This window comes from Pelagibacterium halotolerans (genome assembly GCF_044811015.1).
Classification (GTDB): domain Bacteria; phylum Pseudomonadota; class Alphaproteobacteria; order Rhizobiales; family Devosiaceae; genus Pelagibacterium; species Pelagibacterium halotolerans_A.
The window spans coordinates 2790061-2847298 of the sequence record NZ_CP085243.1; the positions used below are offsets into that span (position 1 = coordinate 2790061).

A 57238-nucleotide genomic window follows, 5' to 3' on the forward strand; every position below is an offset into this window, starting at 1 on the left:
CGACGCGAAGGGAACGGCATAGATCTGGCCGTCCGAGCTCAGGGTCTCCGCCGCCAGCGCAGCGTCGGGCAGGGTGTCGAGGCCCGGCACCGTTTCTTCGGTCAGCGGCATCAGATAGCCGCCGGCGGCGACGGTTTCGAAGGCGCCGTGGGCGCGCACCATCATCACGTCCGGGCCGGAATCGCCGGCCAGAGCGGTCGAGAGGATGGTGTTGTAGTTCTGCGCTTCGAAGGCTTCGAAATTGACGTTGATATCGGGGTGCTGCTCTTCGAACGCGGCGATGATGTCCTCATAGACCGCGCGGTCTTCCTGACGCCAGCTCCAGAAGCTGATGTCCTGGGCGAAGGCCGGAGCGGCGACCGCGAGCGCGGTGAGACCGAATGTGGCCCTTAGCATGAGTTTGGTCATTTTCCTCTCCTTTGTAGGGGTCGTCTTTCGTAAGCGCGGGCTAGAGACGGGCTCCGCTCGTGCTGTCGAAATAGTGCAGCGCCTCGGCCCGCGGCATGACGGTGATGCGGGCGTTGGCGGGGTAGTAGGTCTTGGGGGTGGCCCTGACGCTCACGAGCGTGCCGTCGGCGAGGCGCGCGTAAACGTAAGCGTCATTGCCAAGGTATTCGGTGTAAACCACATCGGCGCCGAAGCCTTCGGGCGCGTCGCCCTCCGCGATCTCCAGCGCGTCCGGGCGCATGCCGACGGTCACGGTTTCGCCCGCGCCATTGGGCGCGTTTGCGGCGATGCTCCCGCCGTTCGGAATCGATAGCCGGCCATCTGCGTTACGTGCCTCAAGGAGCGTCATCCTGGGCGAGCCGATGAAGGTCGCAACGAAGGTGTTGGCGGGGCTTTCGTAGAGCTCGTGGGGTGTGCCGACCTGCTCGATGCGGCCCTCGTTCATCACCACGATCTTGTCGGCGAGGGTCATCGCTTCAATCTGGTCGTGCGTGACGTAAATCATGGTGCCGCCGATATCCTGATGGAGCTTGGCGATCTCGAGCCGAACCTCCGAGCGCAGCGCGGCGTCGAGGTTGGATAGCGGCTCGTCGAGGAGGAAGACCTGGGGTTTACGCACGAGCGCGCGGGCGATGGCGACGCGCTGGCGCTGGCCGCCCGAGAGTTCGCGCGGCTTGCGCTTCAAGAGCGGTTCGAGCTGCAGCATTTTTGCCGCCTCGTCGATGCGCTTGTCGATCTCGGGCTTGTCGAGGCCCATCAGCCGCACGCCGAAGGCCATGTTCTCGTAGACGTCCATATGCGGGTAGAGCGCGTAGGACTGGAAGACCATCGAGATGCCGCGCTTGGAGGGCGGAACGGTGTTCATGGTCTTGCCGTTGAGTTCGAAACTGCCCTCGGTGATCGGGTCGAGACCGGCAATCAGGCGCAAGAGCGTGGACTTGCCGCAACCCGAGGGGCCGACGAAGACGACGAACTCCCTGTCGCCGATTTCGAGGTCGATCCCGTGCAGGACTTCGGTGTCCTTGAACCGCTTCTTGACGCCGCTCAGCGAAAGCCTGGCCATCCTCTCCCGTCACTCCCCCGGTAAAGTCCATTTAGAGACCAATATAAGACCACTATACCTTTGCGTAATCCAAGCGGTCTGTAAACCCGTTCTTCGCGATTTATGCTGCTGCTGGCTCTCAGGCGGCGATTTTTCCGCCGCGCATCGGGGCGGACACGCCGGTCGTCGTGGGGAAGCTGATCGGCAGGCCGCGCAGGACGCGCACGGCGAGGAAGGCGAAGCACTCCGCTTCGATGGCATCGCCGCGCCAGCCAACCGCCTCGGCGGGAAGCACCTCGACACGCGCGCGCTCGGGCAGCATGGACATGATTGCCGGGTTGCGCCGGCCGCCGCCGCAAACGATCAGCCTTTCGGGCCGATGCGGCAGAAGGTCAAGGCCCTTGCCGACCGCCGATGTGGTGAAGGCGGTGAGAAGCGCAGCGCCGTCTTCGGGCGAACACCCTTCGGCCATTGACGCTGAAAAGTCGAAGCGGTCGAGGGATTTGGGGTAGGGGGCAGCAAGGTAGGGGTGTTCGAGCAGCTTTGCGAGGCGGGCTTGGTCGACAGTGCCTTTAAGCGCGAGCGTGCCATCCTTGTCCATCTCGCCAAGGCCGAGCCCGCGCACGAAATCGTTGATCGGGGCGTTGGCGGGGCCGGTGTCGAAGGCGATGACGCGGTCTTTGCCGTCGGTCCATGTGATGTTCGCGACGCCGCCGAGGTTGAGGATCGCCGTATCTCCGCGCGCGCCGAGATCGCGCAGCAATGCCGCGTGATAGGCCGCCGAGAGTGGTGCGCCCTGGCCGCCGGCGCGGACATCGGCGGTGCGGAAGTCGTAGGCCACTTTGGTGCCGAGGATATCGGCCATTGCCTGGCCGTTGCCGAGCTGCCGCGTATCGCCGATCCGGCCGGCGGTGGGTGCGCGGTGGAGCACGGTCTGGCCGTGGAAGCCGACAATGCCGATATCCGATAGCGTAAGGCCCGACGAAAGCACGAGATCGCGTACGGCGTGCGCTTGGGCGACCGATATCGCCTCCTCGGCACGGGCGAAAATTTCGGGTTCGGGACCCTCGAAATTCCAGGCGCGGGCCGCGTCGAGCGTTTCGGTGAGCAGTGCGCGGATGGCGTCGGGGTAGGGCGCGAGCGTCCAGGCGCCGAACTTGGAGACGGTTTCTCCGTCGGTCCTGAGAATGGCGACGTCGATATTGCCGTCAAGGACGGTCCCGGTCATCAGCCCAACGGCCCAGATCGGCTCCATGGTGGTCTCCCTCCTGCCGCGCCTTACGCGGCGTTGATGATATCGCCCACGGCGCGGCGCAACTGGGCGATGCCGCTGTCGGAATGCCGCGTTGGATGGATGCGGTTGGTCAGGAGCGACCAGGCGCGTCCGTTGGCAAAATCGATCCAGAGCCCGGTGCCGGTGAAGCCGGTATGGCCGATGGTTTCCGGATGCGCGTTATCGCCGCCCGGCCAGCCGATATAGGGGCGTTCCCAGCCATGAGTGCGCTTGTCCGAAAGCTGCGTGCGGATGAGTGCGATTGTGTGTTCAGATGCGTTGGTGCCTGTGAGCAGGCCGTGTGCGAAATCGAGGATGCTGTCGATGGTGCCGAAAAGGCCGGCATGGCCTGAGCCTTCGAGGGCATGACAGTTGTCATCGTGGACGGTGCCTGAAAGGACTTCGTGGCGCCATGTGCAGTCTTCGGTTGCGGCGCTCTCGTCAGTGGGAGCGGACCAGGCAAAACCCTTGCCGGGATCGAGGTCTCGGATGCGTCGGACGCGGTTCAGCCGTTCGAGGGCTAGCCCCAAAAGGATGAAATTGATGTCCGAATAGACCGCTGGCCCGGTGCGCCATTCGCGCTGCAGGACGAAGGCGCGCAAGAGGTCCGGATCGCGGCCATAGGTGTAGATCGGCTCGACGGCGGGGAAGGGCGTCAGGTGGCCGAGGCATTGGCGGAAGGTTACCTTCCGCTCCCAGGCGTCGGGCGTATATTGCCGGAAATCGGGCAGCGCGGTTGTGAGCGGCGCGTCGAGGTCGATATCGCCGCGCTCGGCCGCTTCGAGGATGCGCGTGGTTGTGAAGATCACCTTGGTGAGGGAGGCGAGATCGAACCAGGTCTCGCGGGTCATGGGGCGCTCTATGGGAATCGTCTGCGCCTTGCCGAACACCTCGACAGCGCGATTGCCTTGGGCATCGACAATGCCCACCACCCCGCCCGGAATGCGGCCATTTTCGATGGCGCGTTTGACGGGCGCGAAAGCCTGAGGTGCGTTCATCATTTATGCCGCCTCGTAGAGATGACACGCGACTTCGAGCGGGCTGTCCGGTTCGCCCCCGGCGGGCCGCGAGAGCTTGGGGCGGACGGAATGACATACGTCCATCACGTGCGGGCAGCGCGTATGGAACGCACACCCGGCGGGCGGGTTGGAGGGGTCGGGGAGTTCGCCCCTCAAGACGATCCGCCCGGTGCGCGGCACGTTGGGGCGCGGAATCGCGGAGAGGAGCGCCTGCGTATAGGGGTGTTTCGGGTTGGTCATCAGCTCTTCGGACGGGCCGATTTCGACGATGCGCCCGAGATACATCACCGCGATTCTGTCGCTCACATGGCGGATGACCGAGAGGTCGTGGCTGATGAAGATGATCGAGAGCGCGAGGCGCTTTTGCAGGTCCGCGATCAGGTTGATGATCTGGGACTGAATCGAGACGTCGAGCGCGGAAACGGCTTCGTCGGCGACGAGCAGCTTGGGGTCGAGCGCGAGCGCACGGGCAATCGCGATGCGCTGGCGCTGGCCGCCGGAAAATTCGTGCGGGTAACGCTTTGCCGCGTCGGCAGGGAGGCCGACGAGGTCGAGCAGTTCGGCAACGCGCGCGGCGCGCTCGGCGCGTGTGCCGATGCGGTGTACCTTAAGCGGCTCGCCGATGATGCCGCCGACGGTGTGGCGCGGGTTGAGCGCGCCAAAGGGGTCCTGGAAGATGATCTGCAGGTCCTTGCGCACGGGCTTGAGTTGGCCCCGGCTCAGCCCCATCAGATCCTTGCCGTCAAAATGGATTTCGCCTTCGCTCGGCTCGATCAGGCGCAGGAGCGCGCGGCCGAGCGTGGATTTTCCACACCCGGATTCCCCCACGACGCCGAGCACTTCGCCGGACTCAATCGAAAAAGAAACGTCGGATACCGCCTTGACGGTCGATCCGCCTGCGCCTGGGTAGGTCTTGGAGAGATTGCGGATGTCCAACAGGGTCATGGCGCGGGGTTCCAGCAGCGTGTGAGGTGCGTACCGCCTTCGAGCACGGGCATGATCTCGGTGCACTTTTCGATGCGTGCGGGACAGCGCGGGTTGAAGGTGCAGCCGGTGGGGCGTTTGCCCGGCGGCGGCACGGTGCCACCGATGGCGGGCAGTTCGACGCCGGGCGGGTTGGAGGCGGGGATGGTGCGCAGGAGCGCTTCGGTATAGCGGTGGTGCGGATGGGCGAAGAGGTCGTTTGCGGGCGCTTCCTCGACAATGCGGCCACCATACATCACGGCTACCCGGTCGCAATATTGCGAGACGACACCGAGGTCGTGGGTGATGAGCAAAACCGCCATGCCGGTTTCCCGGCGCAGATCGTCGATGAGCTCGAGGATTTGCGCCTGCACGGTCACGTCGAGCGCGGTGGTGGGCTCGTCGGCGACGAGGAGCTTGGGGTCACACGCAAGCGCGATGGCGATCATCACACGCTGGCGCTGGCCGCCCGAGAGTTGGTGCGGATAGCGCCCAAGCGCGGTGCGCGGGGAGGGGATGCCGACGCGGGCGAGGAGCTCGACGGCGCGTTCGTTGGCCTTTGCCTTGGTCACGTCACGATGCAGCCGCACCGCCTCGGCGATCTGGTCGCCGATGGTGAAGACCGGGTTGAGCGACGTCATCGGCTCCTGAAAGATCATGGCGATATCGTCGCCACGCACCGCCTCGAGCGCTTTTTCGCTCAGGGACAGCAGGTCCTTGCCCTCAAAGCGGATGGCACCTTTGGAAATGCGCATGGGCGGCTCGGCGATCAGGCGCATGATCGAGAGCGCGGTCACCGACTTGCCGCAGCCCGATTCCCCCACGAGCCCGAGCATTTCCCCCGGCGCAATCGAAAGCGAAACCCCTTCGATGATCGCATGGCCGGAGACCTCGATTTCGAGGTCCTCGATGCTCAATAGCGGTTCTGCGGTTGCGGACACTCACTCCCCCTCACTTATGTGGAAACGGCTTCTGCCATGCCCGGATCGGGGCCGGTGCAGGTTTCGCTTGCCTCGAAAAAACTAATACCATAGCGTACCAAAAGTCCATACTGGTCTTTAACTGGACCTATAGGATGCCGCCCGGCCATGTGCCGGCGCCAAAGGGAACACGAATGCTGCGGACCCCGCGCCAGCGCTGTTCGCAAGCTACGACTTGGAGGAACGCATGTCTTTGAAATCCATCGGCCTGGGGCTTCTGGCCTCGACGGTCATTGCGGGCAGCGCCTATGCGGCGACGCTCGACATCGCCATCGACTCTTCGCCCGCGGGGCTCGATCCGCATCTGATCACCGCGTTCAATTCGGTGGTGATCGTTCAGGGCAATATTTATGAGGCACTGACGGCCATCGACCGCGATCTCAATGTCGTCCCCGGCCTTGCCGAAAGCTGGGAGGTTTCGGAGGACGGGCTTACCTATACTTTCCATCTGCGCGAGGGCGTCACCTTCCATGATGGTTCGGAGATGACCGCCGAGGACGTTGCCGCCTCGATCCGCCGCGTGCAGTCCGAGGCCGTCGCCTCGCCGCTCGCGAGCCGGGTATCGCCGATCATCGGGATCGAGGTTGTCGACCCGCAGACCGTGACCTTCACGCTCGACGCGCCATTCGCGCCGATCCTCTCCTCGCTCTCCTCCATCGCCATCGTGCCGGCGGAAATGGAAGAGGATGTGGATAGCCTGCAGCAGACGCCGGTCGGCACGGGTCCGTTCCAGTTCGAGGACTGGCAGCCCAATGGCTATATCGCGCTTTCGGCGTTCGAGGATTACCGCGAAGACGGCAAGCCGATGCTCGATGGCGTACGGTTCAATTTCGTGCCGGAGTCCGCGACCCGTCAGGTCGGCGTCGTTTCGGGCGATTACGGGCTTCTGCCGGGCATCGACCCGGCAACCGCGCTGCAGCTTCAAGGGCAGCCCGGCGTAACGGTGCAGGAAACGCGTGACCTTTCCTATACGCTCGTGGGCATGAACGTCGCCCGCGAACCCTTCGACAACCCCGCCGTGCGTGAGGCATTCAACCTTGCGCTCGACCGGCAGGAGATCATCGACGGCGCGCTCTTTGGCGCTGGCGTTCCGGCCGGACCGCTGTCACCAGCGCTGACAAGCTGGGCGCTCGATCCCTCGGAATTCTCCTGCTACGCGGCAGACCCTGAAGCCGCGCGGGCGATGCTCGAGGAGGCGGGGGTCGACCTTCCCGTTCAGCTCACGATGAACGTTCTGCCCCGTCAGGACGCGCGCGATATCGCGCAGATCGTGCAGCAGCAGGCGGCGGAAGCCGGGTTCGAGATCGAACTGATCAACCAGGAGATCGGCCAGTTCGTGCAGGATTGGCGGAATTCGAATTTCGATCTCTTCGTTTCGGCCAATGGCGGCAGCCCCGATCCGGACGAATATTTCTACCGGACCTTCTATGGCGGGGGTTCGACCAACGTCTTCGGGTATGCGGACGATGAGATCGACGCTTGGCTCGACGAAGGCCGGTCGGAAACCGATCAGGCGGCGCGCAAGGCGATCTACGATCAGGTACAGCGCAAGCTCGCCTGCGAGGGGCCCATCGCGCATATCGCCTATGGCAGCCTCTTCACCGCCGTCAACGACGCGGTCGAAGGCTTCGAGATCTATGCCAATGGGCGCCTGACCAGCCTCGTTGATGTCGAGATCGCCGAATAGTTACTGCATGGAGGTCGTGATTTGTTCCTCCCCCAGCCGTCGTCATCGCCGGGCTCGACCCGGCGACCGTGTAGCGCTTCCCCACGTATAGCGGTTTGGGGAGGCTTCGAGGTCCGCGGGTCAAGCCCACGGATGACGACGGAGAGGAGTGGGCAAACAGGTATGATCTCCATGCGGACGTTTTAGGGAAACCCGATGTCCTCGCGCTTTCTCGTCACCCGGCTGATCGATCTGGCGATCGTTTTGTTCGGCGTCTCGGTTGTCGTTTTTCTGATGATCCGGCTCATCCCCGGGGATGCCGTTGCGATCATGCTGGGTGCCAATACCGAGATCACGCCCGAGCGGATCGCCGAACTCGAGCGCCGGGTGGGGCTCGATCAGCCTATTCTTGTGCAGTATTTCAACTGGTTCACCGGGCTCTTTCGGGGTGACCTCGGGACCTCGATCTGGACCGGACGTCCCGTCGCGGGCGAGATCGCCGCCAATATCTGGCCGACCTTCGAACTGACGTTTCTTTCGGTCCTCGTCGGCGCGGGGTTTTCGATCCCGCTCGGGGCGTTCATGGCGCAGGCACGCGGGCGGGGCGCGGAGGTTGCGGTGCGAATCGGGGCGATTGCCGGGCTTACGATTCCTTCGTTCTGGCTCGGGATCGTGTCGATCTTTCTTTTGTCCAAGCTCCTGCCCGGCTTTTCCGCGCTCGGCTATGTGCCGTTCACCCAAGACCCGCTCGGCAATCTCCAACGCATGATCCTGCCGGTCATCGCCTTGAGCCTGCCCATGCTCGCCAATCTCTCGCGGCTGGTGCGCTCGGCCATGCTCGATGCGCTGGGGCAGGATTATATCCGCACAGCGAAAGCCAAGGGCGCGAGCAAAAGGCGGCTGGTTTACCGCCACGCGATGCGCAACGCGCTGATCCCATTTATCACCAGCGTTGGGGTGGCGACGGGGTATCTTCTGGGCGGGGCCATCGTCGTCGAGCAGGTCTTTGCCATTCCGGGGCTCGGGCGGCTGGTGCTCGGCGCTATTGCAGAGCGGAACTATCCCCTCGTGCAGGCGACAATACTCGTGATGACCTCGGCCTTCGTCATCGTCAATTTCCTCGTCGACCTGCTCTATGCGGTCATCGATCCGCGGGTGTCGCGCCAATGATGGAGTTCGTCCGCAAGAACAAGCTTCTGACTTTCGCGCTCGGCTTCGTCGCGGTCCAGGTGCTTCTCGCCATCTTCGCGCCAGTCGCGGCGTTCCACGATCCATACGCCCAGGTGATGGTCGAGCGCATGAAGGGGCCGAACCTCACCAACTGGCTCGGCACCGATCAGCTCGGTCGCGATGTGCTCGCGCGCATCCTGTTCGGCTATCAGGTTTCGCTCATGACCTGCGTGACCGCCGTGGGGCTCGCGCTCATTGCAGGCGGGACGCTGGGAATGCTCGCCGCGTTCTATGGTGGCTGGCTCGACCGGGTGTTGATGCGGGTGATGGATGTACTCTTCGCCTTCCCCATCATGCTGCTGGCCATCGGCGTCATTGCCGTGCTTGGCCCCAATGTCTGGAGTGCGGCGATTGCGATTGCCATCGTCTATACGCCGATTTTCGCGCGGCTCTTGCGCGGGCCGGCGCTCGTGATCTGCGAGAGCGAATATGTGATGGGCGCGCGCGCCATCGGGGCGTCGGATGCGCGGATCGTCTTTTTGCACCTTCTGCCCAACCTCTCTTCAGTCATTCTCGTGCAGACGAGCCTCTTGCTTTCGGCTGCGATCCTTGTAGAGGCATCGCTGTCGTTTCTGGGGCTCGGGGCGCAGCCGCCGGTACCGTCGCTGGGGTTGATGCTGTCGGAGGGGCGCAATTTCCTCCTGCTCTCACCCTGGCCGGCGATCTTTGCGGGGTTTGCGATCCTCTTTTTGTCCTTCGGCTTCAACCTTCTGGGCGATGCGCTACGGGATACGCTCGATCCGCGCCTCAAGACTGCGTCATAATAACGGGAGAACACCGATGTCGATTGCCGAACACGAGACCGGGGATGCCGCCCATCCCGATGTGCTCGCGACTATCGTCAAGCAACTCGCCGGTTATGAAGCGTCATCGAGCCATCTCTACCACCAGCTCGCCAAGACGCTGCGAGCGCTCATCGAAACCGGCGCACTCAGAGGCAACGACGCGTTGCCGTCCGAGCGTGACATCGCCAAGGCGACGGGGCTTTCGCGCATCACGGTCCGCAACGCCATCGACGATCTGCACCGGGAGGGGCTGATCTCCAAGCGCCGGGGGGCGGGCACGTATGTCTCTCCGCAGATCGACCAGCCGCTCTCGCTGCTGATGGGCTTTACCGCCGATATGAAACGCAGGGGGGCATCCTCTGCATCGATCGTTTTAGAGAAAACCGTGAGCCTCCCGGATGCGGACGAAATGCTCAAGCTGGGCCTTTCACCGTCCGATCATGTAGTGCGGCTGTCGCGTGTGCGTACGTCCGACGGCGAGCCGTTGGCGGTCGAGAACGCGGTGGTGCCGATGTCGGCGGTCAGCCCGGATGCCATCGGGGAATCGCTTTACGAGGCGCTCAAGGGTACCGGCAATTCGCCAGTGCGCGCGCTTCAGCGCCTCCGTGCGGCGGTTGCGGACGCGCGGGAGGCGGAGCTTTTGGACGTCAAGGTCGGCAGCCCCATCCTCCATATCGAGCGGCGGTCGTTTCTTGCGAACGGGCGGCCGATCGAGGTGACGAAATCGTCCTATCGCGGGGATCGGTACGATTTTATCGCTGAGCTCAAGATCGAGTAGCTGGAGCGCTTCCAGCAAAAGTGGAAGCCACTTTTTGCGGTTCTGAAACGCGACGCAACAAGAACTTAGAGCCTGAAAAGCCTCTAAGTCGTCCCGTCGCCCGCGCCTGCTGTCGCAGCTTCCAGCTCCGCATCCGGGATATCGTCGAAGGACGCGTAGTTGAGATTATAGAGCTTGGAATAAAGCCCCTTCCGCTCCATGAGCTCGTCGTGGTTGCCCACCTCGATCACCTGGCCGTTCTGCAAGACGATGATCCGGTCCGCGCCGCGGATGGTGGCTAGCCGGTGGGCGATGACGAGGCCAGTGCGGCCTTCGAGGAGTTTGACCAGTGCCCTCTGGATCAGCATCTCCGTGTAGCTGTCGATATTGGCGGTGGCCTCGTCGAGGACGAGGATTTTTGCGTCCGCGACGAGCGCGCGGGCGAAGCTGAGCAATTGCCGCTGGCCGAGCGAGAGATTGCCGCCGCGTTCGCCCAATTCGCTATCGTAGCCTTCGGGCAGCTTCATGATGAAGTCGTGTGCGCCGACGGTCTTGGCGGCGGCGATGACGTCCTCGCGCGTCGCCTCGGTCTTGCGGTAGCGGATGTTCTCGAAAACCGTGCCGGTAAAGAGGAAGGGTTCCTGCAGCACCATGGCGATGTGGTGGCCGAGCGAATCCTGAGTGACGTCCCTCACGTCCTCGCCGCCCACGAGCACCTGGCCTTCCTGCACATCGTAGAAGCGGTGAATGAGCGCCATGGAGCTCGATTTGCCCGAGCCCGTTGGCCCAACGAGTGCAACTGTCTCGCCGGGGTTGACCTTGAAATTGACGTCCTTGAGCACGGGATGTTTGGGATCGTAGCCGAAGGTGACGTGCTTGAATTCGACTGAACCATCCATATCGGCGGGGAGATCCTTGGCGCCGGGCTTGTCGGTGATGTCGACACGCACGTCCATTACCTCGGTGATGCGCTGGCCGGCGGCCATGGCGCGCTGCATGACCGAATACTGCAGCGTGAGCGAGCGGATGGGGTCGAAGAAGCGCTGAATGTAGAAGAGGAAGGCAACCATCACCCCGATATCGAGGCGTTCGTTGAGCACCATAGAGCCGCCCACGACGATCAGGATCGCCATGGCCAGACCGGTCAAGGAATCGACGATGGGCACCATCACCTGCGCATACTTCGAAGCCGTCAGATGCGCGCGGAGGTTGGCGTTGGCCTTGTCGTTATAGAGCATGAAATTGACGCTCTGGCGGTCCATCGACTGCACGGCCTTGACCCCGTGGATCGCCTCTGCAAGCGCGCCATTGGTCACCGAATTGGTTTCGTGCGCCGCCATGAAGGCTTTCCGCGCGCGGGGGAGCCAGAAGATGCGGACGATGAAGAGCACGGGCATGACCGAAAGCGTCAGCAGTCCGAGTGAGAAATCGAGCCAGAGCATCACGACGATAATGCCGATCAGAAGCGCCATGTCGCCGACCGAGATCACCGAGGTCTCGAGAAATTCCTGCATGGAATTGACGTCGCCCTGGAGCCGGCTCATCAGCCGCCCGACCTCGGTCTTGTCCATGAACGAGAGCGAGACGCGCTGGAGATGCGCGAACATGGCGCGCCGCATGTCGAAGAGGACGTTCTCGGCGGCTTTGCCGACGACGGATTCCTGGGTGAAGCTCGCCGCGTAGTTGACGAGGATGGTGACGGCAAAGGCAATGCACGCCCAAACGAGCGCGGTGCGGTCGAGGCTGCCGCGCTCGACGGCATTGTCGATGGCGTAGCGGACGATTAGCGGGATGACGAGCTGCGTGCCGGTGAAGACCAGCACGGCGATGACGGCGACGAGCATCTGCACCTTGTAGGGCCGCACGAAGGCCCAGATGCGCGAGACGATCTTTCCGTCGAACGCCTTGCCGAACATCTCCTCTTCGATGCGGTAGGAGCCGACGGTGGCGCGCGGCGGCCGGCGGCCGGCATCGGCAGGGTCGTGCCGTTCGTTATAGGTCTCGGTCGCCATCAGTTCTCTCCCCCGCGATATCCAGCATCTCGTCGCCCGGGCGTATCTGCAAATCGTAGAGCGCCTTGTAGCGTCCGCCTTTTTCCAGAAGTTCCTCGTGTGTGCCGCGTTCGACGATCCTGCCATCTTCGACAAAAAGGATCTGATCGGCGTGCATCAGCGAGGAAAGCCGGTGGGCGATAATGATGGTGACGCGGTCTTTCGCGTATTGCCGCATTGCCGCGCGGATGCGCTGCTCGGTTGCCGCGTCGATGGCGGCGGTCGAATCGTCGAAGACCATGATGTCGGGCCGCAGCATCAGCGTGCGTGCAATCGAAAGTCTTTGGCGCTGGCCGCCCGAGAGCGACACGCCGCGCTCGCCCACGATGGTGCCATAACCCTGTGGCAGGCCGAGCACGTAGTTGTGCAATTGCGCGGAGTCGCTTGCGCGCTCGATGCGGTTTTCCCGTGCCCACGGGTCGCCATAGGCGATGTTGTTCTCGATGGTGGTCGTAAACAGGAACGCGTCCTGCTGGACCACCGCAACCGAACGGCGGAGAGAGGCGAGGGTGACGTCGCGGATATCCTGGCCGTCTATGGTGACTTTGCCTTCGGTCACGTCGTAAAAGCGCGGGATCAGGTGCGCGATTGTCGATTTTCCGCTGCCGGGCGGGCCGACAATGGCCAGCGTTTCGCCGCGCCGCGCCTCGAACGACAGCGCGTTGAGCACGGGCTTGTCCTCGGAGCCGGGATAGGCAAAGCCGACATTCTCGAATTTGAGCGTGCCTTCTGTGATCGCCAAAGGTTTGGCGCCGGGCTTGTCCGTGATCGCGATGTCGAGGTCCAAAAGCGCGAAGAGGCGCGTACCGCAGGTCGAGGCGCGGGCGAAGGAATTGACCATCATGCCCAGTTGCCGCACCGGCATTTGCAGGATGGTCATGAAGGTCAGAAAGGTCGCGAGCGTACCGACGGTGATCTCGCCGTCGATCACCTTGCCGCCGCCGACCCAGAGCACCAGGCCCATCGCCGCGAAAAAGGAAAAGGTCATCAGCGAGGTCGAGCGCACGCGGATGCCGACGCGTTCATGGGCGAGTTCGAGCGCGTATTTCGAACATTTATCGAATTTGCTCATCTCATAGGCCTGTGCCGCGAACGCGCGGACGACGCGGATGCCGCCGAGATTTTCGTCCATCACGCGGGTCAATACGGCGAGACGTTCCTGAAGTTCGCGCCATGTCACGCGCAGCTTCATCTGCGCGGTCGCGGAGCGCCAGGCGACGAAGGGCGCGAAGCTCAGGGCGAGCAGGCCGAGGACAATGTCGGTCGAAATCAGAAGGTAGGCGCCGACGCCGATCAGCACACTCAAGAGGAAAACGCGGACGAGGCCGGTCGAAAAGAACATCCGTACGCCTTCGAGGTCGAGCAGGCCAACCGTGATCAGGTCACCCGAATGGACCTGGTCGTGAAAGGAGAAGTTGAGCCGCTGGATCTTTTCGTAGACCGCGAGACGCAATTCGTAACCGGTGTGGTGCCCCACGGATTCCGCATAATAGTTCTGCAATAGCGTGAAGATGCCGCGCGCGACCGAAACGCCGAACAGCGTCAGCGCGGTGACGAGCAGCGCGGTTTCCGCCGCCTCGCCCGCGGTGCCGCCGCCCACCACGGTCTGGGTTTGATCGACGGCGATGCCCAGAAGTTGGGGGATGAGCAGTTGCAGAGAGGCCGCAATAAAGGTCGAGACGATCGCAATACCGACCTGGACCGGATGGCGGAAGGCCATCCGGGTCACTCTGAGGATCGTCGAAAGTCCACGGCCCCAACCGGCGGCGTGTACGTGCGTCAATCCCCGTTCGGCGGAATAGGTTTTCAAGAAGGCGGCGTCACGGCGCTTTGCCGCGCCGCCCGTAGCGTCGCTGCTCAACGGTCTATCCAGTACGTTTTTGCCCGCCCCGGCCCCGGCGGAAGAAGGTAACGACTCAGCGGGGAAGTCACTCGCACAAACATTTTAGTCCCATGTCGGAAAACGACGCAAGCAGACCAATTGCGAAAATTGATCCGACACCTTCCTCATTTCCATGGACGTAACCGCGATACCGGCACGCATCCGGTCAATGCACGGAGGGTTCAGCGGTTGCGGTCGATGACGCGGGGTGAGAGGCTAAACCAGCCCGAACATCTTGTCCTGCTTCTGACGCAGGGTGAAGAGCTTGGTTGTGGTATCCGGCGTCGCGTTGGCGGTGGTGAAGAGTTCGCCCTTTTTGACCGGCGCCGTCGTCCGGCCGCCTTCGAGCAGGCCCACCGGAATCGCATTGGCCTTGCGCGCATCCCCGATGGTCATCGCGAACGAGCGGTAACACGTTTCCCCGATGGCATCGAGCGGGGTGCCGGCGGGCAGGTCACGCTTGGCAACGGCGCAGACTTCGGCGACTGGGTTGGCGAGCGGCACCATGTCGGGCTTGCCGTAAAGCATGATCCTTGCCGCGGTGAGCGGAACTTCGAGGCTGGTGAGGTGATAGGGACGGAAGAAGCCGTAATAGGGTCCGACCCCCACATGCAGGTCGTCCATACGCTCGATGATGCGCGGATGGTGGGCCTTGGCGATAACGAAGACGCCGGGGGCGACGCCCTTGCCAATGGTGTAGTCGACGACGCCTGATTTTTCGAGTACACCCCCATCGGCCTTTGGGATGAGCACTTTAGCCAACGCATCGCGGTCGGCCTTTGGCCCGTGCATGCCCGGAATGTCGGGGACGAGGCCGGTCGCGTTGGCGATGGCGGTCATCTCGACCATGGTTTTGGACCCGTCGACGAACTCGACCAGCATGCGCGGGTTCATGTTCCGCCGCTCGGCCTCTTCGCGGTAATCGTCGGGCACGGCGTCGTAATTGAGGGGATTGTTCTTGCCCTTCCCGGCAGAAACGATCTCGAGCCCCAGCGCGGAGACGAATTCAATCAGTTCCATGCAGGAGGAAGGCTCGTCCCCCGCGCCAACCGAATAGATGACGCCCAGCCGGTCGGCTTCCTTCTTGAGATAGGGGCCGATGGTGATATCCGCCTCGACGTTCATCATGACGAGGTGCTTGCCGTGTTCCATCCCCAGAAGGTCGAAATCCGCGCCGACGCCGGGCTTGCCCGTGGCATCGATGATGACATCCACCTCTGGCGCGGTGACCATAAGCTCGGTATCCGAGGTTACCGCAATCCGGCCCATATCGATGGCGGCGCTCATTGCCTTGCGGCTATCGACCTCATGTCCCATATCAGCGCCTTCGCCATACGCGATATCCATGGCCGCGAGGGCGGTCTGGGGGCGGCGGGTGGCGATAGCGGCGATCTCGATGCCATCCATTAGCATCACCTGGGTGACGAGATCGGTGCCCATTTCTCCCGAACCGATAATGCCGAGCCTTATCGGTTTGCCGCTCTCCGCCCTTGCCTTGAGATCGCGGGCGATGCCGGTTTTAGAGATTGCGGTCACGTTCTGTCTCGCTTGATGCATTTGCGCCGCCTACCTAGTCCATTTTCCGCCCAAAGCAAAACCCTTAGCGCTGTGGCTTGAAAGGCGATTCCGGATCAGGGACTATCGGGTCGCAAAAAAAGCTGGAAAGGGCAGTTTATGAGCGAAACCGACGAGGTGCTGATTTCGGTTACCGGCGCAGCCGGGATTATAACGCTCAACCGCCCCAAAGCGATCAACGCGCTTACCGTTCAAATGGTCGAAGGTATCCTTGCCGCCCTTTCAGGCTGGGCTGCGGACGATGGGGTCCGTCTCGTCGTGATCGAAGGGGCGGGGGAAAAGGGACTTTGTGCCGGTGGTGACGTGCGCGCCGTGCGCGAGGACGTGCTTGCGGGGCGGACCGAAGCGGCGCTTTCGTTCTTCGCGCGCGAATATGAGATGAACCGCATGATCGCGCGGTATGAGAAGCCGATAGTGGCGTTTCAAACCGGCATCGTCATGGGTGGTGGGATCGGGGTTTCGTCCCATGCGAGGTTCCGGATCGCCACAGCGTCGAGCAAGTTCGCCATGCCCGAAGGTGCGATCGGCCTTTTCCCCGATATCGGCGTCAACGCCATCCTCGCCGAAGCGACCGAGCCGCGCGCGCTGGCATTCCTTTTGAGCGGGATGACGGTGGGGGCCGCCGACGCCATCGCGCTGGGGCTCGCCGATACCATGGTCGATGAGGACCGGCTTGCCGACATTCGCACGCGAATCATCGATGCGGCGAAGGCCTGGGAGCCCGATACGCAGATCGCGGCCGTCATCCAGTCCGAATCGCTTGAGGCCGGTTCCCCCGAGTTCTGCGCCAAGGCCGATGCGCTGGCGGCGTGTTTCGGCTGCGAAACGGTTTCCGGGATCATCGATCAGCTCCGCCTTCACGCCGACGGGGGCGATGTGGGTGCGCATGCTTTGGTCGCGAAACTGGAAGCGCATTCCCCCACCAGCCTTGCGGTTGCGCTCATGTCGCATCGCCGGGCGCGCACCGACCGCACCATCGAGGCGGTCTTGGAGCGCGATCTGGCTCTTGCCCGTTGGATTGCGGTGCGGCCCGACTTTGCCGAAGGCGTGCGGGCGGTGATCGTGGACAAGGATCGCACCCCAAAGTGGCAACCGTCGGATCCCCGGGCGGTTGACTACGGAGAAATCGCTGCGCTTCTGGATTGATCCGGCAAAGTGAGTAATTGGCGCGTACGGGTTGCTATGGTTAGGAATTCTTAAACGCTTGATTGACAAACTGCGGCAACCAAACGGGGGTATCAGGGAGCCTTCCATCCATGCCGAAATCACAAGCTCAGTCTGTGGTGCTGCCGCGGATTGTCGATCTTGATGCGTTGGACGAGATTCGTGAGACCCTGCTCGGCGCGCTCCAGGCCGGTCCTGTCGAGATCGATGCGGAAGCAGTCGACCGGGTCTCCACTAACGCGCTTTTCATGCTTTTAAGCGCGGCGGGATCCGCCAAGCAGGCCAGTTTCGCCTTCACCATTGCCAAGGCCAGCGATGTTATGCGCGCCTCGATCGAGAAGCTCGGGCTCGACGAACACTTTGCGCCCGTCTTGAAAGGATAGACCCAGGGCATGTCATCAATTATGGATAGGGGTTTGATTTTGCATAAATCGTTCAATGTCAAGGGTTTCCCCGCAGCCAAGGGGCGCCCCTTCGCAAGGGGAAACGCGCCGGCAGTGGACGATTTATGCAAAACCCTCCGGGCGGGTCATGGTCCGGCCCCTTGTCGCGAAAAATCCCACTCGTGGACATTTGTCCACCACGCGCAATTTTCCACGAAAGTTGCTCGGACCATGACCCGTCAAACCCCTATCCATAATTGATGACAGGCCCTACCATGCGCGTGCTTACTGTTGATGATTCCCGCACCATCCTCGCGATGCTTCACCACACCCTGACCAATGCGGGGTTCGAGGTGTTGCAGGCGGAAAACGGGCAGCTTGGGCTCGATGTCCTCGCCCGTGAAGATGTCGATGTGGTCATCACCGACATCAATATGCCTGTGATGGACGGTATCGAATTCATCAAGAACGTCCGCTCGACCGGCAAGCACCAGAGCCTGCCTATCCTGATCCTCACCACCGAAACCAGTCAGGACAAGCGCGACCAGGGCCGCGCCGCGGGTGGGACCGGGTGGATCGTCAAGCCGTTCGATCCTGAAAAGCTCATCAGCGTGATCAACAAGGTCGTGCACTAAAGGCCGGAAACCAAATGAACCCATCCCTCCGCGCAGGCGTCCCAAATGAGTGATCTCGACGAATTCAAGGCGACATATTTTGACGAATGCTCGGAATTGCTGCTCGAGCTTGAGGAGCAATTCGCCGCAATTGAAGAGGGAGACCGGGAGGCGGACCGGCTCAATGCGGTCTTCCGGGCAATCCATTCGATCAAAGGTGGCGGTGGCGCGTTCGGGTTCGATGATCTCGTCAAGTTCGCGCACAGCTTCGAAACGCTGCTCGATTATGTTCGTGATGGCCGGGTCGAGCTCACTGACGAGGTGGTGACGCTATGTATCCGGTCGGTCGATATCGTAGCGGATTTCGTCAATGCCGCCCGCGATGGCGAGGTGCTGCCGGCCGAATATGGCGCAAGCGAAAAGGCCAGTTTCGACGCGCTGGCCCGGGGCGAAGCTGCTGAGACCGACGCCGTTGCCGATGACGATGACTTGGTGGACGAATTCGATATCGAATTTACTCCGGTCGCGGTCGAACTGGGCGCTGACAAGCCGCTTTCGGACCTGCCGGTTTCACCCGACGGCGCGTCCGATTGGGTGATCACCTTTACTCCCTTCCCGACGCTTTACGAGCGCGCCAACGATCCGCTGCTTCTGTTCCGTGAATTGTCCCTTCTGGGATCGATCGAGGTGACCGCGGAGGTCAAGGGGTTGCCGGCGCTCGATGCGTTCGATCCGTTCGGAGTCTATTGCAGTTGGAGAATCGCGCTCAATTCGGACAAGGCGACCGAAGAGGCGATCCGGGAAGTTTTTGAGTTCGTCGATGGCGATTGTGAAATCACCGTCGAAAAGCGGGCTGGCGCGCCAGTTGCCGCCGTCGTTGAGTCTGACGATATGCCGAGCTTTGCCGATCTTGCGGAGGAGGCCAAGGCCGAGCGCAAATTCGTGCCGACCGGAGAACCTGACGATGGGTTGGAGCCCGCCGCTCCGGCAACCAGTGCTGCCGCCCCTGTTACCCCGGCGCCCACGACAGTGCGGCCTGCGACGCCCGCAGGTGCTGGCGCCATGTCAGCTTCGGCTTCCGGCGAGGACTCCAATGGCGGGCGGGCGATCGGAATGCAGTCGATCCGCGTCGATCTCGACAAGGTCGACCGCGTCGTCAATATGGTCGGCGAACTGGTGATCACCCAGTCCATGCTGACCCAGCAGATGGACGACGCGATTCGTGACCGCTATCAGGAACTCGTCCGCGGCATCGAGGTGCTCGCGCAAACGACCCGCGGTCTGCAGGACGCCGTGATGGCGATCCGCGCACAACCGGTCAAATCGGTCTTTTCGCGCATGCCGCGTCTCGTGCGCGAGCTTGCCGCCAAGACGGGCAAGAAGATCAAGCTCGAAACGATTGGCGAGAACACCGAAATCGACAAGACGGTGATCGAGCAGCTTTCAGATCCGCTCACGCATATGGTGCGCAATTCGGCGGACCACGGCATCGAGGGGTTGGACAAACGCCTTGCGGCGGGTAAGCCGGAAACGGGCACGATCCGGCTTTCGGCCGAGCAGGCTGGCGGCAATATTCTCATTATCGTTGAGGACGACGGGCAGGGGATCAACCGCGAACGCGTGCTCGAGATCGGGCGCGAGCGCGGCATCGTCGGAGCCGACCAGCAACTGACCGACGAACAGATCGACAACCTTATCTTTGCGCCGGGCTTTTCGACAGCTTCGGAAGTTTCCGACATTTCCGGGCGTGGCGTTGGGATGGACGTGGTGCTGTCCAACATCAAAAAGATCGGCGGCTCGGTACATGTCCGTTCATGGCCGGGCAAGGGGACGCGGATGACGCTGCGGTTGCCCCTTACGCTTGCGGTGCTCGACGTGATGCTCGTCAAGGTCGCCGGTTCGCCTTACGTCATTCCGCTGTCCTCGATCGTCGAGACGATCCAGAATTCGCGCGCGGATTTCGGGCATATGCCCTCGGGCGGCAAGGTGCTGCAGGTGCGCGGGGAGTATGTGCAGGTGGTGGACCTCGCCCGGCGTTTCGAGGTGCCAACGGACCAGGACGAGGACAACCGGTTCGTGGTCTTGTGCGAAGCCGAGGGCAATTCAAAGATCGCGCTGGTTGTCGACGACATCATCGGCCAGCAGCAGGTCGTCATCAAATCGCTCGAGGAAAACTTCGAGCGTATCGATGGCATCGCGGGCGGCACAATTCTGGGCGACGGTAACGTTGCGTTGATTGTTGATGTGCAAAGCTTGAAGACAGGACATGCCCATCAGAACGCGGCCTAGGGGCCCGGGCGCGGAAATATACGCGAACGGGCAGGCGCTTTAAGGAGGTTTTTGCGATGGAAGCGCTCGATATGCGCGAGGACTACCAGGACAATTCGGCGGCAGCGAGCCAGAACTCGCTGCAGCTCATCGCGTTTTCGATCGATGAGCAGATCTACGGCGTGGAGATTACCACGGTCCGTGAGATCCGCGCTTGGAACGGTGCCACGCCTTTGCCCAATACGCGCGAATATGTGCGCGGCGTCATCAATCTGCGCGGCACCATCGTGCCGATCTTCGACCTGCGGGCCCGGTTTGGCGACGGTAAGACCAACCCGACCAAGAATCACGTCGTCGTCGTGATGAGTGTCGGGGACAAGTGGATCGGCATCCTCGTGGACGCGGTCTCGGATATTCTGACGGTCTCCAAGGACGACATCCACGCGGTGCCCGAGGGCAATGCCAACGATACAGAGCTTTTGAACGGTATCGTCACCCACGATAGTCGTATGGTCGGGCTTATCGATTTGCACGCTGTCGTCGCCGGCGCCAAGGAAGACGTCTAGGCTTCAGGCTCCCTAACCGGAACGATTCAGCCCCCGCCGCGTAACAACGCGACGGGGGTTTTCTGTTGCCGCATGCAAAAAGGGCGCCGGAAGAGGCGCCTTTTGGGAGGTCATGCAGTGGGTGGGCAGATCAGAAGAATTCGACCTCGCCGGAATTGGTGCGGGCGGCGATACCCGAAAGTGCGTCGTCTCGCAATTCGTCCAGCGTGAGTGTCGACCAGACGTCTTCGCTTGCCGCCTTGTCGGTGTGCTCCTGCAACTCGGCAAGCTTGCGCGCAGCTTCCGCCATATTGCGGCAGCGCTGCTCGATTCGGTCTTGCATCTGAAGCGCGACGACGATCTGACGAATGGCGGTGGAGCGGGCGGTGTTGCAGTCGATGGTGGTATCCCCCAGCGTCAAGAGACTGGCGGTGATGCCATCGACCATCTCCGCGGTTTGGCGCGCGGTTTCTTCCAGTTCCCTGGCCAGTTTTGGCAGCCCCATGCAACTCTCCCCTGAATACGCGTGCCCGGATATTAACTTTGCAATTCTAAATCGTTACTTGCCGCAAGCCGCATCCCCTACCCCATCCCCCGTTAAGGTTAGCAGATCGTAAAGGCGAGGCGTTGCCAAGCCCAACGTCCCGTCACACGGCGCATTGACGTTCACCGGCTTCATACCGGCAGCGCATTAACACAAAGAAAATGAGTTTAAGATCAACTTGGCATTCGAGCGATTAACGTAAACGGCGCGAATTAGGGTCCAAACCCTAAAAGAATGAGACAGGGAACCTAGGTTTATGGCAGTTGCCTCACTGCCCGCGGATTTCTCCCGCGGGGTCGTCACTACCGTTCATCAGGGCGATTGCCTCGTTTCCGGACAAGATGATGTTACGTTTTCCACCGTGCTGGGGTCATGCATCAGTGCCTGCGTGCGCGATCGCGAGGCACAGATCGGGGGCATGAATCACTTCCTGCTCGCGACCCAGTCGGGATCGGCGCGCGATACGTATGGGGAATCGGCCCGCTATGGCGCATTCGCCATGGAGCAGCTCATCAATATGGTTCTCTCCAAGGGCACCGGCAAAAAAACCAATCTCGAATTCAAGGTGTTCGGCGGCGGTAATATTCATGCGGGCATGAACGATGTGGGGCTCAAGAATATCGATTTCGTCCGCAACTTCCTGCTCAATGAAGGTTATACGATCGCGAGCGAAGACATGGGCGGAACCTATGCCCGCCGGGTGATGTTCAAGCCCAATTCTGGCCGTGCCTTCGTCAAGCGTCTCGACAGCACCGACAATGCGCGCCTGGTGCGCGAAGAACTTGCAATCGCGAGCCGCCAGAAGGTCAAGCCGGTCGAAGACGATATCGAGCTCTTCTGAGGATATTAACGGGCCCTAGCAATTCCTTACCGATGGTGGTGCGCGCTCACAAAGCGTTAACCATAACCATCCTAGGGTGGCGCCATGTTCGCGCCGATACGTCTGGCGCGCCGGGGCCGTTGAATGGCCCGGACGCGCCTTGCTTTTTTTGCCGTCCTCATTTGGCTCGCCGTGGAGGCGGGCGCCGTCGCATTCTGGGCGATTTTCGGCCCGAATGCGTGGGGATTTGCTGGCATCTGCGGCGCAACGCTATTGGGCGTTGGGATAACCCTCTGGCTCGCTGCTGCAGCCGAAGCGAGACACCGCAACGGCCTTTCCGCACTCGGGGAGGCGGTCGGCTCGGGACCAATCGGCAAGACGCGGGAACTCGACCATGTCCGGGCGATCGCCGCCAATCTCTGCGCGCGGCTGGAGCGGGCGCTTGTCTATAAGGCCGGTTTCGAGATGCTCGAACGGTTTGCGCTCATTACCGATGCGGACGGCAAGGTGATCAAGGCGAGCGCCGGGCTGACGCGGGCGGTCGGCGAAGTCACCGACTCGCGGGCGCTTGTCGGCCCATCCCTTGTGCTGGGCGATGCGCCGTCGGAAGCCGGTGTGGCGCTTCTCGACCGCACGTACCGGGCGCGCAGCATACCGCTTTCGGGCGGACGTTGGCTTGTCGAACTCGACCGTCCCGGCGCCGTGATCGCGGACGATGACCTTGCAGCCTTTACCGATGCGCTCACCGGCGGGCAGACGAGCTTCCGGTTCGGTCCCGACCGGCTCAGGGCCAATCCCGATCTCGAACCCTTCAACGCAGCACTTGCCGCGCTCGAGGGCAGCGCTATCGCTATTCGAGCGCTTATCGAAACCGAGGGCAGGGCCGAGATCGCGCCCGCCAATACCGGGTTGGCCGGCGAAGTCAGAGCGCTTGCCGCGGCGCTTTCCGAGATCGCGGGCGAGCGCGATATGGAAGCGCAACTGCGGGTGCGCGAGCAGCGAAAGCTTGCCGAGGTCGGGCGGCTCGTCGAACTCTGCGCAACGCGCGCAGATGCACTCATGCGATCCGCCGACGCAGCCCGCGCATCGGCGGAAGCCGCGCGCGATGCGCTTGCAAAATCCGGCACTGCCGTGGCCGTGGTTGCGGAAAAGGGTGGCAAGACCCGCGCCGTCTCGGAAAAAGCCGGCACCGCCGCGCGCGCGGGCGTCGAGCGCCTCGCCCAGGCCCAGGCGGTCACCGAGCAGATCGATACGCTGATGGGCGGGATCGAGGACATCTCGTTCCGCACCAATCTTCTGGCTCTCAACGCGGCGGTCGAGGCCGCGCGCGCAGGGGAGAAGGGGGCGGGTTTTGCCGTGGTCGCCGCCGAAGTGCGCGAGCTTGCGCAGGCGAGCGCCCAGGCGAGCAAGGAGATCCGCGCGCTCATCAAGAAAGGGCTCGAGGGCGCGCAAGCCGATACGGCCCAAGCCGAGGCGCTGGCGCGGCTGCTCGACGATATCGACGGACATTTACTGAATTTAAGTGATGAAACGCAGATGATCGGAACCGCGCTGGGCGCAGGCACCGAGGCGGTCGAGGCGGCATACACCGAAATCTCCGCGCTCAAAGGCCATGCAGAGGACCAGCGCGAGATGCTGGTGCGTGCCGGCGGGACCACAATGGCAGATGCGCGGGACGACGCTATCCCCGCGCGGAGGGAGACGGAGCGGGGATGGACAACGGCGAGATCGCGCTGAGCGAGAGGGAGTTTTCGCGCATCCGGGCGCGGGTTTACAAGATCGCGGGGATTTCGCTTTCGGATGCCAAACGCACGCTGGTGGTTTCGCGGCTTTCCAAGATTTTGCGGCGGTTGGGGCTCAAGAGCTTCGACAGCTATGTCGATTATCTGGAAACCTCCGGCTCGGATGCGGACAATCAGGAATTCGTCAACGCGCTGACGACCAATCTCACCCGGTTCTATCGCGAGGACCACCATTTCGATCACCTCGTCACCCATATTCGCAGCGTAGTCGCGCGCAAACCGCGGCTCAATGGGCGCGGGCAGCCGCGGTTGCGGATCTGGTCGGCGGGGTGCTCCACCGGACAAGAGCCCTATACCATCGGGATGTGCCTTCTCGATGCCATTCCGGAGCTCAAGCGCTGGGACTTCAAGATTCTGGCCACCGATATCGATTCCGACGTCGTGGCCAAGGCGGCGACCGGGATTTATCCAGCCGGCGAGCTTGCGGGGCTATCGGCCCAGCGGGCGGCGCTGTTCGATCGTGGCACCGACGGGACGGTGCGCATTCCCGCGCCGGTGAAGGCGCTGATGACGTTCAAGGTGCTCAACCTCATGGCACCTCTGCCTTTCAAGGGGCCGTTCGACGCGATTTTCTGCCGGAACGTCGCAATCTATTTTGACAAGCCCACGCAGGGGCAGATGTTCGACAAGCTCGGCAAGGTGCTCGCGCCGGACGGCTTTCTCTATATCGGGCATTCGGAAAACCTGCAGGCGGTCTCCAACGGCTTCAAGCTGGTCGGCAAGACCATCTATCAGCTCAAGGCCAATTCCAGTGCAAAGGACGCAGCATGATCAGGGTTTTGGTAGTCGACGATTCGGCGTTGATCCGGGAAGTCTTGAGCAAGACGCTCGCACAGGACGGTGATATCCAGGTGGTCGGCACCGCGCAGGATCCGCTCGACGCGCGCGACAAGATCAAGGCGCTCAACCCCGACGTCGTGACCCTGGATATCGAAATGCCCAACATGAATGGGCTGGCGTTTCTGCAAAAGATCATGCGGCTGCGGCCCATGCCGGTGGTTATGGTTTCGACGCTGACCAAGAAGGGCGCGAGCGAGACTATGCTGGCGCTGGAACTGGGCGCGGTGGATTTCGTCGCAAAGCCCGGCGCCGAGCTTGACGGCGGTATAGAGGTATTCGGTGCCACCTTGCGCGAAAAGGTCCGGCAAGCTGCCGCGAGCGATGTGCGGGCGCACACCACAGTGCGGGCCAGTGCGCCGGATATGCCGATCAAGACCGCCGCGGCACCCCCGGGTGCGCTCATCGCCATCGGCGCGTCGACGGGCGGCGTCGAGGCCATCCGGCAGGTGCTGTCCGCAATCCCGAAGGATTGTCCGCCCATCGTTATTGCCCAGCACATGCCCAAGGGGTTCACCACGCGGTTTGCTGCGCGGCTCAATGAATTGGTGCCGGCCACTGTCGTTGAGGCGAGTGACCGCCTCGTGCTCGAGTCGGGAAAGGCCTATGTTGCGCCGGGCGATCATCATCTGCGGGTTGAAAAGACCTCCGGCCAACTCAAATGCCGGGTCACCCAGGATGAGGCGATGTCGGGACATCGGCCCAGCGTCGACGTGCTTTTTGCCTCGGTTGCCAAGGTCGTCGGTCCGATGGCCGTTGGGGCGATCTTGACCGGCATGGGGCGGGACGGCGCCAATGGTCTCAAGGCGATGCGCGAGGCTGGTGCCTTTACCGTCGGGCAGGCCAAGGGGTCGGCGCTCATTTATGGGATGCCCAAGGCAGCCGCCGAGATCGGTGCGGTGGCCGAGGAAGCGTCGCTCGAAAAGATCGCGGGCCGGCTCGTCCAAGCCCTTATGCGCCTCAAGTCAGCAGCTTAAATCACTGTGGTTGAGACTATGGTAACCGTTCTTGCCTAATCTCGCCATTTAAGACCACCCCCGGAGGGACGCCGGGTTCATCAGCTGGGGAACCAATGCCAAAGGCCAGTGCAGTCAGCGTTTTGATCGTGGATGACCAGCAGTCGATGCGGGGCATCTGTAAATATATTCTCACGCAATTGGGCTTTAAGGACATCATCGAGGCCAAGTCGGGCCGCGACGCCTTGACCAAGCTCGAAAAGACCAATGTCGACCTGATCATTTCGGATTGGAATATGGAGGATGTGGATGGGCTGACCCTTTTAAAGGTCATCCGCAAGCATCCGCGCACGCAAGGCATGCCCTTCATCATGGCAACCGGCCGTTCGGACAAGGAACAGGTCAAGGAAGCCATCGAGTGCGGGGTCAACAACTACATCATCAAGCCGTTCGACGCGGCGACGATGAAGAAACGCATTGAAGCGGTGATCGGCGCGCTGTCGTAAGGCGGTTTCGGCAAGAATTTGCATTGGCCGCTGTCCTTCGGGGCGGCGGTTTTTGCTTTTGCGGCTAGTGGCTCTGCACGATGGTTTTGCCGGAGTGTGAGGAGAACGCGCCCAAACTTATCCCCGCCCCCGAAACGTCAAGTATGATGCTTTCCACGGACCCGCTTGATGGGCGCAGGCGCAACGAACGTTTGGGCGGGACCGGTCCGGGTCCGATGGGAGTCGTCCCAGCGGAGGCCCGAACGTCACCGTGGCCAGCCACAGCGATCCTGTGGTCACCGGGGAAACCTGGCGGGGATTGGCCCCAGCCCGAGCGGACGCCAAGCCAAAAAACCCGGACGTATGCGGCGAGGCGTGCCTCGCATCTATAATCAGTATGAGGCGCGTCTCGCCGCATACCGTCCACGCTATTTGACACCGGGGCTCGAGGGTCGCCGGACTTATTGGCATGCCGTCCGGAACGCGGGGGAGCGCTTTAGGAACACTTTACGCATTTGCCCTAAAACTAAAGTTGAATCGAGGGCAGTCTCTGCACCATCGGTACGGATGCGATCGAGCGGTGCCGTAAAGTGAGCGCCAGAATCCGTTGTCGGGGCGCCAGGAGGCTACGCTCATATCGGTTGAGGAGGACCCGGCAGAATGCCGGGAAAAGGGGGCATTCCCGTGCGCATATCGTCCGGCTTCAAGCTGCCGCAGCTTCGCATCGCGCAGAAGCTGCCGATCGCCTTTTTGTTGTCAGCACTTATCGTCAGTCTCGGGGTGGGCGTCGTGTCGTACCTCATCGGTTCCCAGACTGTGAGCGCGCTCACCGGCCGACAGCTCGAGACAATTTCGATCGAGCGTACGCGCGGGGTCGAGAATTTCCTGGGCGTGCTGCGCGACGACGTTTCCGCACTGGCCGGCTCGGATGCGACAGCGACGGCGGTGCGTGACTACGGCATCGCCTGGAACCAACTCGCCGACCCCACGGCCATCCTCCAGGAGGCCTTCATCGCCAACAATCCGAATGCGCCCGAAGAGCGCTATTTGATGGATTCGGCCGACATGCGGGAGAACTACAACTTCACCCATGGCCGCTATCACCCCGGCATGCGCAGCCATGCGCTTACACGCGGGTATGGCGATATCGCGATCGTCAATGCCGATGGCCATATCGTTTATACGGTCGCCAAACGCGACGATTTCGCGACGAGCGTGACTGACGGCGTGGCTGCCGATACGGCTGTTGCCGAGGTTTATGCGCGCGCCATGGCCGATCTCGAAGCCGGGCAGGTGGCCTTTTCCGACCTTGCCGCCTATCCGGCCAATGGCGGAGCGGCGGCCGTTTATGCCGGAGCGCCTGTTTTCGACAACCGTGGTAAGAAGGTGGGCGCGGTCGTCGCCGAGATCCCTGGCGCGCTGTTCAGCGCGCAGATGGAGCGCCGCACGGGCCTGGGCGAGACCGGCGAAAGCTTCATCGTTGGCCGCGACGCGCTCATGCGGACCGATTCGCCGTTCACCGAAAGCGCCGATCCGCTTGTGACCGAATTCACCGACCCGGTTGTGGCCGAAGCGCTTGAGGCGGGTTCGGCGCAGGGCATTTCGACCGATTATCGCGGCATGGATATGCTGGTCGAAGCCAATGCGGTCGACTTTCCAGGTCTCGAGTGGGTCGTCGTCACGGCCATGAGTGCCGAGGAGGCCTTTGCGCCGGTCACTGACATGCGCAATATGATGTTGGGAATCGGCGCGGTGCTGCTTGTCGCCGTAGGTGCGGTTGGGCTTATTTTCTCGCGTACGCTCTCCAAGCCCGTCACGCGGGTGACCGACACGATGGAGCGGCTCGCCGCAGGCGATCTTGATATCGAGGTCAGGGATGCGGGTCGACGCGACGAGATTGGCGCCATGGCGCGCGCGGTCGAAGTCTTCCGTACGAACGCGCAGAAGGTCGTCCGAATGAGCGAGGACGAAGTTGCGCGCGAAGAAGCGGCACGCCGCGAACGGGCGGAGATGATGCAGGATCTGCAACGCTCTTTCGGTGCGGTTGTCGATGCGGCGATCGCCGGGGATTTCTCCCAGCGTGTCGATGCATCCTTCCCGGACGAGGAACTCAACCGGCTCGCAGCAAGCGTCAATACGCTTGTCGAAACCGTCGAAACGGGCCTTTCGGACACCGGCGAAGTGCTTTCGGCGCTGGCGCAGGCGGATCTTACGCACCGGATGGATGGAGACTATCAAGGCGCATTCGCGCAATTGCGCGACGACACCAATGCGGTCGCTGAAAAAATCGCCGAGATCGTCTCGCAATTGCGCACGACATCGGGCGCGCTCAAGGCCGCAACGGGTGAAATTCTCTCGGGAGCAAACGATCTGTCCGAGCGCACCACGCGTCAGGCGGCAACCATTGAGGAAACATCGGCCTCGATGGAGCAGCTCTCCACAACCGTGCTGCAGAATGCCGAGCGGGCGCAGAATGCCCGGTCCTCCGCGCAAGATGCGCAACAGACCGCCGAAAGCGGTGGCAAGGTGATGGAGAATGCCAACGAGGCCATGGAGCGGATCACCGCGTCCTCGTCGCGCATTTCCGACATCATCGGGATGATCGACGATATCGCATTCCAGACCAATCTGTTGGCACTCAACGCTTCAGTGGAGGCTGCACGGGCCGGCGAGGCGGGCAAGGGCTTTGCGGTCGTCGCGGTCGAAGTGCGACGGCTGGCACAGTCAGCTGCCCAGGCGTCATCGGAGGTTAAGGCGTTGATCGAACAGAGTGTCACCGAGGTCCAAGGTGGTACGCGGCTGGTCGCGCAAGCGGGCGAAAGCCTCGGCAATATCGTCACCGCCGTGCGGTCGATGAACGCGCTCATGAACGAGATCGCCGACGAAAGCCGCGATCAGGCTCATTCAATCGAGGAGTTGAGCGCTGCCGTCCGCCAGCTCGACGAGATGACCCAGCACAACGCTGCGTTGGTCGAGGAGACCAACGCAGCCATCGAGCAGACCGAAGCCCAGGCGCGCGACCTCGACAGGATCGTCGACATTTTCACGATCGAGGGTGCAGCGCCGGAGGCTGAAGCAGGCGGCATCAAGGGATTGCAGAACAAGGTTGTCCGGGCCGCCCAATCCTATCTTACGCGCGGCAATGCGGCCGTCGATGCCGAATGGGCGGAGTTCTGACGCGCGACGATTTTCGCAGCTGCGAAAAAAGAAGTTAACAACAGTCCACTTTGGGCTTTGGTGGTCGTAATGTGATTGCTTTAGTCAAATTTGTTTGCCATAAATAGTACAAAGTGACCCTTGGATGCTGGCCACTCATCCAAAGTCACGACGATTCCTTTTTGGACATTCGGCGTGTTTGCGGCATGAACGAACACTCTCCAAATATTCCGACCCGCGTCGGCAGGGGCGGCTCGCAATCGGACTTGCGGCGGTATAACGAGCGGGTGGTCCTTTCCGCGTTGCGCCGTTATCCGGGGCTGTTTAATGCCGAATTGTCGCGGCGCACCGGGCTTGCGGCACAGACGATATCGGTCATCCTGCGTTCACTCGAAGAGCAGCGGCTCATCCGCCGGGGCGATGTTTTGCGGGGGCGTCGCGGACAGCCGGCGACGCCGATCTACCTCAATCCGCAAGGCGCCTACGCATTCGGCTGCTTGCTGGGCTGGCGGCAGTTCGACCTTGTGTTGTGCGATCTCGAGGGCAAGGTCGTCGTCGAGGAAAGCTGGCGATATGCTTATCCCGACCCCGAAGAGATGATCGGGCAGATTGCCCAGAGCGTCGGTCGGCTCCTGGAGCGGCTGCCATCCAATGCACGCAACAGGGCGTTGCGCCTCGGTCTTGCGCTGCCATCGGCAGGTGTCGGCGATGAGGGGGTCAAGGGTGTGCCACGGGCCGTCGCTGCCGCGTGGCGAGAGCGTAATGTTGCCGATGAGTTGAGCCTGCGGCTGGAAATGCCCGTTCGAGAGATCGGCGACGGTGCAGCAGCATGCAGCGCGGAAAATCGTCAGGTGATGGCGGCGTACTATAGCGATTTCGGCTATCTCCATCTTGGGCACACTATGAGTGGCGGCGTCGTTCTCGGTGGAAGGCTGTTTACAGGCCGGGGCGGCAAGGCCCCGGATCTGGGCGCTATGGTGGTTTGCACACATGCGGGACCGCGTGCCCGGGCAACGGATATCGCCGGATCGGGCGAACTCGAAGCGCAGCTTGAAGCCGCCGGTCAGCAGATCCCTGTGAGCGTCGGGCCGGACTGGGATTGGCAAACCGCCGGCGCGCCGGTTGAGCGCTGGTCGGAAGCTGCCGGACGCGCACTGGCGCAGGTCATTCATAACGCTCAGTCCGTCCTCGACTGCGGAACCTTCGTTATAGATGGGACTTTACCGCCATCGCTCATTGATGCCGTCATCGTCCAGACCCGGATGGCGATGGGCGAACAGCCAGCGCCACCAAGCGGGTCCGTTCAGCTTCTCCAGGGCCGGTTGGGCGCCTCGGCCGCTGCAATGGGCGCCGCCGACCTCGTGCTGTTCGAAACCTTCTTTGCTCTTCTCGAACCACAGAGCTAATTCCTGACATCCGTTCTGAGGGAACGCTTGGCAAGCTGTGTCTTGCAAGTCATAAGGGCGCGGTTGCCGCCGGTGTTCTTGTGCAAAGGAAACGTCTCAATGAAGCGGATCGGACTTGTTGCCCATGACGAGATGAAGGACGAAATGGTCGCCTTCGCCCGTACGCACCGGGAGCGGCTGGGCAATTTCACGCTTTTTGGAACGGGCACGACGGGGGGACGCGTTGCCGAAGGGACCGGACTTTCGGTAACATTGCTCAAAAGCGGCCCGCGGGGCGGGGATGCGCAACTCGGCGCCATGATCTGCGAAGGCGAACTCGACGCGCTTTTTTTCTTTATCGATCCGTTGACCGCGCTTCCTCATGATGTCGATGTCAAGGCGCTCGTGCGGTTGGCAACGCTCTATGATATCCCGCTGGCGGTCAATCGCTCCACAGCAGAAGCGGTGTTGGCGTCACTTTGATGGCGCTTCTGTGTTGACCGGACGCCCCGCTTGTGAACAGATGCCGCGGATTTTTCGGCCAATACGCCGAAATCGGCAGGGTCCAGAGATTTGAAACGGAGTTTTGGGGCACGGTGTCATTCGACGCGGTAATCGAGGTCCGCAACGTCTCGAAGCATTTTGGCGGCCTTTCGGCTGTCAACAATTGCTCGCTCGAAGTCGAGCGTGGTTCGATCACGGGGTTGATCGGACCGAACGGGGCGGGCAAGTCCACGCTTTTCAACATGGTGGCGGGCAATTTCGCGCCTACGAGCGGGCAAATCATTTTCAACGGTCAGGACATAACCGGCATGCGGCCTCATGCGCTGTTCAAGCTCGGTATGCTCCGGACGTTCCAGATCGCCCATGAATTCTCGAATATGACGGCGCTCGAGAACCTGATGATGGTGCCGCCCGAGCAGCCGGGCGAGCATCTCAATGCGTTGTGGTTCCAGCCGGCGCGCGTGACCAAGCGTGAGACAGAAGTGCGGCAGAAGGCGCTTGAGGTTATCGATTTCCTCAAGCTCGGCCACGTGCGCAACGAGCTTGCTGGTAACCTTTCGGGTGGTCAAAAAAAACTCCTCGAGCTTGGGCGCACCATGATGGTCGACGCGCAGGTCGTGCTGCTCGATGAGGTGGCTGCAGGCGTCAACAAGACTCTCTTGAACGATCTGGCGGGCAATATCGAGCGTATGAACAAGGAATTGGGCTATACCTTTTTCGTCATCGAGCACGACATGGATCTGATCGCAAGGCTTTGCGATCCGGTTATCGTGATGGCGCAGGGCGAGGTCATCGCCAAGGGTACGATGGAAGAGTTGCGCGCCAATCCGGCGATCGTCGAAGCGTATTTCGGCGGGCCGGTGGAGGCCATTCAATGAGCCTCGTCGAACTTCGGGACGTCACTGCCGGCTATGGCGGCGCGCCAATCCTTAACGGGGTCAATATCGAAATCGACGCCAGCGATATCGGCGTCATTGTTGGCCCTAACGGCGCAGGCAAGTCCACCACGCTCAAGGCCATATTCGGGCTTCTGACCGTGACGAGCGGCACGGTGACGTTCGCGGACAAGGACATCACCAATTCGGACGCAGACCGGCTGGTGCCTTTAGGGTTGTCCTTCGTCCCGCAAGAGCACAACGTTTTCACCTCGATGAGTGTGCACGAGAACCTCGAAATGGGCGCATTCATCCGGCGCGACGACATTTCCGACACGCTTGACGAAGTCTACCAGATGTTCCCGGATCTGAAGGCCAAGCGGCGCCAGCATGCCGGCGAACTTTCGGGTGGGCAGCGGCAGATGGTGGCGATGGGGCGTGCCTTGATGAGCAAGCCCAAGCTTTTGATGCTCGATGAGCCGTCAGCGGGACTAAGCCCGCGCTATATGATGGAAATTTTCGAGCAGGTGGTCAAAATCAATGCGTCGGGCGTGGGGATATTGATGGTGGAGCAGAATGCGCGCCAGGCGCTCGGCTTTGCCACCAAGGGGTTCGTTCTCGCCAACGGGCAAAACCGGTTCACCGGCACCGGGCAGCAATTGCTGGACGATCCGGACGTCGCCAAAAGTTTTCTTGGGGGGTAGCGGCGATGAACGACTTTATTTTCTTTTTCAATCAGGTGGTCATTGGCGGGGCCGTGCTCGGCTCGATCTATGCGCTGGGCGCGATCGGGATCACGCTGATCTTCGGCATTCTGCGGTTTGCGCATTTTGCGCACGGTGACATGATGACGATGGGGGCGTTTTTCGCCTTCGTGCTCGCGGGCCTTTTTGCCGGAATGGGGATCGTCACACCGGTGCCGACCGGCTTTCTCGTTCTCCCTATCGCCATGGTGATTGCAGCGGCGGTTGCCGTGGGGATCGACAAGGGGTTTTATGCGCCGCTCAGGGCGCGCGGCGCGCGGCCCGTGACACTTCTGATCGCCTCGATCGGTGTAACGATGATGATCCAGGGCCTGATCCGGCTCTTTTTCGGCGTCGAGACGCGCACGTTCTTTGAGACCGAACCCAAGCGGCTCTTTCGGATCGAGCTGCCGTTCGAAGGGGTGACGCGGCCGATTTCCTTTACCGAGCCGCAGGTTTATCTGATCGTTCTGACGCTCATCGCTGTCATAGCGCTGCATTTCTTCCTGACGCGATCCCGGCTGGGCAAGGGCATGCGGGCGATGGCCGACAATCCGGACCTCGCGCAGGTCTCGGGCATCAACACGCGCCTTGTTGTGCGTGTAACCTGGATCATTGCCGGTGCACTCGCCTGCATGGCCGGAACCATGCTGGCGCTCGATGTGACCCTCAAGCCCGATCTTGCGTTCAACATCATCCTGCCGATCTTTGCCGCCGCGATTGTGGGTGGTCTCGGCCAAGCTTACGGCGCGATTGCGGGAGGCTTCCTGATCGGGTTCGCTGAAACACTCGCCGTCTTCAACTGGTCGGTGCTCCTGCGGCCGTTCCGGGACAACCTGCCTGAATGGTTTGAAATTCCCGGATCGCTGTCGCTTGTGCAATCCGAATACAAGCTCACCGTGGCCTTTATCATTCTGGTCGTCGTTCTGCTCATCCGGCCTACGGGTATTTTCAAAGGAGCCTCGACATGACCAAGCGTTATATCGTGGCCTTTGTCGGGCTTTTCGTCCTCATCCTGGGCGTTGGTATGCTGATGGGGGCGCCGTTCACCGTGCGCCTCATGGTGGAGGCTTTTGCGTTCGCGCTAATCGCCATGGGCCTCAATATCCAGTGGGGTTTCGGGGGGCTCTTCAATTTCGGCATTCTGGGAATGCTGATGGTGGGGGGCTTCGCCGTCACGTTCATTTCCTATCCGGTCAATCCTGATTTCTGGGCATCTGCGGGGCCAGTGATGCTGGGGCGGACCCTGGTCGCGGCGGCAATCGGTGCGGTGCTGATCGTCATGGCGCATCGGGTTCAGCGGTTCGGTGTGACCGGCAAATGGCGCGCGACGATTATCGTACTTGCCTGGTTCATTGCCTATGTCATTTTCCGCAGCCAGATGGACCCTGCGGCCAATCTGATCGTTTCAGAAGCTGGCTGGGTCGGCGGGTTGGGCCTGCCCGTGGTTCTCGGTTGGGTCTTTGGCGGTGCTCTCGCTGCCATCGTCGCGTTCTTTGTGGGCAAGGTCAGCCTTGGGCTGCGCACGGACTATCTGGCGATCGCAACGATCGGCATTGCGGAAATCCTGCGGGCGGTAATCAAGAACCTCGAATGGCTCACACGTGGCACGCTGACCGTTTCGCCCATTCCCTGGCCGGTTCCCGACCCGCTGGCCTACCAAGCCATGGGTGCGGCGCCGACCGAAAGTTTCATTTATGCCCGCGCGGGATATCTGGCGCTCGTCATCGCCGTTGTCGTCTTGGCGCTCTGGCTCATCCACCGCGCCTATATGGGACCGTGGGGCCGCATGATGCGGGCGATCCGGGACAATCACATCGCAGCCGCGTCGATGGGTAAGGACGTGACGGGCCGGCAGCTCGAGATCTTCGTTTTCGGATCGGTGCTGATGGGGATCGGCGGGGCGATCCTCGTATCGTTCGTCCAGATCTTCGATCCCTCGAGCTATCAGCCGATACACCACACGTTCCTCATCTGGGTGATGCTGATCGTTGGTGGTTCGGGTAATAATTTCGGAGCGCTTTTTGGCGGGCTCTTCATTTACATTATCTGGATTCTGTCCGAACCGCTGGCGCAGGCGCTCTTTGTCGTGGCGAGCGGGTTTTCCGAGGACATGGGCTGGGGCGCCATTCCCGATATCCAGGCCCGGTCGGTGCAGATGCGCGTGTTCGTATTAGGGCTCGTGATCTCGATTGCGCTGAGGTTCGCGCCGCGCGGGTTGTTGCCGGAGGTCATCAAGCGCCACGACTGAAAGCGGTTCGAGAAACTGGGCGCTACCATCCCGGTCCGGACGTGAAGGGCCGCGCAAGCGAAATGGCGCAAAGGCAGAACCGCTAAATCGTGCCGCTGCCGCCCCTGCTGCGTTTTGTCACCGTGAAGGCAACGGCCTCCTCGGTGTCGGCGACAGCGCATACGTGCCCGTTCTGGTTACAGAAATGCGGGATATCGATCTTTGCGACCGGGTCGGTTGCAAGGATTATCACGGTTGCATCAGGGGCTGCGTTATCGAGCCATTTTTCGAGCTTGAGTACGGGTAACGGACAGCGCAGGCCGCGCGCGTCGATTTGAGCGGTCATAAAAGGGGTGCGGTTTGGTTTACGTCATGGAAGTTATAATCAGTCCTTAGCACAAAGACGAAAAAAGGACGTCCTCGATCAAGGATTTTTTCATCAGAACGCCCTAGCTTGGGCAAACTTTACTGGAGTATTCCCCGTTCCGAATGCGTCGGTGCGGGAATTTTTTGGTCGAGCAATTGCTTTGGCGGCACATTGCGGCGGGTGCTTGGTGGGGCAATTCTAACATGGGGACGCGGGAATGAGGGGTTCCGCTACCGTCCGGCTTGAAGCGGATACGCTGCTCGATGACCGGCTGCGCCACCTGGCGAATATGCCAGGGCGCTATTATCTCGAAAAATGGCGCGACAAGAGCGGCCGGAAAGTGTCGTCCTTTGCGTGCCGGATTCAGCGCATCTCGCCGCAGACTGTCACGCTTTCCGCGCCGGTCTCGGGAGATGTCGGTGACTGGGTCGTCATGCATTTCGACGAGTTCGGCATCTTGCGCGGCAAGATCGTGCGTCCTTTGGGGTTCGGTTTCGTCATCTCGCTGAAAATGAGCGACGCCCAGCGCGCCAGGCTTGCCGCGAAGGTGCTTTGGGCCGAGCGGCGGCGCAATTTCGAAGTCTCCGAAATGCGGCGTCACAAGCGGATTGTTCCACGCAATCCCGAGTCGGTCCTCATCCTTGCCGATGGCAGTCGGGTTGGTTGTTTCGTCATCGATATGTCGGCATCAGGGGTGGCCGTCTCGGCGGATATCCATGCCGAAATCGGTCTTCCACTGGCGGTGGGCTCGGTCGTCGGGCGCGTGGTGCGCCAGCTCGATCCCGGTTTCGCGGTCGAATTCGTCGAGCCGGTCGTGATCGAAGAGCTTGAAGCCCGGATCATTCGTCCGCAAAGCGTGGAACGCGAGGTGGGCTAGGATGCGAGCAGTACGACCCAATGGGCGCCATAGGCTGAATTGGGATCGTAGACCACGGCAAAGCCAGCACGGCCCGCCGACGGCGTTGCAAGGGCATTCGCGTCAGCGGGACTAGACCGCCATCCCGAGAAGGTTTCGGCGAAATTTAGATAACCTGCGCTCAACCGCATCACGGTAACGCCCGCGGGCGTGGCCGGAGGCGTTCCCGAACGCGCATAGGCTTCCGCCACTTGCCGCGCTTGTGCGTCGAGGGTGGCGTCGCCGGCGAGCGCCGGGACACCGCGGATCGTGCGGTACTGGTTGACGATGTTGAGCGCTGCGGCCCGGTCCATTTGTGCGCCGGGCTGATCAATGGCCGCAGTGAGTCCCTGCGGCAGACCAATCGTGGCGCCGCCGGGCGAGCAGGCGGCCAGCGCACCGGCGATCAGCAGGACGGTGGCAAAAAGGGGCGCGCGAAAGGGAGGTTTGGCGATCGGCATTGTCCGGTCCGTTTGATTTCGGTTGCCGGCTGATAGCGGCGTAAAGCCGCAAAATTGCGGCAGCTTTCCTAATCGAACCCTAATGTCCACAGGGGCGCGTTAACCATGCGAAGCGGTGCGCGTGGATTTCGTTAACAGCACGTTTACACTTGGCACGCCGATTGCCACTTTACGGGTAGAGCGCGTGTGTTTCCGTATCAAAATGGGACTGCGCCTCGAAGTGAGACAGGGTCAGTCGCATGCGTAACGGCGAGAGTGAAAAGCGTATCATTTCGGCACACAATCTGCCGATGGCCGTCGAGCGGTCCGCGCAACGACCGCCTATCGTGCGCATTGTGACGCAATCGGCCTTCACTGCACAGCTGATCGCGACACGCGACGCCATGCCCATTCAGCGTGCGCGCCGCCGCGCGAGCGACGGGGAGGCAAGTTCGGCTTATCGGCGCACCGATACGCTCGACGTCAAACGCTTGCCCATGGGGTACCGGAAAACACTCAGCGCTTAACTCTCCAACCCGCCGAATTGCACATCGCGAGCCGCCGCGCGGATCGAGACGGTGAAACCTGCAATCACGTCGATGAGCGCCATCACCATCAGGATGAAGAAGGCCGATGTGCCGCAGAAGGGCACGAGCAGGAATTCGACAAGGCAGATGATGAAGACCGCGGTCGAGAGCATATGATCGATGACCGATGCGCTGCCAAACCGCGTGGCTTTGAGGATTTCGCCGAAGAGCAGGACGAGTGAGACGATGATGAAGATGTCGGCGCTCGAAACCTGCCAGGTCGCGCCCGAAACAAGCGGGAGCGTGAAGAGGTCGTTTGCCCAGCCGGCTCCGTCTCCGAGGGCGAACAGTCCGATCAGGTTGTAGACGACCAAAGGCAGGGCGAGAAGCGGCGGGATGAACATCCGGTCGTTCCCTTTTTGTGCAACGGGCGATGTCAGAATGCCCTAAGCGGGAGAAAATCGCCAGCACCAAAATCAGGTGCCGGCGTTTGGATATTATTTCGCCGATGGCAGCGGGCCGACCATCTTTTCGGGGCGCACTTCGGCGTCGAATTCCTCGCCGGTCAAAAGCCCCAGATTGATCGCTTCCTCGCGCAGGGTGGTGCCGTTCTTATGCGCGGTTTTGGCGATCTTGGCGGCGTTGTCGTAGCCGATCTTGCGGTTCAAAGCCGTCACCAGCATCAGGGAGTTTTCAAGATGCTCCTTGATGCGCGGGCGGTTGGGTTCGAGCCCGATGGCGCAGTTGTCGTTGAACGAGGTTGCGGCGTCGGCGAGGAGCCGGACCGACTGGATGAAGTTGTAGGCGATGACGGGCTTGAAGACGTTGAGCTCGAAATTGCCCTGGCTTGCGGCGAAACCGATGGTGGCGTCGTTGCCCATCACCTGGGCGACGACCATGGTCATGGCTTCGGACTGGGTCGGGTTGACCTTGCCTGGCATGATTGATGAGCCGGGCTCGTTTTCGGGGATGGTGATTTCGCCAAGGCCCGAGCGGGGGCCGGAAGCGAGCCAGCGGACGTCGTTGGCGACTTTCATGAAAGCCGCAGCAAGTTGCTTGAGCGCGCCGGAGGCGCCGACGAAGGCATCGTGCCCGGCGAGGACGGCGAACTTGTTGGGCGCGGTGACGAAATCGTGTCCGGCGAGCCTGGAGATTTCCTCGGCCACGGTTCTGGCGTAGTCGGGATGTGTATTGAGCCCGGTGCCGACGGCGGTGCCGCCGAGTGCGAGTTCACGGAGCTGCGGGAGCGTGGCTTCGACGGCGGCGAGCGCGTGGTCGATCTGGGCGACCCAACCGGAGATTTCCTGCCCGAGCGTCAGCGGCGTCGCGTCCTGAAGGTGCGTGCGGCCGATCTTGACCACGTCCATGAATTCCCCGGACTTGGCGTCGAGCGTGTCGCGCAGGTGCTTGACCTTGGGGAAGAGCGTTTCAACGACGATGGTCACCGCCGCGATATGCATGGCGGTGGGGTAAGTATCGTTCGACGACTGGCTCATATTGACGTGGTCATTGGGGTGGACGGGCTTTTTCGATCCCATCTCGCCCCCCGCCAATTCGATGGCGCGGTTGGAGATCACCTCGTTGACGTTCATGTTGGATTGAGTGCCCGAACCGGTCTGCCAGACGACGAGGGGGAAATGATCGTTGAGCTTGCCGGCGATCACCTCGTCGGCCGCGGAAACGATGAGATCGCGCGTCGCCTCGTCCATCAGGCCGAGCTTAGTGTTGGTGATAGCTGCGGCCTTTTTGAGGATGCCGAAGGCGTGGACGATTTCGAGCGGCATCTTTTCGCCGCCGATGTCGAAGTTTTTGAGCGAACGGGCAGTCTGTGCGCCGTAGTACTTGTCGGAGGGAACCTCGATAGGGCCCATCGAGTCGGTTTCGGTCCGTGTCGTCATCATATCCTCCAGGCAAAGGCTATCGGGCAAAATAAAAGGCCAGCCCCGAACGTCAGGACTGGCCGTAAAGCTTTAATTCGAGCGCGGCAATGACGCTTTGGTCTAGTCGTATGCCGTGAGGGGCTTATTCGCCCTTTGGCTCAAGAATCTGACGGCCGCGATACATACCGGTCTTAAGATCGATATGGTGCGGGCGGCGCAGCTCGCCGCTATCCTTGTCTTCCACATAGGCTTTGGCCTTGAGCGCATCCGCCGACCGGCGGAAGCCACGCTTCATCGACGTAACCTTCCTCTTGGGCACTGCCATTTTCGTTACTCCATCTCGGTCGGTTCAGGGCCTCGTGGCAATACGTTCTTGCCGCGCCGGGCACGCCAAACCGTCAATTCGTGTTCGGATCGTGGCGCTCTATAGCGGATCGGCGCAGGTTTGGCTAGCCCCCAAAAACTACAGATCAGGCGGGCCGTCGAAGACGCAGCTCGCATGGCCGGAGAACTGTTGGGCGCGGGTCTGGACAATTTCCGCAACGCGGCGCAGCCCCGCTGTCGGATCGGCCGGGTTGCGCAAATGCGGGTTGGGCAAGGTGACGGCGAGGAGGCTGGCACGCTCCCAGGTGAAGTTTTCCGCCGTAGTACCGAAGGCATGCTGGGAGCCAGCCTCGATCCCGAAGGTTCCGTTCGGACCCCATTCTGCGATATTGAGGTAAATTTCCATGATGCGCTGTTTGGGCAGCACGAGGTCGATGTAAATCGCGAGCGGAATTTCGAGCGCCTTGCGGATCATCGAACGGTCGTTCCACAAAAAGAGATTACGGGCGACTTGCATCGTGATCGTGGAGGCGCCGCGTACGGGACGTCCGGCGAAATAGTCTTCGATCTCCGTCTGGAGTGCACTGATATCCACACCGAAATGGCGGCAAAACTGGCCGTCCTCCGAGAGGATCACGGAGGTCTTGAGTCTGTCGGAAATCTCGTTGATGCCGCGCCATTGCCGGTCGACCTGCTGGAGCGTGAGGTAGCGCGCGAGCATGGGGACCGAGACCGGCGGCACGATCCAGTAAATGGGGACCAGTAGGAGCGGAACAGCGACAAGAATGGCCAGCATCGCCACCGGCCATTTGAACCAGCGCCAGAGTCCGCTCTTGCGTTTAGACTTGTTTGCCACGCGATTTTTCCCAATCGTCGTCATGGGCGTCCTTGTGCCACAGGCGGGCTAAGGTTGTCTTTATGGTGTTGCCGGGAGGTGGCGAACGCATTAGCACTCCGGACATGGATCTTACCGACGCTCTCGCCGCCTGTGCGGTGGATACCGAATCCTTCCTTGCGGCCCGTCTCGATGTCGAGGGCGCTCCCACGCGCCTCGTTCGCGCCATCGCGCATGGGGCGCTTAATGGCGGCAAGCGGTTGCGGCCGTTCCTGGTGCGCGCGAGCGCGGAGGCTTTCGGTGTGGCGCATGCCGATAGCCTCGCGGCTGGGGCGGCGCTCGAGATGGTGCATTGCTATTCGCTGATCCATGACGATCTGCCCGACATGGACAATGACGCGATGCGCCGGGGCAGGCAGACGGTCTGGAAGGCGTTCGATCCCGCGCTTGCGATCCTGGCCGGCGATGCACTTTTGACCGAGGCGTTTGCCGTTCTGGCCGATCCGGTGGCGCACGCGGATGCGGCGATCCGGGTCGAACTGATCGGCGTTCTGGCATCGCGTGCAGGCATGCTCGGCATGGTCGGAGGACAGGTTGCTGACATTGAGGGGGAAACGATACCGCTTGACGAAGCTGGCATCATTGCCATGCAGCGGCGCAAGACCGGGGCGTTGATCGGGGCTGGCGTCGAGATGGGAGCTATTCTCGGGCGGGCGGACACTACCCAGCGCGCTGCACTCATCCGGTATGGCGAAGCGGCGGGGCTGGCGTTCCAGCTTGCTGACGACATTCTCGACGTCACCGCGACGAGCGCCGACTTGGGCAAGACTGCGGGCAAGGACGTTGCGCAGAACAAATCCACCATTGTCGCCCGGCGGGGGCTCAATGGTGCGCGGGACATGCTGATCGATGCCGTCGAAGATGGCGTCGCCGCGCTATCCGGTTTCGGGGCGGAAGCGGATATGCTGCGGGCGCTGATCGTGTATTTCGCGGAGCGGGAGAACTGATGCTGACGCTCAAACCAGACCTGCCATTCGTTCCGGTGATCGAAACCGAACGGTTGCGCCTGCGCGCGCATCGCCCGAGCGATTTCGATCATCTTTATATCATGTGGAGGGATGAACGCGTCTACCGCTACATCACCGGCAAGCCGTCGGGGCTATCGGATACCGAGACCCGGCTGACACGCGCGATAGGACATTGGGCAGCCTATGGTTTTGGCTACTGGGTGGTCGAGGAAAAGGAAGGTAGCGCTTTTGTCGGAACCGTCGGGTTCGGTCAGTTCCGGCGGGAGATCACACCCTCCATCGACGATATGCCTGAAGTCGGCTGGGTACTGTCGCCTCGGGCGCATGGGCGGGGCTATGCGACTGAAGCTGCCCGGGCGGCTATCGCTTGGGGCGATATGCAATTTGGCGCTCGAACTACGTGCTGCATCTTCCATCCGGACCATGCGGCTTCGATCCGTGTGGCCGAGAAGCTCGGTTACACGCGCTGGCGGATAGGACAGTTCAACGGTGAAGCGACGCCGATTTACGTGCGGGTGGCGCCAGCGCCTTGATCATGGGATGCACCTTCGTCTCTCCCCGCCAAGGCTTGACCGGGCCGTCGGGCACGTACCCAAGCGCGCTGTAAAATTCGCGTGCTGTGTTGGTGCTCGTCAATCGTACCGTTTTGACACCGAGCGCCGCGAGGCGGCTTTCAAGTTCGGCAAGAACGGCTTTGCTCACACCCATGAAGCGGACGGATGGGGCCACATAGTTGAGGGTAATTTCGCCGGAATGCCGTGCGCTGCCGACGGCGACGATCGCGCCCCGACGTTCAGCGACAAGAAGGATATTGCTCTCCTCAGCGATCCAGCCGCGCACGATTTCAGGTGTTTTGTTAGCGAGCCAGCCATTCAGGATGTCGTCCCGGTTGCCGTGATCGCGGGTGCACAATTCGCGGATCGAATTCCGCATGACCTCGGCGCACGCAGCAGCGTCGTCGGGCCGGGCTTCGCGGATGGCGATGCCCACTGATTCCTTCATTCCGCCGCCGAAGCGGTGCCGCCTGAGCCGAACCGCTGCTCGATATAATCCGCGACCATTCTCTTGAACTGGTCGGCCACGTCCGCACCTTTGAGTGTCACCACCTTCTTGCCCTCTATGAAGACAGGGGCCGAGGGGGCTTCGCCGGTGCCAGGGAGGGAGATGCCGATATCGGCGTGCTTGCTCTCGCCCGGACCGTTGACGATGCAGCCCATCACTGCGACCGAGAGGGTCTCGACGCCGGGGTATTTCTCGCGCCACTCGGGCATTGAGCTCGAAAGGTGATCCTGGATATCCTTGGCGAGAGTCTGGAACGTCGTCGATGTCGTGCGCCCGCAACCCGGGCATGCCGCGACCACGGGAACGAACTGTCTGAAGCCCATGGTCTGGAGGAGTTCCTGGGCTACCTTGACCTCGAGGGTGCGGTCGCCGCCGGGCTCGGGGGTCAGGGAAATGCGGATCGTGTCGCCGATGCCCTGCTGGAGCAGGATGCCGAGCGCCGCCGAGGAGGCGACGATGCCTTTCGAGCCCATGCCCGCCTCGGTGAGGCCGAGGTGTAGCGCATAATCGCAACGGACCGCCAATTCCTCATAGACCGCAATCAGTTGCTGGACGTCGGAGACCTTGGTCGAGAGGATGATCTTGTCGGGACCCATGCCAAGCTCTTCGGCACGCTCGGCCGAATAGAGGCCGGAGCGGATGATCGCTTCGCGCTGAACATGTGCCGCGCTCCACGGGAGTTCGCGGGTGGCGTTTTCGTCCATGAGCGCGGTCAGGAGTTCCTGATCGAGCGAGCCCCAGTTGACGCCGATGCGAACCGGCTTGTCATAGCGGAGCGCGATGTCGATCATCTGGGAGAATTGCTTGTCGCGCTTGTCCTTGAACCCGACATTGCCCGGATTGATGCGGTATTTCGCAAGCGCCTCCGCGCAAGCGGGGTGGTCGGCGAGGAGTTTGTGGCCGATATAGTGGAAATCACCCACCAGCGGCACATCGATGCCGCGGATCAGCAATTGATCCCGGATATGGGGCACGGCGGCCGCAGCTTCGTCGCGGTCGACGGTGATGCGGACGATTTCTGAGCCGGCACGCGCTAGCGCGGCGACTTGGGAAACGGTCGAGGCGATATCGGCGGTGTCGGTGTTGGTCATCGACTGTACGACGATAGGCGCGCCACCACCCACGGTGACGTTGCCGACTTTGACCCCGACTGTTTTCTTACGCGCGTCCGGCCCGGCCATGGCTTCGTCCTTGATGCAGTATTGTCTTTGGGAAGTGGCGCTTTCCGCTGTTGAAGTCAACCCGGCATCATGACGCTGTTATGGCCATGCAGGTTAAGCCCGACAGGAACGATTTGCCACGCAAACACTTGACCCATGGTATGTTTCCAACGCGAGGGATGTCTCAATGACCCTTTCGACAATCATTTTGATCATTCTGATCCTGTTGCTTATCGGTGCCCTTCCGACATGGGGGTATTCTCGCAGCTGGGGATACGGACCAACAGGTATTCTCGGTGTTATCGTCATCGTTGTTCTGATTCTGATGCTCATGGGTATGATCTGAGCCAGCACGGACGGACGATGCTTGCGTCGGGTGGGCGATAATGGTGTTGTCCCACCGGATCGTCCGGACGTGCGTCGGAACGCCTTGACGCAGGAGGAGAGATGTCGAAGCGTGCAATCGGCGCGATTGTGGCGCTGGCGCTAAGCGCGGCTGCCGCTGCTGCGGAGGACCAGCCTGTGCTTTCGGGCAATATTTTCATTCATGATCCTTCCGTCGTCGTTATCGAGGGGACATTTGCCTCCTTTGCCACGGGTGTGGAGCGCGCGGCCGATGGAGGGACGCCTCGAACGAAATCGTCGCCCGACGGATTGACCTGGACCGAAACCGGCGCGCTGCAAGGCGGGCAACCCGAATGGATCGCCGATGCGCTCGGGCGAATGCCCCCCAATCTCTGGGCGCCGTCGATTTCCGAATATGAGGGCACGCATTATCTTTATTACGCGGCGTCGACGTTCGGATCGAACAACAGCGCCATCGGGCTTATGACCAATGATGCGTTCGACGCGACCGATCCCGCGACGGGGTGGCGGGACCAAGGCATGGTGCTGCGTAGCCATAGATCCGATGCCTATAACGCGATCGATCCGTTCCGTATCGATACCGAGGGCGGCGCGTGGCTGGCGTTCGGCTCGTTCTGGGATGGCATTCACTTGGTAGAGATCGATCCGCGCTCGGGCAAGCGGATCGATGATGCCGAACCCCTATTGATCGCATCGCGCCACGGTGGCGCAATCGAGGCGCCGGCCATCCTTGAGCACGACGGGGGCTACTTCCTTTTCGTTTCGTTCGGGCATTGCTGCCGGGGCGTAGCGAGCGACTACCGCATTATGGTGGGGCGATCGGATGCTGTCACGGGCCCCTACCGCGCAAAGGACGGGGCTGATATGCGCGAAGGCGGCGCCACCGAGGTGCTTGCTTCGGATGGGCGTTACCGAGGACCCGGCGGGCAGGAGGCGTTCATGGGGCCTGACGGCCCCATGCTTGCTTACCACTATTACGACGCGGCAGCTGGCGGACGGCCCAAACTCGGTCTGGCGCCCCTAAGCTGGGATGCTGAGGGGTGGCCCGTGATCGGGCCATTCCCTGAGGCGGAGGGCTAAGCCTCCAGTCTCACCAGAAGATCCTTGGCGTCGATCTGGTCGCCGGGTTTGACCAGGACTTCCGCAACGATACCGTCGGCCTCGGCGTGGAGCGCGGTTTCCATTTTCATTGCTTCTATCGAGAGCAGCACATCGCCTGCGGCCACCTTCTGCCCCGCCTGGACGGCGACCGAAGAGATGACGCCGGGCATCGGTGCGCCGACCTGGTTTGCATCGTTAGGCGCGGCCTTGGGGCGGGCGACGATCTCGCCAGCCTTGAGCCGGTCAGGAACCGTGACGGTGCGCGGTTGGCCGTTCAACTCGAAGAAGACGCGGACCATGCCCTTTTCGTTGGTTTCCGAGCGTCCGAGCAATTGGACGACGAGGGTCTTGCCCTTTTCGATGTCGACCAGCACCTCGCTGCTGGCGGGCAGGCCGTAGAAATAGACCGGCGTCGGCAGCACTTCGGTGGGGCCGTAGGTTTCCTGGGCCTTCGCGAATTCGGCGAAGACCTTGGGATACATGAGATATGAGGCGAGCCGGTAGTCGTCGATCGCATCGAGACCGGTTGCTTCCAGCGCCTTCTTGCGTTCTTCCTCGAGATCGGCGGGCTTGAGATAGGATCCTGGCCGTTCCGTGAGCGGGGCACGGGCCTTTAAGACCTTCTTCTGCAGCTTTTCGGGGAAGCCGCCGGGGGGCTGGCCCAGATCGCCGGCGAAGAAGCCGATCACGGAGTCGGGGAAGGAGATTTCCTTGTCCGGATTTTCGACGTCGGCGCGGGTAAGGTTCGATGAGACCATGGCGAGCGCCATGTCCCCCACAACTTTCGAGGAAGGGGTTACCTTCACGATGTCGCCGAACATCTGGTTGACGTCGGCGTAGGTTTGGGCGACCTCGTGCCAGCGGGTCTCCAACCCCATCGAGCGGGCCTGCTCTTTCAAATTCGTGAACTGGCCGCCGGGCATCTCGTGGAGATAGACTTCCGAGGCCCCGCCTTTGAGATCGCTCTCGAAGGCCGCATATTGGGCGCGTACGGCTTCCCAGTAGAACGAGATTTCACGGATGACCTTGGGATCGAGCCCGCTGTCGCGCTCGGTGCCGCGCAGCGCAGCGACGAGCGATCCGAGTGTGGGCTGGCTGGTGGTGCCCGAAAAGGCATCCATGGCTGCGTCGACGGCATCGACACCCGCGTCGCAGGCTGCGAACACCGTGGCGGCTGCGGCGCCGGAGGTGTCGTGGGTGTGAAAGTGGATCGGCAAGCCGATTTCTTCCTTGAGGGTCGAAATCAGCTTCCGCGCAGCGGCGGGCTTCATGAGCCCGGCCATGTCCTTGATGCCGAGCACATGGGCCCCTGCGGCTTCGAGTTCCTTGGCGAGCCCGACATAATATTTGAGATCGTACTTGGCCCGGTCGGGGTCGAGCATGTCGCCGGTGTAGCAGAGTGTGCCTTCGCAGACCTTTCCGGCTTCATTGACTGCGTCCATCGAGACGCGCATGTTCTCGACCCAGTTCAAACAGTCGAAGACCCGGAAGACGTCGATCCCGCCTTCGGCGGCCTTTTTGACGAAGAACTGGACGACGTTGTCGGGATAGTTGGTGTAGCCGACGCCGTTGGCCCCGCGCAGCAGCATCTGGGTGAGGATGTTCGGTGCACCCTCGCGCACCTTGGCCAGCCGTTCCCACGGGTCTTCGTTGAGGAACCGCATGGCGACATCGAAGGTCGCGCCGCCCCAGCATTCGAGAGAAAAAAGCCCCGGCAGCCCACGCGAATAGGCCTTGGCGATGGCGGCGATGTCGAAGGTACGCATACGGGTCGCCAGGAGCGACTGGTGGCCGTCGCGCATGGTGGTGTCGGTGAAGAGAACGCGGGTTTGTGCCTTCATCCAGTCGGCGAGGGCTTTGGGGCCGTCCTTTTCGAGGATCTGGCGCGAGCCGTCCATGGCATTGGCCGCCGGGTATTCAGGCACCATGGGGGGGGCGTGTTCGCCAGGCTTGGCACGGTCGCGGACTTCGGGATGCCCGTTTACGGTCACGTCCGCGATGTAGGTCAAAAGCTTGGTCGCCCGGTCCTGCCGCTTGGGCATATCGAAGAGTTCGGGCGAGGTATCGATGAAACGTGTGGTGTAGGTGTTGTCGCGAAATTTAGGGTGCGCGATGATGTTTTCGAGGAAGGCGAGGTTGGTCGAGACGCCCCGGATACGGAATTCGCGCAGTGCGCGATCCATGCGGGCGATCGCCTCTTCTGGCGTCGGCGCCCAGCAGGTAACTTTTTCAAGAAGCGGATCGTAAAACCGGGTAATGACCGCCCCTGAATAGGCGGTGCCGCCGTCGAGGCGGACGCCGAAGCCTGTGGCGCCGCGATAGGCGGTGATGCGGCCGTAGTCGGGGATGAAGTTTTCTTCGGGGTCTTCGGTCGTGACACGGCACTGCAGGGCGTGGCCGTGCAGGACAATGTCTTCCTGCTTGGGGATGCCCGATTCCGGTGTGCCGATCACCGCGCCGTCCATCACGTGGATCTGTGCTTTGACGATGTCGATGCCGGTCACCTCTTCGGTCACCGTGTGCTCGACCTGGATGCGCGGGTTGACCTCGATGAAGTAGAATGCGTCGGTATCGGCATCCATCAGGAATTCGACGGTGCCTGCGCAGCGGTAATTGGCTTCGCGACCAAGCTTGAGTGCCGCATCGGTCAGCGCCTTGCGGGTCTTTTCATCGAGATATGGTGCGGGCGCGCGCTCGACGACCTTCTGGTTGCGGCGCTGGACCGAGCAGTCGCGTTCGAACAGGTGCACGAGGTTGCCGTGGTCGTCGCCGAGCAATTGCACCTCGACGTGGCGGGCGCGCTCGACGAGCTTTTCGAGATACATCTCGTCCTTGCCGAATGCGGCCTTGGCCTCGCGCTTGCCCTCTGAGACCTCGTGGCGGAGTTCCTTTGCCGAGTTGATCCGCCGCATGCCGCGTCCGCCGCCGCCCCAGCTTGCCTTGAGCATCAGGGGATAGCCGATATCTTCGGCCATCTTTTCGACTTCATCGAGATCGTCGGGAAGCGGTTCGGTCGCTGGGACGACGGGCACGCCAGCCTTGATCGCCATGTTGCGCGCGGCAACCTTGTTGCCGAGATCGCGCATAGTCTGGCTGCGCGGGCCGATGAAGGTGATGCCGGCATCGGCGCAGGCGTCCGCGAATTCGGGACTTTCCGAGAGCAGGCCATAGCCGGGGTGGATTGCGTCGGCACCGGAAATCCGCGCGATTCGGATATATTCGTCGATCTGCAAATAGGCTTCGACAGGGCCCTTGCCGTGGCCGATCAGATAGGCTTCGTCGGCCTTGAACCGGTGCAGCGCCAGTTTGTCTTCCTCGGCGAAGACCGCGACCGTTTTCAACCCCAGCTCATTGGCGGCGCGGAAGACGCGGATGGCGATTTCCGAACGGTTGGCGACGAGGATTTTCTTGATCGTCATGGGAACCGACCCCTTGGTTCTGTGCCCGGAGGAGGCGCGGGCGCGATGGAGAGCAGTCTATCGATGATTGAAGTCGGCAAAGCCGGTAGAGGCAAGCCGAAAGTCTTCCGAGGCCCAGGGTCAGGCGATCGGTTTGTCGAGATGGGCAGCAAGATGGCTTATATCGTAACCGGCCTGTTTGGCGGAGGAAATGATCTCGCTTGCATCGTGTTGACCGGCCTGGCTCAACGCCCAGAGGGTGGTCGAGCGCGTTCCTGAGCGGCAGAAGCAAAAGACGGGGCCATTGGCAGTATCGAGCACGTCGCGGGTTTGCGCGAGCATTTGCGGGCTCACGCCTTCGCGGCCCATGGGAATTTCGACATAGGTGAGGCCCGCCGCTTTAACGGCCTCCGCGATATCGGCATTGGCGGGTTGATCTGGCGCTTCACCGTCCGGGCGGTTGTTGACCACCGCCACAAAACCGGCGGCCTTGATCTCGGCGACGTCCTCGGGCGTAATCTGGCCCGAAACGCTTACGGCGTCATTGATCTTCCTGATGTCCAATCCGCGCTCCCGTTTCCCCTTGGTGGATACTCCGTTCTTATAAGCGCGAGCCATGGGGTTCTGCAACCGCGATGCTACTTGGACATTCGGCTAGGCCGCACTTGCGATTGGCAGATCGTGCGAGAGGAATGCGACGCATTGGTCGAGCGGCATGGGACGGGCGAGCAGATAGCCCTGGACCGCGGCGCAACCGGCTTGGCGCGCGGCCTCGCGCTGATCCATTGTCTCGATACCCTCGGCCACGACGTCGACGTCAAGCACACGGGCAAGACGCGCAACGGCCTGAACGATGATCGCGTCGACGCGGCTGGTGAGCATATTGGCGATATAGGTGCGATCGATCTTGATGCAATCGAAGGGGAAGTTGCGCAGATAGGCGAGGCTCGCATGGCCGGCACCGAAATCGTCGATGGCGATCCGGATACCGGTTTCGCGCAGGGCGCGCAAATTGATCCGTTCGACGTCGCCAGCGCGCAAGGGCGCGGTTTCGGTCACCTCTACGATCAACTTTTGCGGAGAAACGCCGGCTTCTTTAAGGATTTTCGCGACGCGATCGGCATAGCCCTCCCGGCGCAGTTCGGCAGCCGAGACATTGACCGCGATGGCGGGGACGGCGAGGTCGTCGATATCGCGGCAGGCACGCCGCAGGACCCATTCACCGAGCTTGTCGATCAAATCGCCCTGCTCGGCGATGGGGACGAAGTCCGAGGGCGGAATGAGCCCGCGCACGGGGTGTTTCCAGCGCACAAGCGCTTCAACGGACACGACTTCATCCTTGGCGCCGAAGACCGGCTGGTAGAAAAGCTCGAGCTCATTGAGGAGGATAGCGGTGCGCAACTCGCGCTCGATGAAGCGCTGATGGCGTTCCTCGGCGAGCATTTCGGCCTCGAATGCGATAACCTTGGAGCGGCCAGATCGCTTGCCTTTATAGAGCGCGAGATCGGCTTTCGACATCAGGACGTCGACCGTGGCGCCGTCTTCGGGGGCGACCGCGACGCCAATGGTGGCCGACAGGCGCATGTCGCGTCCGGCATGGGACACCGGGGTATCGAGTCGTGCCAGGATGTGTTCGCCCAACCGGCGCAACGCCGCTTTCGAGTCGATGCCGGGAATAGCGATCGCGAATTCGTCGCCGCCCAGCCGGCCGAAGATCGCATCCGGTGCGGTTTCAGCAATCACTCGGGCAAAGCGCTGTAGCGCGGCGTCGCCGGCAGCGTGACCCAGCCCATCGTTGATCGATTTGAGGTGATCCATGTCGAACTGTAAAAAGGCGAGCGGTGTCTTCGTGCTGCGCCGTACAAGACTCTTGAGCTCAGCGAGGAAATAACCGCGCGTCATCGCGCCGGTAAGGGCGTCGCGATTGATGGCCGCGACGTGCTCGCGCCGCTGGATTTCGGCTTCGGCGAGGGCGTGCTTGAGGCCGCGATAGCCGAACCAGAAGACGCCAAGCAGGACGAGGCAAGGTAGCGCGCCGGCCACGATCAGCCCTACGAGCGAAGGGCGGTTTGAAACAACGGCCTCAAGTGCCGCAATGAGCAAGCCCACGAGCGCCAGGGCCGCAGCGCAGCCCACCAGGGCCATCAGGCGGTATTGAGACAACACGGCTTCGGGCGTGGCGTGGATGGTGGCAGATGTTGGATTGCGCACGTTCTGGACCTTTCATGGGCGTTCTGCCGCAGGCCGACCGGTAAGTGCGCAGCATGACAGTCCCGTGACAGTTCGATGAAAAGGACTTTTGTTCCAGACTGTTAGGTTATCCGGACGTTAACGGTCAGCGTCGACCCATTGCTGCCAGAGGTCTTGCCGGGTTTCGATGAAATGTGCCGCCGTCTCTTCTATGCCCGCTTCGTTTTCCGCCTGCCAGGCGAGAAGTGCGTTCATTTCCGTAACCGGCATGACGGCTCGGCCAAAATAGGCGGCAATCTCGTTTGCGTCGGTAAACACCCACTCGGCCAGCGCGATCACGACGGTATCCGGAGCGTATGACGAGGGGCCGAAGGGCACGCAGCCGGCGAGCGCCATGCATTGCGCGGCGGCACTGTCGAGCCCGCCCATGCCGAGCGGTTCGAGTTCGAGCCGGTCGATGAGACCGTTGGGTTGCCAATAGTACGATACGACCGGCTCGCCCTGGGTGACGGCATCGGTCAAAAGCCTGTCCAGGGCGAGGCGATCCTCCGGTGTTACGATCTCGAACCGGTCGTCGAGGCCGAAGGCGCCGAGCATTTTTTCCGTGATGAGCGCGCAGGCCCAGTCGGACGGGCAGGATATGAAGCGTGCGGTTTGCGCGCCTTCTTGCGCAAAGACGCGCCAGTGGTCGATGAGATCCCCGGCATTCTGAAGCGCCGGATTGTTGGCCTTGACATAGCCGGGGACGAACCACGCTTCAAGCGGCCCGCCCGAATAGGTGTCGCCCGCGGCACGCAGGCTTTGGGCGCGCAGCGCGCCGTTCCAGATTTCGGGGTAGCGCGAGGCCCAGATTTCGGGTGCGGCGGCGGGCTGGCGGGTGGTCGACATCGATGAGAGGGTCGATTCGGGATCGCCAGGCACGAGGCGCACGGTGCAGCCGAACTCTTCGGTCAGGATATTGGCGTGGATATGGGCGAGGATTGCTGCGGATGGCCAGTTCATCTGTGCGATGGTGAAGGCGTCGGACGCGCAGGCTGAGGCCGGACCGGCGGCGGGTTCGGCTTCGGACGCGGCTTGCGCGGGAGGGGACTGCGGACCGAGCACCTGAACCTGCGCCTGCGCGCCGCCCGAAAGGATGACGAAACCGGCGAATGCGGTTGCAACAGGATTTCGCAGGGCGGCGCTGAGGGCTTTCATGGGCGGCAAATTCGCAAATGCTGGAGGGTTAAGCAACTGACAAGATGGATCAATTGCCAGTTGCGAAAACGGGTGACTTGGCCCGCCCAAATGTGCAATGCTTGCCCCTGACGGGGCCCGGGGCTTGGGTTCCGATCCTGTTGGGGCCCATCGGCACGAAAGACTGGAGCGCGACGTCCATGACGTTAAAGCTCCGGCGAGCCGGTGGGCAAGTACAGACGAACATTGAGGGAAATCATGCGTCATATCAAAAAAGCTTTGACCCTGGCCGTCGCCGCGGGCGTTCTTTCGGCGGCGGCTCCGGCGATCGCCCAAGACGTCAACCTGGGCTTCGTTGGCGGCTTCACCGGGCCGATCGAAAGCCTTACACCACCGATTTTCGCGGGCGCCGAACTGGCCGTTGAACACGTCAATGCACAGGGGGGTATTCTTGACGGCGGCACGCTGTCGATCCTTTCGGCCGATGGTGCGTGCGATGCGACCGCTGCGGCCAACGCCACCGACCGTCTGGTCAATACCGATCAGGTTACCGCAATCGTCGGCGGGTTGTGCACGGGCGAAACGATCGGCGGGGCGAACTCTGCCGGTATTCCGGGCGGCGTTGTCATGATCTCGCCGGCTTCGACCGCGCCAGCGGTCACCACGCTCGAGGACAACGACCTTGTCTTCCGCACGACGCCATCGGATGCCTTCCAGGGCGTGAAGATGGCCGAGCTGTTGCTTGGCAAAGACATCACTGAAGTGGCCGTGACCTATGTCAACAACGACTATGGTTCGGGCTTCGCCGATGCGTTCGCCACAGCTTACGAGGAAGGCGGCGGAACGATCCTCGCAAACCTCGCGCATGAAGACGGCAAGGCCGACTACCGTGCGGAACTGGGCAACCTCGCGTCCTCGGGGGCCGAAACGCTCGTTATCCTCGCCTATGCGAACTCCTCGGGCCAGACGATCCTGCGCCAGGCGCTGGAATCGGGCAACTTCCTCACCTTCGTGGGCGGCGACGGCATGGTCGGCGACGACCTGTTCACTGGCGTCGACGCAGCGGCGGTCGAGGGCATGATCGCGACCCGCGCGGGTGCGTTCGCGGGTGAGTCCGCTAGCGTCTTCACGGAGCTCGCGACCGAAGCCGAACTCGATCCGAATGCGGTTTATGCGCCGCAGGCTTATGACGCGGCCTTCCTTCTTGCGCTCGCCGTCGAGAAGAATGGCTCGGCCGACCGCGAGGGCCTGTCCGCCGCGTTGCGCGAAGTGGCTTCGGCCCCGGGCGAACCGATCCTGCCGGGCGAATGGGAAAAGGCCAAGGCGCTGATCGCCGAAGGCACCGACATCGACTATATCGGTGCCGGTGGCAATCTCGATTTCGACGAAGCCGGTGACGTCGACGGCGTCATTGTCGAGCTCACCGTCGAGGGTGGCTCGTTCACCGAAGTCGGCGTGATCGAGTAAGGCGGCTGCGTTTTTTGAGATTTGGAAGCGCCCGGGGCTATCCTGGGCGCTTCTTTTTTGAGCCAGCGGTGACGCCTTAGAGCCTGACTCAAAAGTCCGACGGGTCGGCTTGGCGGGTCTTTGTTGCCCGGAATTGAAGGAGAATTTTAGCCAATATGTCCAATATTGCCCAAAATTCCCCTTCAATTCCAACCAAAAATCCCTCACCAATCCTCAGCCGCGGACTTTTGGGTCAGGCTCTTAGCGGGCAGCCCAAAGCGCCCTCCGGCAATCTGCCATCAGGTTCAAATAGCGTGGACGGTATGCGGCGAGACGCGCCTCATACTGATTATATAGATGCGAGGCACGCCTCGCCGCATACGTCCGGGATTTTTGGCTTGGCGTCCGCTCGGGCTGGGGCCAATCCCCGCCAGGTTTCCCCGGTGACCACAGGATCGCTGTGGCTGGCCACGGTGACGTTTGGGCCTCCGCTGGGACGACTCCCATCGGACCCGGACCGGTCCCGCCCAAACGTTCGTTGCGCCTGCGCCCATCAAAAGCGGGTCCGTGGAAAGCATCATACTTGACGTTTCGGGGGCGGGGATAAGTTTCCCGCTTTCGCTGTTTTGCCAATGCGTTACAGTAGATGCGATGGCCCTCCGGCTCATGCCGTGTCCAGCTGGAGATCTCACCGGTCCCCCGTGTCAACGGTTTGCTCGGTCCGCGAAGCTGCGCTATCAGGTTTCGGGCAAGCAGCGATGGGGACCGGGCGATCATGTGGCTCAATGGAACACAGGGATATGCCGAAGAAGCGGATACGCTTGTCGTGCGGTATGAGCGCGCTGCCTTTTCCGAGGTTCACCGGCCGATCTTGGATATGATCCCGGCTGCACCGGCGCGGGTTCTGGATATAGGCTCTGGGACGGGCCGGGATGCGGCTGCACTTGCGGCGATGGGGCACCGCGTCGTTGCCGCCGAGCCGACCGATGCCTTTCGTGAAGCCGCAATGGCCTTGCATCCGTCTCCGTCTATTCGCTGGGTCGATGACGGGCTGCCGGAACTCGGTGCCGTCCGAGCGATGGATGAACGGTTCGACCTCATCATGCTTACAGCCGTGTGGATGCATCTCGAGGAGGCCGAACGCCGGCTCGCCATGCCGCAGATCGTTGCGTTGTTGCGGGACGAGGGCATACTGATCATGACGCTGCGTCACGGGGTTGTTCCGCAAGGCCGGCGCATGTTCGCGGTTACCGGTGACGAGACAATTGCGCTTGCGCAAGCGCAGGGGCTTACCCTGAAATATCGTGAGCTGACGGAATCGCCTCCGAACTCGCCGAATTATCGTGCCGGTATTACATGGACGCGGCTGGCGTTTACGAAGCCCTTGCGCGGATAGGGAAGTATAAACTCATGCGTGTGCTCTCGCCTCGTCTCAAAGCCGTTGTGGACGCTCTGCCGCTTGTACCCGGTACGCGCGTGCTTGAAATCGGGTGCGGTCCCGGCGCAATGGCGCGTGAAATGGCGATGCGCGTTGGATCCGAAGGCCATGTGCTTGGCATCGACCGTTCGGCCAAGGCGATTTCCCAAGCGGAGGCTGGATCGCGCCTGGAAATAGGCGCGGGAACGCTCAGGTTCCGGCAAGTTAAGGCGGAGGATTTTGTTCTTCTGGATGGCGAAGCCCCATTCGACATCGTTGTGGCCATACGGGTGGGGGCGTTCGATGGACGGCATCCGCAGGCGGGCGAGAAGGCGCGGCCGCGAATTGCCGCGGCGCTCAAGCCTGGCGGGCGGTTCTTTATAGATGGGGGAGCGCCGCTGCGGGAGATCGTGCTTTAACGCTCTTGACAGGTTAGTGAGGCGCTTCACGTTATTTGATGGCTTATCCTGAGAAGCGCTCACACATTTTTGCCATGACTCCGTTGCCTTCATCCAAATCGCCAGGCCGCCGCCTGCCAATTTGGATGAAGCGGGCACAAGGAGTGTGAGACCCGAAGGGCCGTGCCAACGAAATGCGGGCTAGAACTGCGGTCGCGCGGGCGGCGGTTGTGTGAGGCCGGTTGTGTTGGTGTCGAGGCTGACGAAGCTGCTGTCGCCGGCGGTAAGAGCCTGACCGAAAATTTGGACGACCCGCCAGCCCTCAGCCGCCAAATTTCCGGTCAGGCTCCAGGGTCTCGTCGAAGCCGCCAGCAGCATAGGTTGGGGCGGCGGGCATGCCTGAAGGGCGTGGGCGGGGCAGCGGGACGTTGCGCAGCCGGCCGAGCACCGCGAGGCTGTAAGAGGGTGGGGTGAGATCGTCGGTCAGGTAGCTCAGCTCGCCATCGAGCCCCAGAGGGAATTCTTCCATGCGGGCTTCGTTGTAGTCCGGTGCATTTGCGCCGCAGATCAGCGGGCGCATGTCGACCGGCGCCAGACCAGCGGAGTTGGTGAGCGCAACGATCGACGTCCCGGTACCGCGATAACCGCCGGCAAAGCCGGAAAAGAGCATCTGGGCGGTCATCTCGCCGCGTTCGCGGGCCGAGGAAGCGCCGAGCGTGATCGCCATCAGATGGCGGCCGTTGCGGGCGGCGGTAGCGACGATATTGAGCCCCGAAGCACACACATAGCCCGTTTTCATGCCGTCCGTGCCCAGAAACTTGCTCAGGAGGATGTTGTTGGATTCCATCCTTGCGCCGCCATGGGTCACCGACTCGGTGGAAAAGATCGCATCATACTGCGGATAGCGCGCGCGGATGGTGAGCGCGAGAATGGCGAGATCGCGGGCCGAGGTCACCTGGGCGGGGTCGTGCAGGCCATGGGGATTGACGTAATGGGTTGCGGTCATGCCCATTTCGGCGGCCCGCGCGTTCATCATCTGGACGAAACGCTCTTCGGTTCCGCCGACGGTTTCGGCAATGGCGACGGCGATGTCGTTGGCAGATTTGACGATGAGCGCATAAAGCGCATCTTGCATCGTCATTGCCGTGCCTTCGGGCAGGCCGAGCTTGGAGGGCGGGACCGAAAGGGCGTTGGCCGACGTGATGACGGGCGTCGAGAGTGAGATCTGGCCGGACTGGATCGCCTCGAAGGCCAAAAGCGCGGTCATCAGCTTGGTGAGTGAGGCCGGATGCCAGGGCACGCCAGCCTCGTTCTCGAACAGGACCTCGCCGGTCCGCATGTCGACGAGCAGTTGCGGGATTGCGAAGGCAGGGACAAGGTTCGAAAGGGCAAGCGCGAGCGCAAGGCTCAGCGTAAGCAGGGTGCGCCGGACAAGTTTCACCGGTGACCGTCTCCGTTTATGATGATTTGCGCGCCGTGATGCCGTTGATAGCAAGGCGATTGTGGCAGAACAATGCCGGAGAGTACTTTTGCAGGGCAATCGCTTGAAGGGGTGGGGGTATTCGGCACAAGCCGAAGTCATATGCGATTGCCCTGATGCTTTTCGTGATTCTCCGGATCGCGAAAAACTCTATGTCTTTAGGGCCTGTTAACACTTATGGATGGGGGGTTGACGGGCCCTAGTTTGCCGAAAGCGCTCTATCGCATGTCGGGCATGTTGTTGCGCGCGATCCACGTGTTGAGGAGCGTTTGGCGGCGTTTGGGCATTCTTTCGTCTTTCACTGCGGCATCCACGATGCGTGCGATGGCGAAATTGCGGAAATCGTTGCGTAATGTGCAATGGGCAAGGAGCATCTGTCCATCGTCGCGATAGCCGAGCGCGACCGGCCAGACGTCGCGGGTTGTGACGGCCTCGTTGCGGTCCTTGTAAACGAGATGGATGACACGCTCCTCCCGCAAGGCATGGCGCAGGTTGGCGAGGAAGCTGGCGATTTCGGGGGTGCGGCTGGGGAAGGCGAAGAGCCCGACGGCGTCCATTTCGTGCCGTTTTTCGGGCGGCAGGGCGGCGATCAGTTTGGCCTCTGCATCGCGGGCGGATTGGGCAAGGTCGTCATCGGGACCGTAGATCATGCCGCGCAGGCCGAGGACGAGGGCCTCGAGTTCGGGGGTCGAAAAGGTCAGCGGTGGCAGCCAGTATTCGGCGCGGACCATATAACCGATGCCGGCTTCTCCGTCGATGGCGGCGCC

54 protein-coding genes (2 of these 54 running past the window's edge) are annotated in these 57238 nt (G+C 61.8%); 30 read left to right on the top strand and 24 right to left on the bottom strand.

Going from position 1 to position 57238, the window contains the following annotated elements:
- From LG281_RS13465 to LG281_RS13490, 6 genes are all read right to left on the bottom strand, one after another.
- On the bottom strand, positions 1–408 hold the 5' end (the start) of the coding sequence (locus LG281_RS13465; RefSeq protein WP_404401515.1) for an extracellular solute-binding protein. It extends 831 nt beyond the left edge of the window; the window shows 408 of its 1239 coding nt (coding positions 1–408); its start codon is at positions 406–408; the stop codon falls past the left edge of the window.
- Between the two features lie 40 nt (positions 409–448).
- Positions 449–1510, bottom strand: coding sequence for an ABC transporter ATP-binding protein (locus tag LG281_RS13470; RefSeq protein WP_404401517.1), 1062 nt, complete (start codon positions 1508–1510; stop codon positions 449–451).
- A 118-nt stretch (positions 1511–1628) separates the two neighbouring features.
- Positions 1629–2744: an anhydro-N-acetylmuramic acid kinase gene (locus LG281_RS13475; protein ID WP_404401519.1), complete on the bottom strand. Its 1116-nt coding sequence runs from the start codon at positions 2742–2744 to the stop codon at positions 1629–1631.
- A gap of 23 nt (positions 2745–2767) precedes the next feature.
- Complete coding sequence (locus LG281_RS13480) at positions 2768–3763, bottom strand: serine hydrolase domain-containing protein (protein ID WP_404401521.1); 996 nt, start codon at positions 3761–3763, stop codon at positions 2768–2770.
- Positions 3764–4726 (bottom strand): ABC transporter ATP-binding protein, encoded by a 963-nt coding sequence (locus LG281_RS13485; protein WP_404401523.1) that lies wholly within the window; start codon positions 4724–4726, stop codon positions 3764–3766.
- A complete protein-coding gene (locus LG281_RS13490) occupies positions 4723–5685 on the bottom strand; it encodes an ABC transporter ATP-binding protein (RefSeq protein WP_404401525.1) in 963 nt (320 codons plus the stop codon). The genes LG281_RS13485 and LG281_RS13490 overlap by 4 nt, the downstream gene beginning before the upstream one ends.
- 226 nt (positions 5686–5911) lie before the next feature.
- On the opposite strand from LG281_RS13490, the gene LG281_RS13495 reads away from it, so the two are divergent.
- From LG281_RS13495 to LG281_RS13510, 4 genes are all read left to right on the top strand, one after another.
- Positions 5912–7411 (top strand): ABC transporter substrate-binding protein, encoded by a 1500-nt coding sequence (locus LG281_RS13495; RefSeq protein ID WP_404401527.1) that lies wholly within the window; start codon positions 5912–5914, stop codon positions 7409–7411.
- A gap of 195 nt (positions 7412–7606) precedes the next feature.
- Positions 7607–8560: an ABC transporter permease gene (locus LG281_RS13500; RefSeq protein WP_404401529.1), complete on the top strand. Its 954-nt coding sequence runs from the start codon at positions 7607–7609 to the stop codon at positions 8558–8560.
- Complete coding sequence (locus LG281_RS13505; RefSeq protein ID WP_404401531.1) at positions 8557–9384, top strand: ABC transporter permease; 828 nt, start codon at positions 8557–8559, stop codon at positions 9382–9384. The genes LG281_RS13500 and LG281_RS13505 overlap by 4 nt, the downstream gene beginning before the upstream one ends.
- Positions 9385–9400: 16 nt before the next feature.
- Positions 9401–10183, top strand: coding sequence for a GntR family transcriptional regulator (locus LG281_RS13510; protein ID WP_404401533.1), 783 nt, complete (start codon positions 9401–9403; stop codon positions 10181–10183).
- Between the two features lie 83 nt (positions 10184–10266).
- On the opposite strand, the gene LG281_RS13515 is transcribed toward LG281_RS13510, so the two are convergent.
- The 3 genes from LG281_RS13515 to LG281_RS13525 form a co-directional block, all read right to left on the bottom strand.
- Positions 10267–12174, bottom strand: coding sequence for an ABC transporter ATP-binding protein (locus LG281_RS13515; RefSeq protein ID WP_404401536.1), 1908 nt, complete (start codon positions 12172–12174; stop codon positions 10267–10269).
- On the bottom strand, positions 12155–14074 hold the full coding sequence (locus tag LG281_RS13520; protein ID WP_404401538.1) for an ABC transporter ATP-binding protein: 1920 nt from the start codon (positions 14072–14074) through the stop codon (positions 12155–12157). The genes LG281_RS13515 and LG281_RS13520 overlap by 20 nt, the downstream gene beginning before the upstream one ends.
- 237 nt (positions 14075–14311) lie before the next feature.
- Positions 14312–15631, bottom strand: a complete 1320-nt coding sequence (locus LG281_RS13525) for an NAD(P)H-dependent oxidoreductase (protein ID WP_404401540.1) — start codon at positions 15629–15631, stop codon at positions 14312–14314.
- Between the two features lie 138 nt (positions 15632–15769).
- Here LG281_RS13525 and LG281_RS13530 point away from each other — a divergent pair, with 138 nt between their 5' ends.
- The 5 genes from LG281_RS13530 (at position 15770) to LG281_RS13550 (ending at position 20665) form a co-directional block, all read left to right on the top strand.
- Positions 15770–16816, top strand: a complete 1047-nt coding sequence (locus tag LG281_RS13530; RefSeq protein ID WP_404401542.1) for an enoyl-CoA hydratase/isomerase family protein — start codon at positions 15770–15772, stop codon at positions 16814–16816.
- A gap of 110 nt (positions 16817–16926) precedes the next feature.
- On the top strand, positions 16927–17217 hold the full coding sequence (locus tag LG281_RS13535; protein WP_404401544.1) for an STAS domain-containing protein: 291 nt from the start codon (positions 16927–16929) through the stop codon (positions 17215–17217).
- Positions 17218–17492: 275 nt separating this feature from the next.
- Entirely contained in the window at positions 17493–17852 is a 360-nt protein-coding gene (locus tag LG281_RS13540) for a response regulator (protein WP_404401546.1), read from the top strand.
- Between the two features lie 45 nt (positions 17853–17897).
- Positions 17898–20120 (top strand): chemotaxis protein CheA, encoded by a 2223-nt coding sequence (locus LG281_RS13545; RefSeq protein WP_404401548.1) that lies wholly within the window; start codon positions 17898–17900, stop codon positions 20118–20120.
- Between the two features lie 56 nt (positions 20121–20176).
- The gene (locus LG281_RS13550) at positions 20177–20665 is read left to right on the top strand and encodes a chemotaxis protein CheW (RefSeq protein ID WP_404401550.1); all 489 of its coding nucleotides are present in this window, start codon (positions 20177–20179) and stop codon (positions 20663–20665) included.
- Between the two features lie 130 nt (positions 20666–20795).
- Here the strand turns inward: LG281_RS13550 and LG281_RS13555 are convergent, their stop codons facing one another.
- Positions 20796–21149, bottom strand: coding sequence for a hypothetical protein (locus tag LG281_RS13555; RefSeq protein WP_231805969.1), 354 nt, complete (start codon positions 21147–21149; stop codon positions 20796–20798).
- Between the two features lie 295 nt (positions 21150–21444).
- Here LG281_RS13555 and LG281_RS13560 point away from each other — a divergent pair, with 295 nt between their 5' ends.
- The 12 genes from LG281_RS13560 to LG281_RS13615 all read left to right on the top strand — a co-directional run bounded on the left by LG281_RS13560 (position 21445) and on the right by LG281_RS13615 (position 35002).
- Positions 21445–22029, top strand: coding sequence for a hypothetical protein (locus LG281_RS13560; protein WP_404401552.1), 585 nt, complete (start codon positions 21445–21447; stop codon positions 22027–22029).
- 123 nt (positions 22030–22152) lie between these two features.
- Positions 22153–23745: a methyl-accepting chemotaxis protein gene (locus LG281_RS13565; protein WP_404401554.1), complete on the top strand. Its 1593-nt coding sequence runs from the start codon at positions 22153–22155 to the stop codon at positions 23743–23745.
- Positions 23721–24581 (top strand): CheR family methyltransferase, encoded by an 861-nt coding sequence (locus LG281_RS13570; protein ID WP_404401556.1) that lies wholly within the window; start codon positions 23721–23723, stop codon positions 24579–24581. The genes LG281_RS13565 and LG281_RS13570 overlap by 25 nt, the downstream gene beginning before the upstream one ends.
- Positions 24578–25624, top strand: a complete 1047-nt coding sequence (locus LG281_RS13575) for a chemotaxis response regulator protein-glutamate methylesterase (protein ID WP_404401558.1) — start codon at positions 24578–24580, stop codon at positions 25622–25624. Before LG281_RS13570 ends, LG281_RS13575 begins: the two co-directional genes overlap by 4 nt.
- Positions 25625–25719: 95 nt before the next feature.
- Entirely contained in the window at positions 25720–26109 is a 390-nt protein-coding gene (locus tag LG281_RS13580) for a response regulator (RefSeq protein ID WP_404401560.1), read from the top strand.
- 639 nt (positions 26110–26748) lie between these two features.
- Positions 26749–29265 (top strand): methyl-accepting chemotaxis protein, encoded by a 2517-nt coding sequence (locus LG281_RS13585; RefSeq protein ID WP_404401562.1) that lies wholly within the window; start codon positions 26749–26751, stop codon positions 29263–29265.
- Positions 29266–29450: 185 nt separating this feature from the next.
- On the top strand, positions 29451–30650 hold the full coding sequence (locus LG281_RS13590; RefSeq protein ID WP_404401564.1) for an ROK family transcriptional regulator: 1200 nt from the start codon (positions 29451–29453) through the stop codon (positions 30648–30650).
- Between the two features lie 99 nt (positions 30651–30749).
- Positions 30750–31112, top strand: coding sequence for a methylglyoxal synthase (locus LG281_RS13595; RefSeq protein ID WP_404401566.1), 363 nt, complete (start codon positions 30750–30752; stop codon positions 31110–31112).
- Between the two features lie 113 nt (positions 31113–31225).
- Positions 31226–32011: an ABC transporter ATP-binding protein gene (locus LG281_RS13600; protein ID WP_404401568.1), complete on the top strand. Its 786-nt coding sequence runs from the start codon at positions 31226–31228 to the stop codon at positions 32009–32011.
- Entirely contained in the window at positions 32008–32712 is a 705-nt protein-coding gene (locus LG281_RS13605; protein ID WP_404401570.1) for an ABC transporter ATP-binding protein, read from the top strand. Before LG281_RS13600 ends, LG281_RS13605 begins: the two co-directional genes overlap by 4 nt.
- A gap of 5 nt (positions 32713–32717) precedes the next feature.
- Complete coding sequence (locus LG281_RS13610; protein ID WP_404401572.1) at positions 32718–33722, top strand: branched-chain amino acid ABC transporter permease; 1005 nt, start codon at positions 32718–32720, stop codon at positions 33720–33722.
- Positions 33719–35002 (top strand): branched-chain amino acid ABC transporter permease, encoded by a 1284-nt coding sequence (locus LG281_RS13615; protein WP_404401574.1) that lies wholly within the window; start codon positions 33719–33721, stop codon positions 35000–35002. The genes LG281_RS13610 and LG281_RS13615 overlap by 4 nt, the downstream gene beginning before the upstream one ends.
- Positions 35003–35084: 82 nt before the next feature.
- Here the strand turns inward: LG281_RS13615 and LG281_RS13620 are convergent, their stop codons facing one another.
- The gene (locus LG281_RS13620) at positions 35085–35327 is read right to left on the bottom strand and encodes a sulfurtransferase TusA family protein (protein ID WP_404401576.1); all 243 of its coding nucleotides are present in this window, start codon (positions 35325–35327) and stop codon (positions 35085–35087) included.
- Between the two features lie 238 nt (positions 35328–35565).
- On the opposite strand from LG281_RS13620, the gene LG281_RS13625 reads away from it, so the two are divergent.
- Positions 35566–36225, top strand: coding sequence for a PilZ domain-containing protein (locus LG281_RS13625; RefSeq protein WP_404401578.1), 660 nt, complete (start codon positions 35566–35568; stop codon positions 36223–36225).
- On the opposite strand, the gene LG281_RS13630 is transcribed toward LG281_RS13625, so the two are convergent.
- Entirely contained in the window at positions 36222–36704 is a 483-nt protein-coding gene (locus LG281_RS13630; RefSeq protein ID WP_404401580.1) for a CAP domain-containing protein, read from the bottom strand. The two genes, LG281_RS13625 and LG281_RS13630, sit on opposite strands and share 4 nt — an antisense overlap.
- A 239-nt stretch (positions 36705–36943) precedes the next feature.
- Here LG281_RS13630 and LG281_RS13635 point away from each other — a divergent pair, with 239 nt between their 5' ends.
- Positions 36944–37210 (top strand): hypothetical protein, encoded by a 267-nt coding sequence (locus LG281_RS13635; RefSeq protein WP_404401582.1) that lies wholly within the window; start codon positions 36944–36946, stop codon positions 37208–37210.
- Here LG281_RS13635 and LG281_RS13640 read toward each other — a convergent pair.
- The 4 genes from LG281_RS13640 to LG281_RS13655 form a co-directional block, all read right to left on the bottom strand.
- Positions 37207–37614, bottom strand: coding sequence for a hypothetical protein (locus tag LG281_RS13640; RefSeq protein WP_404401584.1), 408 nt, complete (start codon positions 37612–37614; stop codon positions 37207–37209). The genes LG281_RS13635 and LG281_RS13640 overlap by 4 nt on opposite strands.
- A gap of 93 nt (positions 37615–37707) precedes the next feature.
- Positions 37708–39111, bottom strand: coding sequence for a class II fumarate hydratase (fumC, locus tag LG281_RS13645; protein WP_404401586.1), 1404 nt, complete (start codon positions 39109–39111; stop codon positions 37708–37710).
- A 121-nt stretch (positions 39112–39232) separates the two neighbouring features.
- A complete protein-coding gene (gene rpmF / locus LG281_RS13650; protein ID WP_404401588.1) occupies positions 39233–39415 on the bottom strand; it encodes a 50S ribosomal protein L32 in 183 nt (60 codons plus the stop codon).
- 138 nt (positions 39416–39553) lie between these two features.
- A complete protein-coding gene (locus LG281_RS13655; protein ID WP_404401590.1) occupies positions 39554–40270 on the bottom strand; it encodes a transglycosylase domain-containing protein in 717 nt (238 codons plus the stop codon).
- 104 nt (positions 40271–40374) lie between these two features.
- Here LG281_RS13655 and LG281_RS13660 point away from each other — a divergent pair, with 104 nt between their 5' ends.
- Positions 40375–41256 (top strand): polyprenyl synthetase family protein, encoded by an 882-nt coding sequence (locus LG281_RS13660; protein ID WP_404401592.1) that lies wholly within the window; start codon positions 40375–40377, stop codon positions 41254–41256.
- Positions 41256–41810, top strand: coding sequence for a GNAT family N-acetyltransferase (locus LG281_RS13665; protein WP_404401594.1), 555 nt, complete (start codon positions 41256–41258; stop codon positions 41808–41810). The genes LG281_RS13660 and LG281_RS13665 overlap by 1 nt, the downstream gene beginning before the upstream one ends.
- Here the strand turns inward: LG281_RS13665 and LG281_RS13670 are convergent.
- Both LG281_RS13670 and ispG read right to left on the bottom strand, forming a co-directional pair.
- Positions 41761–42279: a GNAT family N-acetyltransferase gene (locus LG281_RS13670; RefSeq protein WP_404401596.1), complete on the bottom strand. Its 519-nt coding sequence runs from the start codon at positions 42277–42279 to the stop codon at positions 41761–41763. The two genes, LG281_RS13665 and LG281_RS13670, sit on opposite strands and share 50 nt — an antisense overlap.
- Positions 42276–43520 carry a flavodoxin-dependent (E)-4-hydroxy-3-methylbut-2-enyl-diphosphate synthase gene (ispG, locus tag LG281_RS13675; RefSeq protein WP_404401598.1) on the bottom strand — a complete coding sequence of 415 codons (1245 nt, stop codon included), beginning with the start codon at positions 43518–43520 and terminating at the stop codon, positions 42276–42278. Before ispG ends, LG281_RS13670 begins: the two co-directional genes overlap by 4 nt.
- Before the next feature lie 166 nt (positions 43521–43686).
- Between ispG and LG281_RS13680 the strand changes: the two genes are divergently transcribed.
- Positions 43687–43845: a DUF3309 domain-containing protein gene (locus LG281_RS13680; protein ID WP_404401600.1), complete on the top strand. Its 159-nt coding sequence runs from the start codon at positions 43687–43689 to the stop codon at positions 43843–43845.
- Positions 43846–43946: 101 nt separating this feature from the next.
- Positions 43947–44945, top strand: coding sequence for an arabinan endo-1,5-alpha-L-arabinosidase (locus tag LG281_RS13685; protein WP_404401602.1), 999 nt, complete (start codon positions 43947–43949; stop codon positions 44943–44945).
- Here LG281_RS13685 and pyc read toward each other — a convergent pair.
- The 4 genes from pyc to LG281_RS13705 form a co-directional block, all read right to left on the bottom strand.
- Positions 44942–48385, bottom strand: coding sequence for a pyruvate carboxylase (pyc, locus tag LG281_RS13690; RefSeq protein ID WP_404401604.1), 3444 nt, complete (start codon positions 48383–48385; stop codon positions 44942–44944). The genes LG281_RS13685 and pyc overlap by 4 nt on opposite strands.
- Positions 48386–48505: 120 nt before the next feature.
- A complete protein-coding gene (locus LG281_RS13695) occupies positions 48506–48928 on the bottom strand; it encodes a TIGR01244 family sulfur transferase (RefSeq protein WP_404401606.1) in 423 nt (140 codons plus the stop codon).
- 90 nt (positions 48929–49018) lie between these two features.
- Positions 49019–50575 (bottom strand): putative bifunctional diguanylate cyclase/phosphodiesterase, encoded by a 1557-nt coding sequence (locus LG281_RS13700; protein ID WP_404401608.1) that lies wholly within the window; start codon positions 50573–50575, stop codon positions 49019–49021.
- 117 nt (positions 50576–50692) lie between these two features.
- On the bottom strand, positions 50693–51751 hold the full coding sequence (locus LG281_RS13705) for a glycine betaine ABC transporter substrate-binding protein (protein ID WP_404401610.1): 1059 nt from the start codon (positions 51749–51751) through the stop codon (positions 50693–50695).
- 237 nt (positions 51752–51988) lie between these two features.
- Between LG281_RS13705 and LG281_RS13710 the strand changes: the two genes are divergently transcribed.
- The 3 genes from LG281_RS13710 to LG281_RS13720 all read left to right on the top strand — a co-directional run bounded on the left by LG281_RS13710 (position 51989) and on the right by LG281_RS13720 (position 55012).
- Positions 51989–53197 carry an ABC transporter substrate-binding protein gene (locus LG281_RS13710; RefSeq protein ID WP_404401612.1) on the top strand — a complete coding sequence of 403 codons (1209 nt, stop codon included), beginning with the start codon at positions 51989–51991 and terminating at the stop codon, positions 53195–53197.
- Positions 53198–53951: 754 nt separating this feature from the next.
- Positions 53952–54572 (top strand): class I SAM-dependent methyltransferase, encoded by a 621-nt coding sequence (locus tag LG281_RS13715; protein WP_404401614.1) that lies wholly within the window; start codon positions 53952–53954, stop codon positions 54570–54572.
- A gap of 14 nt (positions 54573–54586) precedes the next feature.
- Positions 54587–55012 carry an SAM-dependent methyltransferase gene (locus LG281_RS13720; protein WP_404401616.1) on the top strand — a complete coding sequence of 142 codons (426 nt, stop codon included), beginning with the start codon at positions 54587–54589 and terminating at the stop codon, positions 55010–55012.
- A gap of 301 nt (positions 55013–55313) precedes the next feature.
- On the opposite strand, the gene LG281_RS13725 is transcribed toward LG281_RS13720, so the two are convergent.
- Together LG281_RS13725 and LG281_RS13730 are read right to left on the bottom strand one after the other, a co-directional pair.
- Positions 55314–56432: a D-alanyl-D-alanine carboxypeptidase family protein gene (locus tag LG281_RS13725; protein ID WP_404401618.1), complete on the bottom strand. Its 1119-nt coding sequence runs from the start codon at positions 56430–56432 to the stop codon at positions 55314–55316.
- Positions 56433–56689: 257 nt separating this feature from the next.
- Positions 56690–57238, bottom strand: partial view of a helix-turn-helix transcriptional regulator gene (locus LG281_RS13730; RefSeq protein WP_404401620.1) — the 3' portion only. The gene runs 144 nt beyond the window's last position; only the last 549 of its 693 coding nucleotides appear in the window; its start codon lies beyond the right edge, outside the window; the stop codon is at positions 56690–56692.

Bases quoted from the DNA above. Each gene is read 5' to 3' on its own strand.
- LG281_RS13470 (WP_404401517.1), bottom strand. From the start codon at position 1,510: ATGGCCAGGCTTTCGCTGAGCGGCGTCAAGAAGCGGTTCAAGGACACC.
- LG281_RS13475 (WP_404401519.1), bottom strand. From the start codon at position 2,744: ATGGAGCCGATCTGGGCCGTTGGGCTGATGACCGGGACCGTCCTTGAC.
- LG281_RS13480 (WP_404401521.1), bottom strand. From the start codon at position 3,763: ATGATGAACGCACCTCAGGCTTTCGCGCCCGTCAAACGCGCCATCGAA.
- LG281_RS13485 (WP_404401523.1), bottom strand. From the start codon at position 4,726: ATGACCCTGTTGGACATCCGCAATCTCTCCAAGACCTACCCAGGCGCA.
- LG281_RS13495 (WP_404401527.1), top strand. From the start codon at position 5,912: ATGTCTTTGAAATCCATCGGCCTGGGGCTTCTGGCCTCGACGGTCATT.
- LG281_RS13500 (WP_404401529.1), top strand. From the start codon at position 7,607: ATGTCCTCGCGCTTTCTCGTCACCCGGCTGATCGATCTGGCGATCGTT.
- LG281_RS13505 (WP_404401531.1), top strand. From the start codon at position 8,557: ATGATGGAGTTCGTCCGCAAGAACAAGCTTCTGACTTTCGCGCTCGGC.
- LG281_RS13510 (WP_404401533.1), top strand. From the start codon at position 9,401: ATGTCGATTGCCGAACACGAGACCGGGGATGCCGCCCATCCCGATGTG.
- LG281_RS13515 (WP_404401536.1), bottom strand. From the start codon at position 12,174: ATGGCGACCGAGACCTATAACGAACGGCACGACCCTGCCGATGCCGGC.
- LG281_RS13530 (WP_404401542.1), top strand. From the start codon at position 15,770: ATGAGCGAAACCGACGAGGTGCTGATTTCGGTTACCGGCGCAGCCGGG.
- LG281_RS13535 (WP_404401544.1), top strand. From the start codon at position 16,927: ATGCCGAAATCACAAGCTCAGTCTGTGGTGCTGCCGCGGATTGTCGAT.
- LG281_RS13540 (WP_404401546.1), top strand. From the start codon at position 17,493: ATGCGCGTGCTTACTGTTGATGATTCCCGCACCATCCTCGCGATGCTT.
- LG281_RS13545 (WP_404401548.1), top strand. From the start codon at position 17,898: ATGAGTGATCTCGACGAATTCAAGGCGACATATTTTGACGAATGCTCG.
- LG281_RS13550 (WP_404401550.1), top strand. From the start codon at position 20,177: ATGGAAGCGCTCGATATGCGCGAGGACTACCAGGACAATTCGGCGGCA.
- LG281_RS13555 (WP_231805969.1), bottom strand. From the start codon at position 21,149: ATGGGGCTGCCAAAACTGGCCAGGGAACTGGAAGAAACCGCGCGCCAA.
- LG281_RS13560 (WP_404401552.1), top strand. From the start codon at position 21,445: ATGGCAGTTGCCTCACTGCCCGCGGATTTCTCCCGCGGGGTCGTCACT.
- LG281_RS13565 (WP_404401554.1), top strand. From the start codon at position 22,153: ATGGCCCGGACGCGCCTTGCTTTTTTTGCCGTCCTCATTTGGCTCGCC.
- LG281_RS13570 (WP_404401556.1), top strand. From the start codon at position 23,721: ATGGACAACGGCGAGATCGCGCTGAGCGAGAGGGAGTTTTCGCGCATC.
- LG281_RS13575 (WP_404401558.1), top strand. From the start codon at position 24,578: ATGATCAGGGTTTTGGTAGTCGACGATTCGGCGTTGATCCGGGAAGTC.
- LG281_RS13580 (WP_404401560.1), top strand. From the start codon at position 25,720: ATGCCAAAGGCCAGTGCAGTCAGCGTTTTGATCGTGGATGACCAGCAG.
- LG281_RS13585 (WP_404401562.1), top strand. From the start codon at position 26,749: ATGCCGGGAAAAGGGGGCATTCCCGTGCGCATATCGTCCGGCTTCAAG.
- LG281_RS13590 (WP_404401564.1), top strand. From the start codon at position 29,451: ATGAACGAACACTCTCCAAATATTCCGACCCGCGTCGGCAGGGGCGGC.
- LG281_RS13595 (WP_404401566.1), top strand. From the start codon at position 30,750: ATGAAGCGGATCGGACTTGTTGCCCATGACGAGATGAAGGACGAAATG.
- LG281_RS13605 (WP_404401570.1), top strand. From the start codon at position 32,008: ATGAGCCTCGTCGAACTTCGGGACGTCACTGCCGGCTATGGCGGCGCG.
- LG281_RS13610 (WP_404401572.1), top strand. From the start codon at position 32,718: ATGAACGACTTTATTTTCTTTTTCAATCAGGTGGTCATTGGCGGGGCC.
- LG281_RS13615 (WP_404401574.1), top strand. From the start codon at position 33,719: ATGACCAAGCGTTATATCGTGGCCTTTGTCGGGCTTTTCGTCCTCATC.
- LG281_RS13620 (WP_404401576.1), bottom strand. From the start codon at position 35,327: ATGACCGCTCAAATCGACGCGCGCGGCCTGCGCTGTCCGTTACCCGTA.
- LG281_RS13625 (WP_404401578.1), top strand. From the start codon at position 35,566: ATGAGGGGTTCCGCTACCGTCCGGCTTGAAGCGGATACGCTGCTCGAT.
- LG281_RS13630 (WP_404401580.1), bottom strand. From the start codon at position 36,704: ATGCCGATCGCCAAACCTCCCTTTCGCGCGCCCCTTTTTGCCACCGTC.
- LG281_RS13635 (WP_404401582.1), top strand. From the start codon at position 36,944: ATGCGTAACGGCGAGAGTGAAAAGCGTATCATTTCGGCACACAATCTG.
- LG281_RS13640 (WP_404401584.1), bottom strand. From the start codon at position 37,614: ATGTTCATCCCGCCGCTTCTCGCCCTGCCTTTGGTCGTCTACAACCTG.
- fumC (WP_404401586.1), bottom strand. From the start codon at position 39,111: ATGATGACGACACGGACCGAAACCGACTCGATGGGCCCTATCGAGGTT.
- rpmF (WP_404401588.1), bottom strand. From the start codon at position 39,415: ATGGCAGTGCCCAAGAGGAAGGTTACGTCGATGAAGCGTGGCTTCCGC.
- LG281_RS13660 (WP_404401592.1), top strand. From the start codon at position 40,375: ATGGATCTTACCGACGCTCTCGCCGCCTGTGCGGTGGATACCGAATCC.
- LG281_RS13665 (WP_404401594.1), top strand. From the start codon at position 41,256: ATGCTGACGCTCAAACCAGACCTGCCATTCGTTCCGGTGATCGAAACC.
- LG281_RS13670 (WP_404401596.1), bottom strand. From the start codon at position 42,279: ATGAAGGAATCAGTGGGCATCGCCATCCGCGAAGCCCGGCCCGACGAC.
- ispG (WP_404401598.1), bottom strand. From the start codon at position 43,520: ATGGCCGGGCCGGACGCGCGTAAGAAAACAGTCGGGGTCAAAGTCGGC.
- LG281_RS13680 (WP_404401600.1), top strand. From the start codon at position 43,687: ATGACCCTTTCGACAATCATTTTGATCATTCTGATCCTGTTGCTTATC.
- LG281_RS13685 (WP_404401602.1), top strand. From the start codon at position 43,947: ATGTCGAAGCGTGCAATCGGCGCGATTGTGGCGCTGGCGCTAAGCGCG.
- pyc (WP_404401604.1), bottom strand. From the start codon at position 48,385: ATGACGATCAAGAAAATCCTCGTCGCCAACCGTTCGGAAATCGCCATC.
- LG281_RS13705 (WP_404401610.1), bottom strand. From the start codon at position 51,751: ATGAAAGCCCTCAGCGCCGCCCTGCGAAATCCTGTTGCAACCGCATTC.
- LG281_RS13710 (WP_404401612.1), top strand. From the start codon at position 51,989: ATGCGTCATATCAAAAAAGCTTTGACCCTGGCCGTCGCCGCGGGCGTT.
- LG281_RS13715 (WP_404401614.1), top strand. From the start codon at position 53,952: ATGTGGCTCAATGGAACACAGGGATATGCCGAAGAAGCGGATACGCTT.
- LG281_RS13720 (WP_404401616.1), top strand. From the start codon at position 54,587: ATGCGTGTGCTCTCGCCTCGTCTCAAAGCCGTTGTGGACGCTCTGCCG.